Source organism: Geodermatophilus sabuli (genome assembly GCF_010686765.1).
GTDB classification, from domain to species: domain Bacteria; phylum Actinomycetota; class Actinomycetes; order Mycobacteriales; family Geodermatophilaceae; genus Geodermatophilus; species Geodermatophilus sabuli_A.
Genome location: NZ_JAAGWF010000007.1, coordinates 283,385 through 339,928, shown reverse-complemented (window position 1 = coordinate 339,928; position 56,544 = coordinate 283,385). Strand labels below are relative to the sequence as shown.

55 protein-coding genes and 3 tRNA genes (2 of these 58 only partly in view) are annotated in these 56,544 nt (G+C 75.3%); 17 read left to right on the top strand and 41 right to left on the bottom strand.

Annotated elements, in window-relative coordinates; all coding sequences use genetic code 11:
- On the bottom strand, positions 1-1,294 hold the 5' portion of the coding sequence (locus tag GCU56_RS06535) for a proline--tRNA ligase (protein WP_163480683.1). It extends 458 nt beyond the left edge of the window; only the first 1,294 of its 1,752 coding nucleotides appear in the window; its start codon is at positions 1,292-1,294; its stop codon lies off the left edge, out of view.
- Between the two features lie 294 nt (positions 1,295-1,588).
- Positions 1,589-2,173 (bottom strand): hypothetical protein, encoded by a 585-nt coding sequence (locus GCU56_RS06530; RefSeq protein WP_163480682.1) that lies wholly within the window; start codon positions 2,171-2,173, stop codon positions 1,589-1,591.
- A 123-nt stretch (positions 2,174-2,296) separates the two neighbouring features.
- Here GCU56_RS06530 and GCU56_RS06525 point away from each other — a divergent pair, with 123 nt between their 5' ends.
- On the top strand, positions 2,297-2,983 hold the full coding sequence (locus tag GCU56_RS06525) for a response regulator (RefSeq protein WP_163480681.1): 687 nt from the start codon (positions 2,297-2,299) through the stop codon (positions 2,981-2,983).
- The gene (locus GCU56_RS25050; RefSeq protein WP_163480680.1) at positions 2,980-4,242 is read left to right on the top strand and encodes a HAMP domain-containing protein; all 1,263 of its coding nucleotides are present in this window, start codon (positions 2,980-2,982) and stop codon (positions 4,240-4,242) included. Before GCU56_RS06525 ends, GCU56_RS25050 begins: the two co-directional genes overlap by 4 nt.
- On the opposite strand, the gene GCU56_RS06515 is transcribed toward GCU56_RS25050, so the two are convergent.
- From GCU56_RS06515 to GCU56_RS06490, 6 genes are all read right to left on the bottom strand, one after another.
- Positions 4,236-5,318 (bottom strand): amidohydrolase family protein, encoded by a 1,083-nt coding sequence (locus tag GCU56_RS06515; protein WP_163480679.1) that lies wholly within the window; start codon positions 5,316-5,318, stop codon positions 4,236-4,238. The genes GCU56_RS25050 and GCU56_RS06515 overlap by 7 nt on opposite strands.
- On the bottom strand, positions 5,315-6,901 hold the full coding sequence (gene ffh / locus GCU56_RS06510) for a signal recognition particle protein (RefSeq protein ID WP_163480678.1): 1,587 nt from the start codon (positions 6,899-6,901) through the stop codon (positions 5,315-5,317). The genes GCU56_RS06515 and ffh overlap by 4 nt, the downstream gene beginning before the upstream one ends.
- 196 nt (positions 6,902-7,097) lie before the next feature.
- Complete coding sequence (locus tag GCU56_RS06505; protein ID WP_163480677.1) at positions 7,098-7,316, bottom strand: hypothetical protein; 219 nt, start codon at positions 7,314-7,316, stop codon at positions 7,098-7,100.
- Positions 7,317-7,398: 82 nt separating this feature from the next.
- The gene (locus tag GCU56_RS06500; RefSeq protein ID WP_163480676.1) at positions 7,399-9,780 is read right to left on the bottom strand and encodes a [protein-PII] uridylyltransferase; all 2,382 of its coding nucleotides are present in this window, start codon (positions 9,778-9,780) and stop codon (positions 7,399-7,401) included.
- A 134-nt stretch (positions 9,781-9,914) separates the two neighbouring features.
- Complete coding sequence (locus tag GCU56_RS06495) at positions 9,915-10,253, bottom strand: P-II family nitrogen regulator (protein WP_012950005.1); 339 nt, start codon at positions 10,251-10,253, stop codon at positions 9,915-9,917.
- Complete coding sequence (locus GCU56_RS06490) at positions 10,250-11,584, bottom strand: ammonium transporter (protein WP_163480675.1); 1,335 nt, start codon at positions 11,582-11,584, stop codon at positions 10,250-10,252. Before GCU56_RS06490 ends, GCU56_RS06495 begins: the two co-directional genes overlap by 4 nt.
- A 354-nt stretch (positions 11,585-11,938) precedes the next feature.
- Between GCU56_RS06490 and GCU56_RS23375 the strand changes: the two genes are divergently transcribed.
- Genes GCU56_RS23375 through GCU56_RS06475 form a run of 4 tightly spaced genes read left to right on the top strand, consistent with a single transcriptional unit; the run spans position 11,939 to position 14,499 of the window.
- Positions 11,939-12,640, top strand: coding sequence for an energy-coupling factor ABC transporter permease (locus GCU56_RS23375; protein WP_345771682.1), 702 nt, complete (start codon positions 11,939-11,941; stop codon positions 12,638-12,640).
- The gene (locus tag GCU56_RS23370; RefSeq protein ID WP_204331499.1) at positions 12,637-12,963 is read left to right on the top strand and encodes a PDGLE domain-containing protein; all 327 of its coding nucleotides are present in this window, start codon (positions 12,637-12,639) and stop codon (positions 12,961-12,963) included. The genes GCU56_RS23375 and GCU56_RS23370 overlap by 4 nt, the downstream gene beginning before the upstream one ends.
- A gap of 1 nt (position 12,964) precedes the next feature.
- The gene (gene cbiQ / locus GCU56_RS06480; RefSeq protein WP_163480674.1) at positions 12,965-13,747 is read left to right on the top strand and encodes a cobalt ECF transporter T component CbiQ; all 783 of its coding nucleotides are present in this window, start codon (positions 12,965-12,967) and stop codon (positions 13,745-13,747) included.
- Complete coding sequence (locus GCU56_RS06475) at positions 13,744-14,499, top strand: ATP-binding cassette domain-containing protein (protein WP_163480673.1); 756 nt, start codon at positions 13,744-13,746, stop codon at positions 14,497-14,499. The genes cbiQ and GCU56_RS06475 overlap by 4 nt, the downstream gene beginning before the upstream one ends.
- Positions 14,500-14,607: 108 nt before the next feature.
- Here the strand turns inward: GCU56_RS06475 and ftsY are convergent, their stop codons facing one another.
- Positions 14,608-15,819, bottom strand: a complete 1,212-nt coding sequence (gene ftsY / locus GCU56_RS06470) for a signal recognition particle-docking protein FtsY (RefSeq protein WP_163480672.1) — start codon at positions 15,817-15,819, stop codon at positions 14,608-14,610.
- Between the two features lie 72 nt (positions 15,820-15,891).
- Between ftsY and GCU56_RS06465 the strand changes: the two genes are divergently transcribed.
- Together GCU56_RS06465 and GCU56_RS06460 are read left to right on the top strand one after the other, a co-directional pair.
- Entirely contained in the window at positions 15,892-17,571 is a 1,680-nt protein-coding gene (locus GCU56_RS06465) for an alkaline phosphatase D family protein (RefSeq protein ID WP_163480671.1), read from the top strand.
- Positions 17,572-17,575: 4 nt separating this feature from the next.
- Positions 17,576-18,391 (top strand): endonuclease/exonuclease/phosphatase family protein, encoded by an 816-nt coding sequence (locus GCU56_RS06460; protein WP_163480670.1) that lies wholly within the window; start codon positions 17,576-17,578, stop codon positions 18,389-18,391.
- A 121-nt stretch (positions 18,392-18,512) separates the two neighbouring features.
- On the opposite strand, the gene smc is transcribed toward GCU56_RS06460, so the two are convergent.
- The 12 genes from smc to GCU56_RS06400 all read right to left on the bottom strand — a co-directional run bounded on the left by smc (position 18,513) and on the right by GCU56_RS06400 (position 31,237).
- A complete protein-coding gene (gene smc, locus GCU56_RS06455) occupies positions 18,513-22,079 on the bottom strand; it encodes a chromosome segregation protein SMC (protein ID WP_163480669.1) in 3,567 nt (1,188 codons plus the stop codon).
- Between the two features lie 107 nt (positions 22,080-22,186).
- Positions 22,187-22,489 (bottom strand): hypothetical protein, encoded by a 303-nt coding sequence (locus tag GCU56_RS23780; protein WP_239521819.1) that lies wholly within the window; start codon positions 22,487-22,489, stop codon positions 22,187-22,189.
- A gap of 37 nt (positions 22,490-22,526) precedes the next feature.
- Complete coding sequence (locus tag GCU56_RS06445) at positions 22,527-22,799, bottom strand: acylphosphatase (protein ID WP_163480668.1); 273 nt, start codon at positions 22,797-22,799, stop codon at positions 22,527-22,529.
- Complete coding sequence (gene mutM / locus GCU56_RS06440) at positions 22,796-23,695, bottom strand: bifunctional DNA-formamidopyrimidine glycosylase/DNA-(apurinic or apyrimidinic site) lyase (RefSeq protein ID WP_163480667.1); 900 nt, start codon at positions 23,693-23,695, stop codon at positions 22,796-22,798. The genes GCU56_RS06445 and mutM overlap by 4 nt, the downstream gene beginning before the upstream one ends.
- Positions 23,696-23,701: 6 nt before the next feature.
- Positions 23,702-24,520 (bottom strand): ribonuclease III, encoded by an 819-nt coding sequence (rnc, locus tag GCU56_RS06435; RefSeq protein WP_163480666.1) that lies wholly within the window; start codon positions 24,518-24,520, stop codon positions 23,702-23,704.
- Positions 24,521-24,540: 20 nt separating this feature from the next.
- Positions 24,541-24,720 carry a 50S ribosomal protein L32 gene (rpmF, locus tag GCU56_RS06430; protein WP_163480665.1) on the bottom strand — a complete coding sequence of 60 codons (180 nt, stop codon included), beginning with the start codon at positions 24,718-24,720 and terminating at the stop codon, positions 24,541-24,543.
- A gap of 2 nt (positions 24,721-24,722) precedes the next feature.
- On the bottom strand, positions 24,723-25,271 hold the full coding sequence (locus GCU56_RS06425; RefSeq protein ID WP_345771681.1) for a YceD family protein: 549 nt from the start codon (positions 25,269-25,271) through the stop codon (positions 24,723-24,725).
- Between the two features lie 239 nt (positions 25,272-25,510).
- Complete coding sequence (locus GCU56_RS06420) at positions 25,511-26,197, bottom strand: hypothetical protein (RefSeq protein ID WP_163480663.1); 687 nt, start codon at positions 26,195-26,197, stop codon at positions 25,511-25,513.
- A gap of 13 nt (positions 26,198-26,210) precedes the next feature.
- Positions 26,211-26,693, bottom strand: coding sequence for a pantetheine-phosphate adenylyltransferase (gene coaD, locus GCU56_RS06415; RefSeq protein WP_163480662.1), 483 nt, complete (start codon positions 26,691-26,693; stop codon positions 26,211-26,213).
- A complete protein-coding gene (rsmD, locus tag GCU56_RS06410) occupies positions 26,690-27,244 on the bottom strand; it encodes a 16S rRNA (guanine(966)-N(2))-methyltransferase RsmD (protein WP_163480661.1) in 555 nt (184 codons plus the stop codon). The genes coaD and rsmD overlap by 4 nt, the downstream gene beginning before the upstream one ends.
- Before the next feature lie 205 nt (positions 27,245-27,449).
- A complete protein-coding gene (recG, locus tag GCU56_RS06405) occupies positions 27,450-29,636 on the bottom strand; it encodes an ATP-dependent DNA helicase RecG (RefSeq protein ID WP_163480660.1) in 2,187 nt (728 codons plus the stop codon).
- Positions 29,636-31,237, bottom strand: a complete 1,602-nt coding sequence (locus GCU56_RS06400; protein WP_163480659.1) for a DAK2 domain-containing protein — start codon at positions 31,235-31,237, stop codon at positions 29,636-29,638. The genes recG and GCU56_RS06400 overlap by 1 nt, the downstream gene beginning before the upstream one ends.
- 186 nt (positions 31,238-31,423) lie before the next feature.
- Between GCU56_RS06400 and rpmB the strand changes: the two genes are divergently transcribed.
- Positions 31,424-31,615 (top strand): 50S ribosomal protein L28, encoded by a 192-nt coding sequence (gene rpmB, locus GCU56_RS06395; RefSeq protein ID WP_012950027.1) that lies wholly within the window; start codon positions 31,424-31,426, stop codon positions 31,613-31,615.
- Positions 31,616-31,756: 141 nt separating this feature from the next.
- On the opposite strand, the gene GCU56_RS06390 is transcribed toward rpmB, so the two are convergent.
- From GCU56_RS06390 to GCU56_RS06380, 3 genes are read right to left on the bottom strand one after another with little or no spacing between them, the layout of a single operon-like run.
- Positions 31,757-32,434 carry an AAA family ATPase gene (locus GCU56_RS06390; protein WP_163480658.1) on the bottom strand — a complete coding sequence of 226 codons (678 nt, stop codon included), beginning with the start codon at positions 32,432-32,434 and terminating at the stop codon, positions 31,757-31,759.
- The gene (locus tag GCU56_RS06385) at positions 32,407-32,949 is read right to left on the bottom strand and encodes a GNAT family N-acetyltransferase (protein ID WP_163480657.1); all 543 of its coding nucleotides are present in this window, start codon (positions 32,947-32,949) and stop codon (positions 32,407-32,409) included. Before GCU56_RS06385 ends, GCU56_RS06390 begins: the two co-directional genes overlap by 28 nt.
- Positions 32,933-33,970 (bottom strand): thiamine-phosphate kinase, encoded by a 1,038-nt coding sequence (locus GCU56_RS06380; protein ID WP_163480656.1) that lies wholly within the window; start codon positions 33,968-33,970, stop codon positions 32,933-32,935. The genes GCU56_RS06385 and GCU56_RS06380 overlap by 17 nt, the downstream gene beginning before the upstream one ends.
- Positions 33,971-34,065: 95 nt before the next feature.
- On the opposite strand from GCU56_RS06380, the gene GCU56_RS06375 reads away from it, so the two are divergent.
- On the top strand, positions 34,066-34,299 hold the full coding sequence (locus tag GCU56_RS06375) for an Lrp/AsnC ligand binding domain-containing protein (RefSeq protein WP_163480655.1): 234 nt from the start codon (positions 34,066-34,068) through the stop codon (positions 34,297-34,299).
- 109 nt (positions 34,300-34,408) lie between these two features.
- On the top strand, positions 34,409-34,912 hold the full coding sequence (locus GCU56_RS06370) for a DUF3515 domain-containing protein (protein ID WP_345771680.1): 504 nt from the start codon (positions 34,409-34,411) through the stop codon (positions 34,910-34,912).
- 9 nt (positions 34,913-34,921) lie between these two features.
- Here GCU56_RS06370 and GCU56_RS06365 read toward each other — a convergent pair whose 3' ends face one another.
- Together GCU56_RS06365 and GCU56_RS06360 are read right to left on the bottom strand one after the other, a co-directional pair.
- Positions 34,922-35,581 carry a hypothetical protein gene (locus GCU56_RS06365; protein WP_163480654.1) on the bottom strand — a complete coding sequence of 220 codons (660 nt, stop codon included), beginning with the start codon at positions 35,579-35,581 and terminating at the stop codon, positions 34,922-34,924.
- Positions 35,578-36,726 carry a D-alanine--D-alanine ligase family protein gene (locus GCU56_RS06360; RefSeq protein ID WP_163480653.1) on the bottom strand — a complete coding sequence of 383 codons (1,149 nt, stop codon included), beginning with the start codon at positions 36,724-36,726 and terminating at the stop codon, positions 35,578-35,580. The genes GCU56_RS06365 and GCU56_RS06360 overlap by 4 nt, the downstream gene beginning before the upstream one ends.
- Positions 36,727-36,825: 99 nt before the next feature.
- Between GCU56_RS06360 and GCU56_RS06355 the strand changes: the two genes are divergently transcribed.
- On the top strand, positions 36,826-37,620 hold the full coding sequence (locus GCU56_RS06355; protein ID WP_163480652.1) for a CDP-alcohol phosphatidyltransferase family protein: 795 nt from the start codon (positions 36,826-36,828) through the stop codon (positions 37,618-37,620).
- Here GCU56_RS06355 and GCU56_RS06350 read toward each other — a convergent pair.
- The 4 genes from GCU56_RS06350 to GCU56_RS06335 all read right to left on the bottom strand — a co-directional run bounded on the left by GCU56_RS06350 (position 37,617) and on the right by GCU56_RS06335 (position 42,355).
- Positions 37,617-39,275: a TIGR03767 family metallophosphoesterase gene (locus GCU56_RS06350; RefSeq protein WP_163480651.1), complete on the bottom strand. Its 1,659-nt coding sequence runs from the start codon at positions 39,273-39,275 to the stop codon at positions 37,617-37,619. The genes GCU56_RS06355 and GCU56_RS06350 overlap by 4 nt on opposite strands.
- Positions 39,276-39,345: 70 nt before the next feature.
- Positions 39,346-40,509, bottom strand: coding sequence for a cystathionine gamma-lyase (locus GCU56_RS06345; protein ID WP_345771679.1), 1,164 nt, complete (start codon positions 40,507-40,509; stop codon positions 39,346-39,348).
- Between the two features lie 26 nt (positions 40,510-40,535).
- On the bottom strand, positions 40,536-41,552 hold the full coding sequence (locus tag GCU56_RS06340) for an NAD(P)H-dependent glycerol-3-phosphate dehydrogenase (RefSeq protein ID WP_163480650.1): 1,017 nt from the start codon (positions 41,550-41,552) through the stop codon (positions 40,536-40,538).
- Complete coding sequence (locus GCU56_RS06335) at positions 41,549-42,355, bottom strand: 1-acyl-sn-glycerol-3-phosphate acyltransferase (RefSeq protein WP_163480649.1); 807 nt, start codon at positions 42,353-42,355, stop codon at positions 41,549-41,551. Before GCU56_RS06335 ends, GCU56_RS06340 begins: the two co-directional genes overlap by 4 nt.
- Positions 42,356-42,507: 152 nt before the next feature.
- Between GCU56_RS06335 and cofC the strand changes: the two genes are divergently transcribed.
- From cofC to GCU56_RS06320, 3 genes are read left to right on the top strand one after another with little or no spacing between them, the layout of a single operon-like run.
- A complete protein-coding gene (gene cofC / locus GCU56_RS06330; RefSeq protein ID WP_345771678.1) occupies positions 42,508-43,137 on the top strand; it encodes a 2-phospho-L-lactate guanylyltransferase in 630 nt (209 codons plus the stop codon).
- A 40-nt stretch (positions 43,138-43,177) separates the two neighbouring features.
- Entirely contained in the window at positions 43,178-45,238 is a 2,061-nt protein-coding gene (locus tag GCU56_RS06325) for an RNA degradosome polyphosphate kinase (protein WP_163480648.1), read from the top strand.
- Complete coding sequence (locus tag GCU56_RS06320; protein ID WP_163480647.1) at positions 45,222-46,169, top strand: NUDIX domain-containing protein; 948 nt, start codon at positions 45,222-45,224, stop codon at positions 46,167-46,169. Before GCU56_RS06325 ends, GCU56_RS06320 begins: the two co-directional genes overlap by 17 nt.
- A gap of 43 nt (positions 46,170-46,212) precedes the next feature.
- On the opposite strand, the gene leuD is transcribed toward GCU56_RS06320, so the two are convergent.
- Positions 46,213-46,818 (bottom strand): 3-isopropylmalate dehydratase small subunit, encoded by a 606-nt coding sequence (gene leuD / locus GCU56_RS06315; RefSeq protein WP_163480646.1) that lies wholly within the window; start codon positions 46,816-46,818, stop codon positions 46,213-46,215.
- A 5-nt stretch (positions 46,819-46,823) separates the two neighbouring features.
- Positions 46,824-48,251, bottom strand: a complete 1,428-nt coding sequence (gene leuC, locus GCU56_RS06310) for a 3-isopropylmalate dehydratase large subunit (RefSeq protein ID WP_163480645.1) — start codon at positions 48,249-48,251, stop codon at positions 46,824-46,826.
- A gap of 97 nt (positions 48,252-48,348) precedes the next feature.
- Between leuC and GCU56_RS25045 the strand changes: the two genes are divergently transcribed.
- The gene (locus tag GCU56_RS25045; RefSeq protein ID WP_440588733.1) at positions 48,349-49,026 is read left to right on the top strand and encodes an IclR family transcriptional regulator; all 678 of its coding nucleotides are present in this window, start codon (positions 48,349-48,351) and stop codon (positions 49,024-49,026) included.
- Between the two features lie 133 nt (positions 49,027-49,159).
- A complete protein-coding gene (locus GCU56_RS06300) occupies positions 49,160-50,266 on the top strand; it encodes a sulfite oxidase (protein WP_163480643.1) in 1,107 nt (368 codons plus the stop codon).
- A gap of 5 nt (positions 50,267-50,271) precedes the next feature.
- Here GCU56_RS06300 and GCU56_RS06295 read toward each other — a convergent pair whose 3' ends face one another.
- The 9 genes from GCU56_RS06295 to gltX all read right to left on the bottom strand — a co-directional run.
- Positions 50,272-50,589, bottom strand: coding sequence for a hypothetical protein (locus GCU56_RS06295; protein WP_163480642.1), 318 nt, complete (start codon positions 50,587-50,589; stop codon positions 50,272-50,274).
- 17 nt (positions 50,590-50,606) lie between these two features.
- The gene (locus GCU56_RS06290) at positions 50,607-52,289 is read right to left on the bottom strand and encodes a sodium:solute symporter family protein (protein ID WP_163480641.1); all 1,683 of its coding nucleotides are present in this window, start codon (positions 52,287-52,289) and stop codon (positions 50,607-50,609) included.
- A 23-nt stretch (positions 52,290-52,312) separates the two neighbouring features.
- A complete protein-coding gene (galK, locus tag GCU56_RS06285; RefSeq protein ID WP_163480640.1) occupies positions 52,313-53,482 on the bottom strand; it encodes a galactokinase in 1,170 nt (389 codons plus the stop codon).
- Entirely contained in the window at positions 53,479-54,564 is a 1,086-nt protein-coding gene (galT, locus tag GCU56_RS06280) for a galactose-1-phosphate uridylyltransferase (protein WP_345771677.1), read from the bottom strand. Before galT ends, galK begins: the two co-directional genes overlap by 4 nt.
- Positions 54,565-54,716: 152 nt before the next feature.
- A tRNA-Glu gene (locus tag GCU56_RS06275) sits at positions 54,717-54,789 on the bottom strand.
- 97 nt (positions 54,790-54,886) lie between these two features.
- Positions 54,887-54,959: transfer RNA gene (locus GCU56_RS06270), tRNA-Glu, on the bottom strand.
- A gap of 42 nt (positions 54,960-55,001) precedes the next feature.
- Positions 55,002-55,073, bottom strand: a tRNA-Gln gene (locus GCU56_RS06265).
- Entirely contained in the window at positions 55,059-56,312 is a 1,254-nt protein-coding gene (locus GCU56_RS06260; protein WP_163480639.1) for a CPBP family intramembrane glutamic endopeptidase, read from the bottom strand. Before GCU56_RS06260 ends, GCU56_RS06265 begins: the two co-directional genes overlap by 15 nt.
- A protein-coding gene (gene gltX, locus GCU56_RS06255) for a glutamate--tRNA ligase (protein WP_163480638.1) crosses the window boundary here: on the bottom strand, positions 56,309-56,544 show its final stretch. 1,249 nt of this gene lie beyond the right edge of the window; 236 of the gene's 1,485 nt are visible here — the last part of the coding sequence; its start codon lies off the right edge, out of view; the stop codon is at positions 56,309-56,311. Before gltX ends, GCU56_RS06260 begins: the two co-directional genes overlap by 4 nt.

Here is a 56,544-nt window from a genome sequence, read left to right as displayed (position 1 = left end):
TGCGGCCGAGCTGGAAGATGTGGCCCATCTCGACGCCGCGGGCGAGCTCGAGCGGACCGGAGCCGTCGGGCGCCGGGTCGCCCGCCAGCAGCTCGGCTGCCTCGATGACGCCGTCCCAGGTGAAGTCCCGGCCGGCGACCAGGTCGAACACGTGCCTGCCCGGCTCGTTGGCGCCGGTGACCCACCGGCTGCCCGGGACGATCCGGGGGTCGACCAGGTAGCGGATCTTCGACTCGCTCTGCGAACCGAGCACCTGCGGCCCGATGTACCCCTTGACGAGGGCCGGGTTGCCGGCGAAGTCGGTGAACGGCTCGACCTCGGCCGGCGAGACCTGCGCCTCCAGCCGCTTGGCGTCGACGTCGCGGTCGCCGGGCAGGCCGACGACGAGGGGCTCGCGCGTGCCGTCGGGGTGCACCAGCGTGACCACGACGTTCTTCAGCGTCGACGCGGCGGTGTACCCGGCGTCGGGGAACAGCTCCCGCGCGACGGCCACGAGCGTCTCGATGGTCGGGGTGTCGGGGGTGTCCTCGACGTGCGCCTCGGGCAGCCCGTCGAACGGGATCGCCTCGGGGACGACGGTCGACACCGCCTCGACGTTGGCGGCGTAGCCACCGGGCGAGCGGACGAAGGTGTCCTCGCCGATCGGGGTCGGGTGCAGGAACTCCTCGCTCTTCGAGCCGCCCATCGCGCCCGACATCGCCGACACGATCACGTAGTCCAGCCCGAGCCGGTCGAAGATCTTGATGTAGGCGGCGCGGTGCGCGGCGTAGGAGCGGTCCAGCCCGGCGTCGTCGACGTCGAAGGAGTAGCTGTCCTTCATCGTGAACTCGCGCCCGCGGAACAGCCCCGCCCGCGGCCGCGCCTCGTCCCGGTACTTCGTCTGGATCTGGTACAGCGAGAGCGGCAGGTCCTTGTACGAGCCGTAGAGGTCCTTCACCAGGAGCGTGAACATCTCCTCGTGCGTGGGCCCGAGCAGGAAGTCGTTGCCCCGGCGGTCCTTCAGCCGGAACAGGTTGGGGCCGTACTCGGTCCACCGGTTGGTCGCCTCGTACGGCTCGCGGGGCAGCAGCGCCGGGAAGTGCACCTCCTGCGCGCCCATCGCGTCCATCTCCTCGCGGACGATGCGCTCGACGTTGCGGAAGACGCGGAAGCCCAGCGGCAGCCAGGTGAAGCCACCCGGCGCGGCCCGGCGGATGTACCCGCCGCGGGCGAGCAGCCGGTGGCTGGGGACCTCGGCGTCGGCCGGGTCGTCACGCAGGGTCCGCAGGAACAGGGTCGACATCCGCAACAGCACGGCGCACATTGTCGCCCTCCGGGCTCCCACCGCTGCCAGGCGCCCTCCCGCAGCGCGTGGAGCCGCTCGTCCCCGTTCCCGCTCGGGGGACCTCCGGCCCCCGGTCCCGGAGACCTCCACCGCTGCCGGGCGCCCTCCCGCAGCGGCGTGGAGCCGCTCGTCCCCGTCCCGCACGGGGGACCTCCCCCGCTCCCGGGGCACCGTGCGGGATCGCAGAGAGCACCGCCGGGCTCGGCCCCGGGGGTGGCCGAGCCCGGCGGTGGGCCGGGAGGGAGCAGTCGTCGGGTGGTGTCCTCAGTCGTCGGAGCCGGAACCGCCGCGGCCGCGACCCGAGGAGTCGTCACCGGGACCGTCGTCCGAGCCGTGACCTCCGCCGCGGCGACCGTCGGAGTCGTCGGGAGCCGACGGGCCGGTCGACGCCGAGCTGGAGCCGGAACTCCGGCCGGCGCCGTCCTCACCGGTACGGATGTCCACGTCGGAGAAGGACGGTGTGCCGTCGACGCAGGTGACGTGCACCTCGACCTTCCCGTCCTCGCTCTCGAACTCGACCTCACCGCGCTCGTCCTGGTCGTCGAGCCACCAGCCGGTGGCCGGCGCGGCGGCCACCTGCAGGACGTCGCCGTCGCAGGAGGCGACGATCGTGCCGCCGACGGTCGAGTACTCGCCGGAGGTCGGAGCCGGGGCGGGCGGCACGGGTGCAGGGGTGGTCGTGTCGCCCGGCGGGGTGGTCGACGGCGCGGTGCTGCCGGCGGTGGCCGCGGCGGGGGCGGTCCCCGGCGAGGCGCCCGCGTCCACGAGCGACACGGCGAGCAGTCCCAGCCCGACGGCGGCTGCCGCCGAGGCGGTCCAGAGGGCTCCGAAGGCCACGGCTCGCTTCACGGGACAGACCCTGCCGTCGCTCGGGTTAAGGCCACACCAAGAGGGTGACAAGGGCAGGTGCGGTTCTCATCCCCCCGAGTGGGGGCCCCTCCGATCCCGACCGGACGGCGCTAGCGTCCCGCCGTGGCCCAGGTGCTGGTGGTGGAGGACGACGAGCGCATCCGCAGTGCGGTCATCCGGGCACTGCGCGAGCGCGGACACGCCGTCAGCTCCGCGGGCACCGCCCTCGCCGGGCTGCAGCTCGCGGTCGAGGAGCGGCCGGACCTCGTCGTCCTCGACCTGGGGCTGCCCGACCTCGACGGCGGTGAGCTGCTGCGGATGCTGCGCGCGGTCTCCGCGGTCCCGGTCATCGTGGCCACCGCGCGGGACGACGACGGCAGCGTCGTCGCGGCCCTCGACGCCGGCGCCGACGACTACGTGGTGAAGCCCTTCTCCGCCGGTCAGCTCGACGCCCGCATCCGCGCCGTGCTCCGCCGCGCCGCCGGTGCCGAGACCGGCCCGGAACCGGTGACCGTCGGCGACCTCACCGTCGACCCGCGCAGCCGCCGGGTCACCTGCGGCGGGACGCCGGTCGAGCTGTCCCCCAAGGAGTTCGACCTGCTCGCCTACCTGGCCGCCCGCGCCGGCACGGTGGTGTCCAAGCGCGAGCTGCTCACCGAGGTCTGGCAGCTGCCCTACGGCGGGTCGGACAAGACCGTCGACGTCCACCTGTCGTGGCTGCGCCGCAAGCTGGGCGAGTCCGCCGCGCAGCCGCGGCTGCTCCAGACCGTCCGCGGCGTCGGGGTCCGCCTGGCCGAGCCCCCGCCGTGAGGCGCCGGATCACCCTGCTGGTCGCCGCGACCACGTCGATCGTGCTCCTGGCCTTCCTGCTGCCGGCCGCCGTGCTCGTCTCCCAGGTCGCCGAGTCGCGGGCCATCGACACCGCCCAGGCGCAGCTGCAGGTCCTCATCCCCTCGGTCGGCCTCGACGGGCGCGACGAGGCGGCGGCCGCCGTCGCCGCGGCCTCGGGCGGGGGACGGAGCGTCACCGCCCGCTGGACCGACGGCACCTGGCTGGGCGGCACCGGCGTCCTGGGCGACGCCGAGCCGCCGGCCGGACCGGAGGTCCGGGAGGCCGCCGACGGCACCCGCCTCGTCCAGCCGGTGCGCCGGGACGACGGCGTCGCCGTCGTGGAGCTGTTCGTCCCGGCGGCCGAGCTGCGCGCCGGCGTGACGCGGACCTGGCTGGTGCTCGGCGGGCTGGGCGTCGTCCTGCTGGTGCTGGCGCTCGTGGTCGCCGACCGCCTCGCCCGGTCCCTGACCCGGCCGGTGACCGACCTGGCGACAACCGCGCTGCGGCTGGGCAGCGGCGACCTCACCGCCCGCGTCACGCCGGACGGGCCGGTGGAGGTCCGCGAGGTCGGCACCGCGCTGAACCGGCTGGCCGGGCGGATCGGGGAGCTCCTGACCGCCGAGCGGGAGTCGGCCGCGGACCTCGCCCACCGGCTGCGCACCCCGCTGACCGCGCTCCGGCTGGACGCCGAGGCGCTGCCGGCGGCCGCGGACCGCGAACGGCTGCTCGACGACGTCGACGCGCTCAGCCGGGGCGTCGACGAGGTCATCTCCGAGGCGCGCCGCACCGTCCGCGAGGGGCTGGGCGCCGGCTGCGACGCCGTCGCGGTGCTCGCCGACCGGGTGCGGTTCTGGTCCGTGCTGGCCGAGGAGGAGCAGCGCGACGTCGGCGTGCAGCTGGCGGAGGGACCGCTGCCGGTCCGCGTCGCCGCCGCCGACCTCGGCGCGGCCGTGGACGCGCTGCTCGGCAACGTCTTCGCGCACACCCCCGAGGGCACCGGCTTCCGCGTCGCCGTCCGGCCGCGGGACGGCGGCGGCGCCGTCGTCACCGTCGCCGACCGGGGCCCGGGGATGACCGACGACGCGGTGGGGCGCGGGCACAGCGGCGGTGGCTCCACCGGCCTGGGCCTGGACATCGCCCGGCGCACCGCGGAGGGCTCCGGCGGGCGGCTGCGGCTGGCCGCCTCAGCCACCGGCACGGACGTCACCCTGGAGCTCGGACCGCCGGCTGGTCAGTAGACCCGGCCCCGCAGGAGGGTCAGCGCCGGCCGGGCGAGGACCGACAGGTCGGCCCGCGGGTCGCCGTCGTAGACGACGAGGTCGGCGGGCGCGCCCTCCTCGAGGGCCGGCAGGCCCAGCCAGGCGCGCGCCGCCCACGAGGCGGCCGCCAGCGCGGCCTCCGCGGGCAGCCCGGCGGTGGCGAGCGCGCGCACCTCGTCGGCGATGCGGCCGTGCTCGATGCCGCCACCCGCGTCGGTGCCGGCGAACACCGGCACCCCCGCCTCGAACGCCGCCCGGACGACGGCGCCGGAGGTCGCGTAGAGCCGCCGCATCGTGCTCGCGTAGGCGGGGAACCGCCGCTCCCCCGCCGCGGCGAAGCCGGGGAAGTTCTCCACGTTGACCAGCGTCGGGACCACGGCCGTGCCCCGGGCGGCCATCTGGCCGATCAGCTCCTCGGTGAGGCCGGTGCCGTGCTCGATGCAGTCGATGCCCGCCCCGATCAGCCCGGGCAACGCGTCGGCGCCGAACGTGTGCGCGGTGACCCGGGCGCCCTCGGCGTGCGCGGCGTCGATCGCCGCGGCGAGCTCGCCGTCCGGCCACTCCGGGGCGAGGTCGCCGGCGTCCCGGTCGATCCAGTCGCCCACGAGCTTGACCCAGCCGTCGCCGCGCCGGGCCTGCACGCGGACCTCGTCGGCGAGCGCGTCGGGCTCGATCTCGACGCCCAGGCCGGGGATGTAGCGCCGGGTGCGGGCGATGTGCCGGCCGGCGCGGAGGATGCGGGGCAGGTCCGGCTCGTCGTCCAGGGCCCGGGTGTCGACCGGGGAGCCGCAGTCGCGCAGCGCCAGCACCCCCGCCGTCCGCTCGGCCACCGCCTGCTCGCGGAGACCGGCGAGGTCGCCGACGGGCTGACCGCCCGGGCCGATGCCGACGTGGCAGTGCGCGTCGACCAGGCCGGGCACCAGCCAGCCGCCCCGGCTGACCGTCTCGGCCCCGGCCAGGTGCTCGAACGTGATCCGCCCGTCCCGCACCCACAGGTCGCGGTGCTCCGCCGCGGGGAGGACGACTCCCGACAGGTGGAAGGCGGGGGCGCTCACTGACCCGGCCGGTCGTCCTTGAACTGGCTGAAGTCGAGCTTGCTGAGGTCGGGCAACTGCTGGCCGGGCGGGAGGCTGGGCATGCCGCCCGGCAGCCCGCCACCGGGGAAGCCACCGCCGGGGAAGCCGCCGGGGGGCAGGCCCGGTGCACCCGCGGGCCGCCGGGCGGGGCCGCCCTTGCCCTTCCCCTTGCCGCCCTTCCCCTTGCCCTTCTTCGACTGCGCCTGCATCTGACGGCCGCGGGCCTTCTTCGACATGGGGCCCATGCCGGGCAGGCCCATGCTGCCGGCCATCTGGCCCATCATCTTCTGCGCCTGGGCGAACCGTTCGAGCAGCTGGTTGACCTCGGTCACGGTCACGCCGGAACCGTTGGCGATGCGCACCCGGCGCGACGAGTTGATGATCTTGGAGTTGACCCGCTCCTCGGGCGTCATGGAGCGGATGATCGCCGCGGTGCGGTCGAGGTCGCGGTCGTCGACCTGCTTGAGCTGCTCCTTCATCGCCCCCGCGCCCGGCAGCATGCCGAGCAGGTTGGCGATCGGCCCCATCTTCCGGATGGCCATCATCTGCTCGAGGAAGTCCTCGAGCGTGAAGCCCTCCCGCGAGGCGAGCTTGCCGGCCATCCGCTCGGCCTGGTCGGCGTCGAAGGCCTGCTCGGCCTGCTCGATCAGGGTCAGCACGTCGCCCATCCCGAGGATGCGCGAGGCCATCCGCTCGGGGTGGAAGACGTCGAAGTCGGTCAGCTTCTCGCCGGTGGAGGCGAACATGATCGGCTGACCGGTCACGTAGCGGACCGACAGCGCCGCACCACCGCGGGCGTCACCGTCGAGCTTGGTGAGGACGACGCCGGAGAAGCCGACCCCGTCGGCGAACGCCTGCGCCGTGGTGACCGCGTCCTGCCCGATCATGGCGTCGACGACGAACAGCGTCTCGTCCGGCGACACGGCGTCCCGGATGCCGGCGGCCTGGGCCATCAGCTCGGCGTCGATGCCCAGCCGGCCGGCGGTGTCGACGACGACGACGTCGTGCATCGTGCGGCGGGCGTGCTCGATCGAGTCCGCGGCCACCCGGATCGGGTCGCCGATGCCGTTGCCGGGCTCGGGGGCGTAGACGTCCACGCCCGCCTGCCCGGCCACGATCGACAGCTGGTTCACCGCGTTGGGGCGCTGCAGGTCACAGGCGACCAGCAGCGGCGCGTGGCCCTGGGCCTTCAGCCACCGGCCGAGCTTGCCGGCCAGCGTGGTCTTACCGGAGCCCTGCAGACCGGCCAGCATGATGACCGTCGGCGACTGCTTGGCGTAGCGCAGCCGCCGGGTCTCGCCACCGAGGATCTGGATGAGCTCCTCGTTTACGATCTTGATGACCTGCTGGGCCGGGTTCAGCGCCTGGGAGACCTCCGCGCCGCGGGCCCGTTCCTTGACGGCGGCGATGAACGCCCGCACGGCCGGCAGCGCGACGTCGGCCTCCAGCAGCGCGATACGGATCTCGCGCGCGGTGGCGTCGATGTCGGCGTCGGTGAGCCGGCCCTTGCCGCGCAGGCCGCTGAAGACCTTGTCCAGGCGGTCGGAGAGGGTCTCGAACACAGCACGTCCTCAGCAGTTCTCGCGGGCGCGGCCCGCCGGTCGGACCGACCGGCTGTTCGGCATGTGGCGCCGGGGATCCCGGAGCCGTCGCGCCACCTCCCGACCAGCCTAACGAGCGCGGCGCCGACGACGGCGCCCCGCGCTGCAGGGCCCCACCCGCGGGCTCGCGAGCGGCAGGGGGCGGAGCGGTCCTCCGTCAGGCCGCGCGGCGGGCCTCGACGGTCACCGGGACGACCTCGGCACCGGAGAACACGGCCGTGCCGCAGTCGGCGCAGGCCCACTCGGGACACTCCCCGCCGTCCTCGGCGTGGCCGTCCACGCACGTCGGCTGGACGAACTCGCGCTCGTCGCCGCACGCCGCGCAGGACCACACCCGGCCCTCGGCCGCGGCGATCTCGATGGACCGGTGACTCATGCCTGTTCCCTCCCCGTCCGGTGGGACCGTTCCGTCCCACCCGATCCGACGGTCACACGGGGCACCGACAGAACCGGGGATCTCAGCCCGGCGTGTCCCCCGTCCCGGTCACCGGCTCGGGCACCGCACCGCGCACCGCGGCACCGAGGGCGGACTCCACGCGGGACCGCTGTTCGGCGTCGATCGGCCGCCCGGCGGGGTTGGACACGTAGAAGTGGTCGGCGGCGTCGGCGCCCAGCGTCTCGATCCGGGCCGACGTCACGTCCAGCCCCTCGGCGGCCAGCGCCGCGGTGAGCCGGTACAGCAGCCCCGCGCGGTCGCCGGCCCGCACCTCGACGATGCCGGTGGCGTCACCGGTGACCTCGCCGTTGTGCCAGGCGATCCGGGGCGGTGCCGCCCGGCCGGCGTCCTGCCGGTAGTCGGCCTCCCGTTGCCGCAGCCGGTCGGCCAGCGGGAGGGTGCCCTCCAGCGCCGCGCGGACGGCGTCGGCGAGGATGGCCGGCACCGGCGCGCGCCCGAACCGGGGCCGGACGGCGAACACGGCGGTGGCCTGCCCGTCGAGCACGTTGACCTTCGCCGCCCGCACGTCGAGCTGGTTGAGGGCGAGCACCCCGGCCAGGCTGCTGAACAGCCCGTGCCGGTCGGGAGCACCGATGGTGACCTGCTGGCCGTCGGCGACGTCCTCCACGCCGACGGTGACCCCCGCCGGTCCGCCGGGGAGGTCGGAGGGACCCGAGCTCACCTGGGGTTCGACCGGGTGCAGCACCGGCTCCGGCTCGGGGGCCGGCGCCGATCCGAGCCTCCCCTGGACGCGCGCGACCAGCGCCGCCACCAGGTGCGCCTTCCAGGGCGACCACGCCGACGAACTGGTGGCCGCGCCGTCGGCCTGCGCCAGCGCGTGCAGCAGCTGCAGCACGGCGGGGTCGCGCCCGATGGTGGCGGCGACCCGGTCGACGGTGGCCGGGTCGTCGATGTCGCGGCGGGTGGCGGTGTCGGGCAGCAGGAGGTGGTGGCGCACGAGCGCGGCGAGGACGGCCACGTCCGTCTCGGCGAAGCCCATCCGGGTGGCGATCGCGGCCGCGATGGGCTCCCCCACCTCGCTGTGGTCCCCCGGCCAGCCCTTGCCGATGTCGTGCAGCAGGGCGCCGACCAGCAGCAGGTCGGGCCGGTCGACGTCCCGGGTCAGCTCGGCGGCCGCCGCGGCGGCCTCCACGAGGTGGCGGTCGACGGTGAACCGGTGCCAGGGGTGCCGCTGCGGCAGCGAGCGCACCCGGTCCCACTCCGGCAGCAGCCGGGACAGCAGCCCCTCCTGGTCGAGCTGCTCCAGCACCGGGACGGCGGACCGTCCGCTGGCCAGCAGTCGCAGGAACGACCAGCGCACCTCCGCGGGCCAGGGCTCGGGCACCGGCGGGGAGTGCACGGCCAGCACCTTGAGGGTGTAGGGCGACAGCAGCAGGTCCGCGCGCGCGGCGGCGGCCGCCCCGCGGAGCACCAGGCCGGGGTCGGTGGCGGGCCGGGCGTCGCGGGCGAGGACCACCTCGTCGCCCTGGCGCACCACACCGTCGGCCAGCGGTTCGCGGCGCACCCGGCGGTACCGGGCGCCGGGCCGGCGGACCAGCGTCGACTCCACCCGCCGCCAGGTCTCGTCGGCGACGAAGGCCAGCCGCCGTCCGGCCAGGCTCACCTCGCGCAGCAGCGCGTCCTCGTCGGCCAGGCCGAGCTCCGTGGCCACCGGCCGCTGCTCCTGCCGGACCAGCACGTCGGTCGGGCGTCCCGACCGACGGCGCAGCTCGTCGCGGACGTCGAGCAGCAGCGCGTAGGCCTCCTCGACCTCCGGCGCGGGGTCGTCGGCCAACTGGGCCGCCGCGACCGCGCGCAGGACCTGGCCCTCGCGCAGCCCGCCGTAGGCCTCCTTGAGGTCGGGCTCGAGGAGGAACGCCAGCTCGCCGACCTGCCGGGCCCGGCCGCGACGGAGGTCGCGCAGCTGGGGCAGCAGCCGGGACGCCGACTGCCGCCAGCTGGCCAGGGTGGCCGTCCGCAGCGCGGCCGCGAGGCCCGCGTCGCCGGCCACCAGGCGGACGTCGAGCAGGCCCAGCCCGGCCTTGACGTCGGTGGAGGCGACGCCGACCGCCTCGGACACCGTCCGCACCGAGTGGTCCAGCCGCAGTCCGGCGTCCCAGACGGGGTACCAGACCGCGTCGGCGAGGGCGGCGATCTCCGGCCGGCCGTCGTGTACGAGGACGAGGTCCAGGTCACCGTGCGGCGGCAGCTCCCGCCGGCCGTGGCTGCCGACGGCCACCAGCGCCACCCCGTCGGTGCCGGTGCGGGGCGGCGCGCTCCCCCGCTTGGCGCGTGGCGGTGGCGTGCCCGCCACCGCGTCGTCGAGCAGGGCGGCGAGCCAGGAGTCGACCACCTCGACTCGTTCTGCCCGCGGCAGTTCGGGCAGCGACCCGGTGTCCAGCACGGCTCCCCCTCTTGCGGTTGGGACCTGACCGAGAACGGCGCCGGCCGGGGTGGTGGGTCGCCCACCACCCCGGCCGGCGTGTCCGGCCCCGTGCCCCCCTCCCGGACGAGGGGTGGGGGCACGGGGTCCTCCGTCTACAGGGCGTCGGCCCCGCGTTCGCCGGTGCGGACGCGGACGATCTCGTCGATCGTCGTCACCCACACCTTGCCGTCGCCGATCTGACCGGTCGACGCGGCCTCGACGATGGCGTCGACGACCCGGGCGGCCTCGATCTCCCCGACGACGACCTCGATCCGGACCTTCGGGACGAAGTCCACCTGGTACTCCGCACCGCGGTAGACCTCGGTGTGACCGCGCTGGCGGCCGAAGCCCTGCACCTCGCTGACGGTGAGCCCGGCGATGCCGATCAGCTCCAGGGCGTTCTTGACGTCGTCGAGCTTGAACGGCTTGACGATGGCGGTGACGAGCTTCATGCCCGGATCCCTTCCGTGTTACGGGCCTCGGCGCGCGCCTGGCCGCTGAGTGGTGCGGTCGACCCGCTGCTGCCCAGAGAGGCGTAGTCGTACCCGGATTCCGCGTGGACCACGGTGTCGATCCCGGTGACCTCGTCCTGCTCCTCGATCCGGAAGCCCATCGTCCTCTGGATGGCGGTGCCGATGAGGTACGTCGCGACGAAGGAGACCACGAGGACGGCCAGCGCACCCACGACCTGCCGCCACAGCTGGTCGACGCCGCCGCCGTAGAAGAGCCCGTCCACCCCGGCCGGGGCGTCGGCGGTGGCGAGGAAGCCGATCAGGATCGTGCCGACGAGACCACCGACCAGGTGCACGCCCACGACGTCGAGCGAGTCGTCGTAGCCGAGCTTGTACTTCAGGCCCACGGCCATGGCGCAGAGGACGCCGGCCACGGCACCGATGACGATGGCCCCGATCGGGGAGACCGCCGCGCACGACGGTGTGATCGCGACCAGGCCGGCGACCACGCCGGAGGCGGCACCGAGCGAGGTGGAGTGCCCGTCGCGCAGCTTCTCCACGACCAGCCAGCCGAGCGTCGCGGCACCGGTGGCGACCAGCGTGTTGATCCAGGCGACCGCGGCCGTGTTGTTGGCGGCGAGCGCCGAGCCGGCGTTGAAACCGAACCAGCCGAACCACAGCAGACCGGCGCCGATCATGACCAGCGGCAGGTTGTGCGGGCGCATCGCCTCACGGCCGAAGCCACGCCGCTTGCCGAGCACGAGGGCCAGGGCGAGACCGGCGGCACCGGCGTTGATGTGCACCGCGGTGCCACCGGCGAAGTCCAGGGCCAGCAGGTCGTTGGCGATCCAGCCGCCGACGTGACCGGCGTCGGTGTCGAAGTCGAAGACCCAGTGCGCGATCGGGAAGTAGACGACGGTGGCCCAGATGCCGGCGAAGACCATCCACGCGCCGAACTTGGCGCGGTCGGCGATCGCGCCGCTGATCAGCGCGACGGTGATGATGGCGAAGACGGCCTGGAAGCCGACGAACGCGAGGGCGGGCAGGCCGCCCTCCTCGGTGGTGACGTCCTCCATCAGGCCCTTGAGCCCGAAGAACTCCGTCGGGTCCCCCAGCAGACCGAGGCCGACGTCGTTGCCGAAGGCGACCGAGTAGCCGTAGAGGACCCACAGGACGCTGATCAGCGCCAGCGCCCCGAAGCTCATCATCATCATGTTGAGGACGCTCTTGGCGCGGACCATGCCGCCGTAGAAGAGCGCGAGGCCAGGAGTCATCAGCAGCACGAGCGCCGCGCTGGTGAGGATCCAGGCGGTGTCGCCGGTGTTGACCACGGCGGAACCTCCTGAGGTGGGTCGTGGGGCCGGGCGGCCGCAGCGGGGTGGCTCCCGGCGCTGCGTGCACCGGGACGGGTGGGGCCGGCGCTCTCCGGCGGGGGTCCGACGGTCGGCGACGTGGCGTTCACCGTGCCGTCGTCCTGTTTCGTCCGGGCGCGCGACGCTGTTTCCGGATGGTGAACTCCGGTCCGCGTGTCCCCCCGTCGTGTTCCGCCCGTGTTGCGCCGGCCCGTCGCGTGCCGCGGCTCACACCGCAGTCGCCCTTGTTGCGACCGCTGTGCAGTTGCAAGTCCTCTGCAATAAGGTCGCCCGGACGCCGCCCGCAGGGGGGCCCGACCGCGAGGAGGCACCGTGCACGTCCCCGACGGGTTCCTGGACGCCCCGACGTCGATGGCGACCGGAGCGCTCGCCGCGGGCACCGTGGCGCTCGCCCTGCGCGGCTCCCACCGCGAGCTCGACGAGCGCACCGCTCCCCTGGCCGGTCTGACGGCGGCCTTCGTCTTCGCCGTCCAGATGATGAACTTCCCCGTCGGGGCGGGCACCAGTGGTCACCTCATCGGCGGCGCGCTCACCGCCGTCCTGGTGGGCCCGTGGACGGCGGTGCTGTGCATGACCGTCGTCCTCCTCGTGCAGGCCGTGCTCTTCGCCGACGGCGGGCTCACCGCACTCGGCACGAACGTCACGCTCATGGGACTGGTCGCCGTGGGCGTGGGCTACGGCGTGTTCCGGCTGCTGACGGCCGTCCTGCCGCGCACCCGCACCGGCGTGCTGACGGCGGCCGGGGTGGGGGCCTTCCTCTCCGTGCCCGCCTCGGCGCTGGCGTTCGTCGGCCTGTTCGCCGTCGGCGGGGTCGCCGACGTCCCGCTGGGCACGGTCGCCGCCACCATGGGCGGGATCCACCTGCTCATCGGGCTCGGCGAGGCGGCCATCAGCGTCGCCGTGCTCGGTGCGGTCCTCGCCGTCCGGCCCGACCTGGTGCGCGGCGCGGCCGCGCTGCGGCGTCCGGCCGACCTGGCCCGGCGGTCCGCGCCGGCCGGGGCGGGTGCCCGGTGAGCGCCCGTCGGAGCCGCCGCGGGCTGTGGCTGGCCGGTCTGCTCGTCGCGCTGCTGGTGGCGGGGGTCGGCAGCTGGTACGCCAGCGGCTCCCCCGACGGCCTGGAGTGGGCGGCCGAGGAGACCGGGTTCTCGCACACCGCTGAGGACAGTGCCGCCGCCGACTCCCCCCTCGCCGAGTACGCCGTGGACGGGGTGGGCTCCGAGCGGCTCTCCGGCGGCCTCGCGGGCGTCATCGGGGTCGCCGTGACCCTGGTCCTGGCCGGCGGCCTGACGATGCTGGTGCGCCGGCGCGGCCGGGAGCCGGCCGGCACCGGAGGCTGAGGTGGGGGCCGGGCACGGGGGCGTCCTCGGCGCCGCCTACGTCCCCGGCTCCAGCGTGGTGCACCGGCTGGCGCCGCACCTGAAGCTGGTCGCCGTCCTCGGCTTCGCCGTCGTCGTGGTCGCGACGCCGGTGCACGCCGGGTGGGCGTGGGCGGCCTACGCCGGCCACCTCGCGCTCGTGCTGGGCGCCGCCGCAGTGGCCGGCGTCGGTCCGCGCCGGCTGGCCCGCGGGCTGGTCGTCGAGGTGCCGTTCGTCGTCTTCGCGCTGCTGCTGCCGGTCGTCGCGGAGGGCCCGCGGGTGCAGGTCGCCGGTCTGTCGCTCTCGGAGAGCGGACTGACCGCCGCCGGCGGCCTGCTGGCCAAGGCGACGCTGTCGGTGCTGGCCGCCACGGTGCTGGCCGCCACGACCGACCCGCGGGCGCTGGTGCGGGGCCTGGAGCGGCTGCGGCTGCCCACCGTGCTCGTGCAGATCCTGATGTTCATGGTCCGCTACACCGACGTGGTCGGCGGGGAGCTGCGGCGCATGCGGGTGGCCCGCGAGTCGCGCGGCTTCCGGGGCCGCCACCTCGGAGCGCTGCGGGTCCTGGGACCGGCGGCCGGCTCGCTGTTCATCCGCTCCTACGAGCGCGGCGAGCGGGTGCACCTCGCGATGCTGTCGCGCGGCTACACCGGGCGGATGCCGACCGGCCCGGTGGCCGCGGTCCGCGCCGGGGCCTGGATGACCGCGCTGGCGCTCCCGGTGGCGGCGGCCGCCGTCCTCGCCTGTGGTCTGCTGCTCGGGTGAGCGAGCCGCCCCCGGACACCTCCCTGCTCGTCGAGGACCTCGCGTTCGCCTATCCGGACGGGCACCAGGCGCTGTTCGGTGTCGACCTGCGGGTGGAGCGCGGGGAGCGGGTGGCGCTGCTCGGGCCCAACGGCGCCGGGAAGACGACGCTGGTGCTGCACCTCAACGGCATCCTGCGCGGCGGCCGCGGCGCGGTGCGGGTGGCCGGGCTGCCGGTCGACCGGCAGCACCTGCAGGAGGTCCGCCGGCGGGTCGGCATCGTCTTCCAGGACCCCGACGACCAGCTGTTCATGCCGACCGTCGGGGAGGACGTCGCCTTCGGCCCGCGCAACCTCGGCCTCCCCGAGGCGGAGGTCACCGCCCGGGTGGCCGCCGCCCTCGACCAGGTGGGCATGGCCGGCTCCGCCGACCGCCCGCCGCACCACCTGTCCTTCGGCCAGCGCCGCCGGGTCGCCGTCGCCACGGTGCTGTCGATGCACCCGGAGATCCTGGTGCTCGACGAGCCGTCGTCCAACCTGGACCCGGCCGGGCGGCGGGAGCTCGCGGAGGTGCTCGAGGCGCTGCCCGTGACCATGCTGATGGTCACGCACGACCTGCCCTACGCCCTGCAGCTGTGCCCGCGCTCGGTGGTGCTCGACGACGGGGTCGTGGTCGCCGACGGGCCCACCCGGGAGCTGCTGGCCGACACCCACCTCCTGGCCGCCCACCGGCTCGAGCTGCCCTTCGGCTTCGACCCCGCCAACGTCCCCTGACGTCCGGCCCCTGCAGGGGGTCCCCTCTCAGTCCGCCGGCCCGACGACGACACCGGTCGGCTGCCGCCCCCGGTCCGCTCCTCGCTCGCTGCGATGCTCCCGCCGGCGTCAGCCGACGATCGCCTCGGCGAAGGCCTCCGGCTCGAACGGCGCCAGGTCGTCGGCGCCCTCCCCCAGGCCGATCAGCTTCACCGGGATGCCCAGCTCGCGCTGCACCGAGACGACGATGCCACCCTTCGCGGTGCCGTCGAGCTTGGTGAGCACGACGCCGGTCACCTCGACCGCCGCGGTGAACACCCGCGCCTGGACGACGCCGTTCTGGCCCGTCGTCGCGTCGAGGACCAGCAGCACCTCGGTCACCGGCGCCTGCTTCTCCACGACCCGCTTGATCTTGCCCAGCTCGTCCATGAGACCGCCCTTGGTGTGCAGCCGCCCGGCGGTGTCGACGACCACGGTGTCCACCTCCGCCTCGACGCCGGTGCGCACCGCCTCGAAGGCGACCGACGCCGGGTCACCGCCCTCGCGGCCGCGGACGGTGAGGACGCCGACCCGCTCGCCCCACGTCTCCAGCTGGTCGGCCGCGGCGGCTCGGAAGGTGTCGGCCGCGCCGAGGACGACGCTCTTGCCGTCGCCGACCAGCACGCGGGCGATCTTGCCGACCGTCGTCGTCTTCCCGGCGCCGTTGACGCCGACCACCAGCACGACGCCGGGCCGGCCCTCGCGCCGGTCGGTGCCCAGGCTGCGGTCGAGGTCGGGACCGAGGACGGCGGTGAGCTCGCGCACCAGCAGCTCGCGCAGCTGCGGGCCCGACGCGGTGGCCAGCACCATCGACTGGGTGCGCAGCCGGTCGACGATCTGGGTGGTCGCGGCGACGCCGACGTCGGCGGCCAGGAGGGTCTCCTCGACCTCCTCCCAGTCGTCCTCGGTCAGCTTCTCCCGGGCGAGGACGGTCAGCAGCCCGCGGCCCAGCGAGGACTGCGAGCGGGCCAGGCGCGACCGGAGGCGGACCAGCCGGCCGGCCGAGGGCGGCGGGGTCTCGAAGAGCAGTCCGGGCTCGGGCTCGGCCGGCGGCAGGTCCACCGGCGGCGCCGTGGCCCCGTCGACCTCCGCGGTGTCCGGCGGCAGCCCGAGGCCGGAGGCCGTCGAGCCCGACGGGCGCTGTCGTTCGGTGGGTGCGGGCGGCCGCGGCCGGGTCAGCGTCGTGCCGGGGGTGGCGTCGTCGTCCAGGCGGGTGGTCCGGCGGCCACGGCCGACCAGGAGGCTGATCCCGAGGACCAGGCCGACGACGAGGATCGCGATCGCGATCAGCACGAACTCCATGGCCGCCAGTCTCCCAGGACCCACACAGGCTGGGCTGGGCGGAACACAGGTCCGTGAGCCACCCTGGTCGGCATGCCGCTCCCCGGCCGGGACTCCCCGACCCTCATGCTCGGTCCGCTGCTCCGGCACGTCGACCCCGTGTCGGCCACCGTCTGGGTGGAGACCGACCGGCCCTGCGAGGTGGAGGTGCTCGGCCGGACGGCGCCGACCTTCACGGTCGGCGGTCACTGCTACGCGCTGGTCGTCGTCGAGGGGCTGGAGCCCGGCAGCACCACGCCCTACGACGTCCGGCTCGACGGGGAGCGGGTGTGGCCGGAGGCGGCCTCGCCGTTCCCGCAGAGCCGCATCCGCACCCCCGGCCGACCCGGGCCCTTCCGGATCGCCTTCGGCTCGTGCCGCTACGCGACCCCCAGCTCCGTCGAGCTCAGCGAGAACATCCCGCCCGACGCGCTGGACACCTACGCCGCGCGGATGGCCGCGCTGCCCGAGGACGAGTGGCCCGACGCGCTGGTGCTGCTCGGCGACCAGGTCTACGCCGACGAGCTGACGGCGGCGACCCGCTCGTGGCTGGGCCTGCAGCGCGACGAGCGGGTCGACGAGGACACCCAGGTGCGCGACTTCGAGGAGTACACCCGCCTCTACGCCGAGTCCTGGAGCGACCCCCAGGTCCGCTGGCTGCTGTCCACGCTCCCGTCGTCGATGATCTTCGACGACCACGAGATGATCGACGACTGGAACACCTCGGCCGCCTGGCGCCGGGAGGTCACGGCGCAGGACTGGTGGGCCGACCGGATCAGCGGGGGCCTGGTCAGCTACTGGGTCTACCAGCACCTGGGCAACCTCAGCCCGGGAGAGCTCGAGGAGAACACCACCTGGCAGGCGGTGCAGGGGCGGGCCGCGGACGCCGAGCCGGTCTTGCGGGAGATGGCGCTGGCCGCGGACACCGAGCCCCGGTCGATGCGGTGGAGCTACGTCCGGCACTGGGGTGACGTGCGCATGATCATGATCGACAGCCGGGCCGGGCGGGTGCTCGACGAGCACGAGCGCCGGATGGTGGACGACGAGGAGTTCGCCTGGGTGGAGGCGGCGATGCGCAGTGCCGTCGACGACGGGGTGGAGCACCTGGTCCTCGGCACCTCGCTGCCCTGGCTGCTGCCGCACGCGATCCACGAGATCGAGCGGTGGAGCGAGACGCTCAACGGGCGCCACCTCGGCCGGCCGATCGGCTGGGCGTCGGAGAAGCTGCGGCAGGCCGCGGACCTCGAGCACTGGGCGGCGTTCGGGAACTCCTTCGAGCGGCTGGGCCGGGCGCTGCTGGCCGTGGCCCGCGGTGAGCACGGCCGGCCGCCGTCGACGGCCCTGGTGCTCTCCGGCGACGTCCACCACGCCTACGCCGCCGAGCTGGTGGACCCGGGCGACCTGACCACGCGGGTGCACCAGCTGACCGTGTCGCCGCTGCACAACGAGGCGCCGCACCCGATCAAGGTCGGCTTCCGGATCGGCTGGAGCCGCTGGGCGCGGCGACTGATGACCGGCATGGCCCGGCTGGCACGGGTGCGACCCTCCGAGCTGGACTGGACCAAGGCCGCCGGGCCCTTCTTCGGCAACCAGCTCGGCGAGCTCGTGCTCTCCGGGCCCGAGGCACGGTTCCGGCTGTTCGTCGGGGAGCGCGACGGCGACGGGCAGGAGGCCCTGCGCGAGGTGCTCGACCTCCCGCTGTCCACGCCGCGGACGGTGGGGGTGACAGGCTGACCGGGTGACTGACGCCCTGGGGAGGAAACCCGCGCCGGGCCCGGACCAGCCGCCGATCCCGGTCCGGCTGGTCACGTTCAACACCCACCACGGCGTGGGGGACGACGGCCGGCACGACCTGCCGCGGCTGGCCAAGGTCCTCGCGTCCGTGGACGCCGACCTGATCTGCCTGCAGGAGATGGACCGGTACTTCGGCGGCCGCAGCGAGGACGTCGACCAGGCGCTGCTGCTGTCGCGGGCGCTGGACATGGACCTGGCGTGGGGCCCCGCGATCGACGAGCCCCGCGGCGGCCCGGGCGAGCGCCGTCAGTACGGCAACGCGCTGCTGTCCCGGCTGCCGGTGCTGGTCAGCGACGTCCACCCGCTGCCCGGCGGTGGGGAGCCGCGCAGCGCGCTGCGGACCATGCTCGAGCTCGACGGGGCGGCGCTGTGGGTCACCACCACGCACCTGAGCTCGGACTCCCCGCGGGACCGGGCGGCCCAGGCGGCCACGCTGGCGGCGCTGCACACCGAGCCCATGGCCACCGGCGTCCTCGTCGGCGACTTCAACGCCGAGCCGGGGGCGCCGGAGCTGTCCGTGCTGCGCGAGCGGTTCACCGACGCGTGGGAGCTGGCCGGCGAGCGCGACGACCAGGGCGGGTGGCGGTTCTGGCGGCACGACGAGGGGCTGACGCACCCGGCCCGGCGCCCGCACAAGCGGATCGACCAGGTGTGGGTGTCGCCGGGCGTGACGGTGACCCGGGCACACGTCCTGGACAGCGCCGGCGCCTCGGACCACCTGCCGCTGGTCGTCGACCTCGCCGTCACCTCCGGCGTCTGAGAGGGCCCTTCCCGGACTCTCGGCGCCGGGAGTCCGGCCTCCGAGGGGCTCTTGGCGCGGGGAGTCCGGCCCCGCGAGGGACCCTCGGCGCCGGGAGTCCGGCCCCCGCGGAGGTTCTCCGTCAGGCGGTCTCGGCGTCGCGCAGTCGCTGGCTGATGACGCCGGTGATGCCGTCGCCGCGCATGCTGACCCCGTAGAGCGCGTCGGCGATCTCCATCGTCCGCTTCTGGTGGGTGATGACGATCAGCTGGGACGTCGAGCGCAACTGCTCCACGAGCCTCAGCAGCCGGCCGAGGTTGACGTCGTCGAGCGCGGCCTCGACCTCGTCGAGCACGTAGAACGGCGAGGGGCGGGCGCGGAAGATCGCGACCAGCAGGGCGACCGCGGTGAGCGAGCGCTCACCGCCGGACAGCAGCGAGAGCCGCTTCACCTTCTTGCCCGGCGGACGGGCCTCGATCTCGACGCCGGTGGTGAGCAGGTCCTCGGGGTCGGTGAGGGTCAGCCGGCCGTGCCCGCCGGGGAAGAGCGTGGCGAAGACCTGCTCGAACTCGCGCTGCACGTCGGCGAAGGCAGAGGCGAAGACGTCGTGGATGCGCTCGTCGACCTCCCGGACGACGGTGAGCAGGTCGCGCCGGGTGGCCTTGAGGTCCTCCAGCTGGGTGGCGAGGAAGCCGTGCCGCTCCTCGAGTGCCGCGAACTCCTCCAGCGCCAGCGGGTTGACCTTGCCCAGTGTGGCGAGGTCCCGCTCGGCGCGGGCGGCGCGACGCTCCTGCCCCGCCCGGTCGAAGGGCACCGGTGCCGGTTCCGGCTCCCCGGCGGCGGCCGCCGCGGCCAGCTGCGCGGGGGTCGGCGGCACCGGGGCGGCCGGCCCGTACTCGGCCAGGAGGGTGGGCAGGTCGACGCCGTACTCCTCGGCGGCGCGCGCCTCGAGCGCCTCGATCCGGTACCGCTGCTCGGCGCGGGCCACCTCGTCCCGGTGCACCTCGTCGGTCAGCCGCTCCAGCTCGCCGGTCGCCGCCCGGACCCTCGCCCGGACCTCGAGCAGCTCCGCCTCCCGGGCGGTCCGGGCCCGGGCCAGTTCGTCGCGCTCGGCGGCGGCGCGGGCCAGCGACTCCGCCAGGGCACCGAGGGCCGCCTCCGCGCCGGCCGCCACACGGGCGGCGACCCGGGCGCCGCGCTCCCGGGCCACCTGGGCCGCGGCGGCCCGCTCGCGGGCGGCGCGCTCCTGGCGGGCCTGCCGACGCAGCGAATCGGCGCGTCCGGCCAGCGCCCGCGCACGCTCCTCCGCCGTCCGCACGGCCAGTCGCGCCTCGGTCTCACCCTGGCGGGCGGCGGCGACCTCGAGCCGCAGCCGGTCGCGATCGGTGGGGTCGGGCTCCTCCGCCACCGGGGCGGCCTCGGCCTCGGACAGCCGCACCTCCAGCGCCGCCAGGGCGGTGACCGCCTGTTCCAGCGCCTGCTCGGCCCGCACCCGCGCCGCGGTGGACCGCTCCGCCTCGCCCGCCGCCGACCGGGCGGCGGCGCCGAGCTCGGCGAGCTGGGCCGCGACGGCCGAGCGGGTCCGGTCGGCGGCCTGCCGGGCGGCCAGGGTGGTGTCCACGTCGGCCGAGCGGTCGCGGGCGGTCTGCCGCGCCGCGGCGAGCCGGTCGGCGAGGTCGGTGGCGCGCGCGGCGGCGGCGGTGAGCTCCCGGTCGGCGGCGTCGACCCGGGCGCGCACCTCCAGTCCCGACGGTGCGTTGGCCTGTCCCCCGACCGACCAGTCGGCGCCGACGAGGTCGCCGTCGGCGGTGACCGCCCGGACCCGCGGGTGGGTGGCCACCAGCGCGGCGGCGGTGTCGAGGTCCGGCACGACGGCGACCCGGTCGAGGCTGCGGGCCAGGGCCGGCGCCAGCTCGTCGGGCGCGGACACCAGGTCCAGTGCCCAGCGGGTGCCGGCGGGGAGGTCGGGCCAGCCCTGGCGGGGCAGTGGGGGCGGCCCACCGGTCACCAGCAGCCCGGCGCGACCGCCGTCCGCCGCCTTGAGGTGCGCCAGTGCGGCCGCGGCGTCGGCCACCCCACCGACGACGACGGCGTCGGCCATCCCCCCGAGCGCGGCCGCCAGGGGCACCTCCGCTCCCGGCTCGACGCCCAGCCGGTCGGTGACCGGCCCGTGCACGCCGGGCAGCCCGGCCGCCAGCACCGCGGCGGCTCCGTCGGCGGGGGCGAGCCCCTGGGCGAGGGTGTCGCGGCGGGCCTGCCAGGAAGCCCGGTCGCGCTCGGCGGCACGCTCGGCGGCGGCCAGCTCGGTGACCGCGCGGGCGGCCTCGGCGTGGGCGGCGACGGCGTCCTGGTGCGCGGTGACCAGCGCGACGTCGGCCTGCTCCTCGTCGGTGACCTCCTCGCGGCGCACGGCCAGCCGCTCGGCGGCGGCCTGCGCCCGATCGGCGGCCTCACGGGCGGCCAGGGCCAGCCGCTCGATCTCCGACTCCCCCGCCGAGACCCGGGAGCGGGCGGCGGCGACCTGGCCGGAGAGCCGGGCCAGCCCCTCCCGGCGGTCGGCGAGCGCCCTGGCCGCGGCGACCCACGCGCGCTCGGCCTCGGTGAGGGCGGCCTCCAGCGCGGTGCGGGCGGTCACCGCAGCGGCCAGCCGGTCGCGCTCGGCGGTCAGCCCGGCGGCCAGCTCGGTCTCGGTGGCGGCGACCCGCTCGGCCTCGGCCTCGAGCTGGTCGGGATCGCGGCCGACGGCGGCGGCGGGCGGGGCGGCGGCGAGGTGCCGGTGCCGCTCGGTGGCGAGCTGAGCGACGCCCCGGAAGCGCTCGGCGAGGGCGGAGAGCCGGTACCAGGTGTCCTGGGCGCTGCCCAGCAGCGGCGCGTTGGCGGCGAGCGCGGACTCCAGGCCGGACTCCCGCCGGGACGCCTCGCCCAGCTCCGCCTCGACGACCGCGCGGCGGGCCCGGGCGGCGGCCTCGTCGGCGACGTCCCGGTCGAGGGCGGTGCGCAGGTGCGTGAGGTCGTCGGCGAGCAGCCGCAGCCGGGCGTCACGCAGGTCGGCCTGGACGCCGGCGGCGCGGCGGGCGACCTCCGCCTGCCGGCCCAGCGGCTTGAGCTGGCGGCGCAGCTCGGCGGTGAGGTCGGCCAGCCGGTCGAGGTTGGCCTGCATCGCGTCGAGCTTGCGGAGCGCCTTCTCCTTGCGCTTGCGGTGCTTGAGGACGCCGGCCGCCTCCTCGACGAAGGCGCGCCGGTCCTCGGGACGGCCGGAGAGGACGGCGTCGAGCTGGCCCTGACCGACGATGACGTGCATCTCCCGGCCGATGCCGGAGTCGCTGAGCAGTTCCTGGACGTCGAGCAGCCGGACCTTGTCGCCGTTGATCTCGTACTCGCTCTCCCCGGAGCGGTACATGCGGCGGGTGATCGAGACCTCGGTGTACTCGATCGGGAGGGCGCCGTCGGCGTTGTCGATGGTCAGCGTGACCTCGGCCCGGCCGAGCGCGGGGCGGCCGGCCGTGCCGGCGAAGATGACGTCCTCCATCTTGCCGCCGCGCAGGCTCTTGGCGCCCTGCTCGCCCAGGACCCAGGCGATGGCGTCGACGACGTTGGACTTCCCGGAGCCGTTGGGGCCGACGACGGCGGTGATCCCCGGCTCGAGGCGCAGGGTCGTCGCGGACGCGAAGGACTTGAAGCCCTTGAGCGTCAGGCTCGACAGAAACATGGCACGGCGACTCTAGCCGCGACGTCCGTCAGGATGGTCCATCTGCAGGGGACCGCCGCGAGTTCGCGAGCGGTGGGCCCGAGGGCCCTCCTGCAGGGGGAGCCGGATCAGGCGAGCGCGGGCTCGGCGTTCTCGCCGGCCATGCTGAGCAGCTCGTGGGCGATGGCGGCGTCGCGCTGGGCGCGCAGCTCTTCCAGTTCCTGCTCCAGCCGGCGCACCTTGGCCCGCAGAACGGCGTTCTCCTCGACTACTCGGAGCTCCGCGGGTGCGACGACGTGACCGAACAGGGCCTTGGCCATGGTGAGGACGGCCTCTCGACTGCGTGAAGTGGTGACCTGCGCCCCGGGGACGGTCGGCGCGGTCTGGGTGATCCCAGGGTGACAGGCCTGCTCACGCAGGTCAACGGCCACACTGCACACCACCCGTGTCGAACGGGTGTCGCGTTCGTCACGCCGTGGTGAAGCCCACGCTCCCCTGGTCACCGTCGTCCCGGACGTCGACCCGCGTGACGGCGCCGGGCGCGCGCGGGCCGTCCAGATCGGCGAGCACCGCCGCGACCGCGTCCCCGTCCCCCTCGAGCACCACCTCGACCCGCCCGTCGGAGAGGTTGGTCGCCGACCCCGCCAGGCCGGCCGACTCCGCGCGCCCGCGGACGAACCACCGGTACCCGACGCCCTGCACGGACCCGGACACCAGCGCGACCACCCGACGCCGGGTCATCGCCGGCGCGCCCGGGCGGGCGACGTGCGGGGGCGCGGCTGGCAGGTCGGGCAGCTGTAGCTCGACCGGTTCATGAACGACTCCCGGACGATCGGCGTCCCGCACCGGGGACAGGGCCGGTCGGCCTGCCCGTAGACGGCGAGGAAGCGGGAGAAGTAGCCACTCTGGCCGTTCACGTCGACGTAGAGGGAGTCGAAGGAGGTGCCGCCCTGGGCCAGCGCCTCCCCGAGGACGTCGCGGACGCCGGCCAGCAGGTCGGCCACCTGGGTTCGGGTCAGCCGGTCGGTCGGCCGGGTGCCGTGCAGCCGCGCCCGCCACAGGGCCTCGTCGGCGTAGATGTTGCCCACCCCGCCGACGAGGGTCTGGTCCAGCAGGGCGCGCTTGACCTCGGTGTGCCGGCGACGCAGTGCCGCGGTGAAGCCGGTCTCGTCGAAGGACTCGTCGAGCGGGTCGATGGCGATGTGCACCAGGCGGGGCGGCAGGCCGGTGGGGTCGTCGCCGTCCCCCTCCTCGACGGCGAGTCCGCCGAAGGTCCGCTGGTCGACGAAGCGCAGCTCCCGCCCGCCGTCGGTGAACGTGAGGCGGGCCCGCAGGTGCGTCTCGTCCGGCGAGGACGGCTTCTCCACCAGCAGCTGCCCGCTCATGCCCAGGTGCGCGACCAGCGCCCGCCCGGAGGGGACGCCGTCGGGCTCGGCCAGCGGGAGCCACAGGTACTTGCCGCGCCGGCGGGCGTCGGTGAGCGTGCGGCCGGTCAGCGCGCCGACGAAGTGCTCGGTGCCCTCGAGGTGGCGGCGCACCGCACGGGGGTGGTGCACCTCGACGGTCGCCACGGTGCGTCCGGCGACCCAGCGCTCGAGTCCGCGCCGGACCACCTCGACCTCGGGCAGCTCGGGCACGGCCGGTCAGCTCCCGGCGCCGGGTTCGGGGCCGGTGCGGACGGTCTCGACGGCCGAGCCGTTCGACGACAGCGCCTGCCAGGCCGCCTCGGCGGCCTCCTGCTCGGCGGCCTTCTTGGTGCGGCCGGCGCCCCGCCCGTGCACCATGCCGGCGAGCACGACGGCGGCCGTGAAGGTCTTGGCGTGGTCGGGACCCTCGTCCTCGACCACGTAGCTGGGTGCACCCAGGCCCAGTCGCGCGCCGAGCTCCTGCAGGCTGGTCTTCCAGTCCAGGCCGGCGCCGCGGGTGGCGGCGGTGTCCAACAGCGGGTCGAACAGCCGGTGGACGACGACGCCGGCGGCGTCGAGGCCGAGGCCCACGTGCACCGCGCCGATCAGGGCCTCGAGCGCGTCGGCGAGAATCGAGTCCTTCTCCCGGCCGCCGGTGGTCTCCTCCCCGCGCCCCAGGAGCAGGTGCGGGCCGAGCCCGCCCGCGCCGAGCCGCCGGGCGACACCGGCCAGGGAGATCATGTTGACCACGGAGGCGCGCAGCTTCGCCAGCCGCCCCTCGGGGAGGTCGGGGTGGCGGCGGTAGAGCTCGTCGGTGACCACCAGGCCGAGCACCGAGTCCCCGAGGAACTCCAGGCGCTCGTTGGTGGGCAGGCCACCGTTCTCGTAGGCGAACGAGCGGTGGGTCAGGGCCAACGTCAGGAGGCCGCCGGGCAGCTCGACGCCGAGGGCGTCGAGGAGCCAGGCGGCCGCGCGGTCGGCGTGGGCACTGCCCGCCGCGGGCCGGTCGGGGCCCCCGCCCGGTGCGGGCGGGGTGCCGTCGTCCGACGTCGCCACGGCTGGTCGACTGGCCGGGATCAGACCGAGAGGACCTGACGGCCGTCGTACTGGCCGCACGTCGGGCACGCCTGGTGCGGGGGCTTGAGCTCGCCGCAGGCGCGGTTGGGGCACGGCGACAGCGAGGGAGCGGTCGCCTTCCACTGCGAGCGGCGCGAGCGGGTGTTGGAGCGGGACATCTTCCGCTTCGGGACAGCCACGGTCAGTTCTCCTCTGTGTTGTCCGCATCGGGGGTGCCCGGTGCGGAAGCGAATCGGCCGGCCAGCCCGGCCCAGCGCGGGTCGAGCACCTCGTGCGAGTGGTCGGCGGGCAGCTCGTCGAGCCGCTGTCCGCAGTCCACGCACAGCCCGGCGCAGTCCTCGGTACAGGTCGGTGCCAGGGGCAGGCTGAGGACGACGAGGTCGCGCAGCATCGGCTCGAGGTCGAGGTGGTCGCCCTCGACCCGCCGGACCTCGTCCTCCTCGCTGGTGGCCTCGGTGGTGCTGCCCTCGTAGGCGTACAGCTCCTGGACGTCGAGCTCGAGGCTGTCCTCGATCGGCTCCAGGCACCGCGCACAGGAGCCGACCAGCGGGACGGCGACGTCGCCGGAGACGAGCACGCCCTCCATCACCGACTCCAGCCGCAGTCGGAGCCGCACCTCGCCACCCTCCGGGACGCCGATCAGCTCCACCCGCCAGTCCGGCGGGGCCGGCAGGGTGCGCTCGATCTCCTGCATGGAGCCGGCGCGGCGGCCGAGCTCCCGCAGCTCCACACGCCAGGGGTTGGCGACGGGGCGCCGGGTCGCGGAGGACGCGGCGCCTGAGCGGGACGGCGGTGCGGAAGGCATGTCGGTACTCGCGGTAGGCGTCGGGGAGGTGGCCCGCCGGGGCCGACCCGCAGGAGCGGGGCACGGCAGCCGGACCAGACGTCGAGACTACCCGATCCACCGACGGCACCGTCCGGGCCAGGGGGCCGGCCCCGTCCCGGGCGGAGCCGGGACGGGGCCGGCCCTCAGGAGCGCAGGGTGTTCCGCGCGGCCTCGACCGAGCGCAGCATCCGCTCGAGGGTGCTGCCGAAGTCGGCCAGCCGGGTGTCGACGTAGTCGTCGACCTCGGCCCGCGTGCGGGCGGCGTCGGTGACGGTCTGCGCGCCGAGCTCGTCGGCCCGGGCGACGGCGCCGGCGTAGACCTCGGTCTCGCTGACCAGGCGCTCGTGCTCGGCCTGGGCGGCGGCGAGCAGCTCGGCCTGCTGGACCTGCGCGTCGGCGATCAGGGCCTCGCGGTGCAGCCGCGCCTCCTCGATGATGCGGGCCGCCTCCTCCTCGGCCTGCGCCAGCAGGTCCTCGGCCTCGGCCTGCGCCCGCGCCAGCAGGTCGTCGCGCTGCCGTCGCGCGGTGCCGAGGATCTCCTCGCGCTGCCGCCGCGCCTGCCCCACGACCTGCTCGGTCTCGCTGCGGGTGCGACCGGTCAGCCGCTCGGCCTCGGCCTGGGCCTGCTGGAGGATCTCGGTGCGCTGCTCCACGATGGCGCCGGCCTTGTGGACGTCCTCGGGCAGGTTCTCCCGCAGGTCGTCGAGCAGGTCCAGCAGGTGGTCGCGCGGGACCATGCAGGAGCTGGACATCGGCACGCTGCGGGCGTTCTCGATGACGGAGCTCAGCTCGTCGACGGTCTCGTACAGCCGGTAGACGACCTCGGTCACAGCTCCTCCTCGGTCACTGCCGGCGCTCCCGGTGCTCCAGCAGCTTCCGGTGCACGGCCTCGGGCACCAGGCTCGAGACGTCCCCGCCGAAGGTGGCGATCTGCTTGACCAGGCTGGAGGACAGGTGGCCGACCTGCGGCGCGGTCGGGACGAACAGCGTCTCGACCGCGGCCAGCTCCCGGTTCATCTGGGCCATCTGCAGCTCGTACTCGAAGTCGCTGACCGCCCGCAGCCCCTTGACGATCACCGGGATGTCGTTGCTGCGGCAGTAGTCCACGAGCAGCCCCTCGAAGCTGTCGACGGTCACCGTCGGCAACCCGGCGACGGCGTCCCGGAGCAGCTCCATGCGCTCCTCGACGGAGAACAGGCCGGCCTTGCCCGGGTTGACCAGGACGGCGACGACCAGCTCGTCGTAGAGGGCGGCCGCCCGGTTGATGACGTCGACGTGCCCGTTCGTGACCGGGTCGAACGAACCGGGGCAGACCGCACGCCTCACGGAGAGCGACCGTACCGGAGCAGAGCCTCGCCGTAGCGCCGATCGCGCAGTCCGCGCAGGGGTGTCGGCCACTCCCAGGGCGGCTCACGGCTGGAGCGCTCGACCACCACCACCGCGTCCTCGGCCAGCCACCCGCCCGCGACCAGGGAACCGAGCACACCGAGGACCTCGGCGACCGGCGTGGCGTAGGGCGGGTCGGCCAGCACCAGGTCGAACCGTGCCGGAGCCGGGCCGGCGACGACCGTGGGCACCGAGCCGGGCAGGACCCGCGCGCCGGGCAGCCCGACGGCGGCCACGTTCGCGCGCAGCACCGGCAGGACCCGCGGTCCGTTCTCGACGAGGACGACGGACTCCGCCCCCCGGCTGAGCGCCTCGAGGCCGAGGGCACCGGAGCCCGCGTACAGGTCCAGGACGGTGGCGCCCTCGAGGTCGAGCAGGGTGGAGAGGCTGTTGAACATCCCCTCGCGGGCTCGGTCGCCGGTGGGCCGGACCCCGGACGGCGGCACCGACAGCCGCCGTCCGCCCGCGATGCCCGAGATGAGCCTGGTCATCGCCCCGTCCCGACCGGTGACGTGCTGGAACGGCCCTCGCGCGGCGGCCCGCCGCGAGCTCCGGACGTCCCTCCTGCAGGGTCCCCCCACGAGCGCCGGACGGCCCTCCTGCAGGGTCGCGCCGCGAGCGTGCGAGCGGTGGGGGGCAGGAGGGCCCTCCTCGCGGGGCAGGAGGGTCCTCCTCGGGGGGCGAGAGGGTCCCGCTTCATGCCTTCTCCAGGTACTCCGCCCGCTCGTCGGTGGCCAGCGCGGCCACCTCCGCAGCCAGCCCGGGGTGGTCGGCCAGGCCCCGCTCGGTGGCCAGCAGCGCAGTCGCCTCGGCCCGGGCCTGCGCGATCAGCTCCTCGTCCTCGAGCAGCGAGAGCAGCCGGATCGTCGACCGGCGGCCGGACTGGGCGGCTCCCAGCACGTCACCCTCCCGGCGGGTCTCGAGGTCCAGCCGGGCCAGCTCGAACCCGTCGGAGGTGCCGGCGACCGCGGCCAGCCGCTGCCCGGTCGCCGACGCGCTGGGTGCCTCGCTGACCAGCAGGCAGAGCCCCTGGTGCTCGCCGCGGGCCACCCGGCCGCGCAGCTGGTGCAGCTGGCTGACCCCGAAGCGGTCGGCGTCCATGACCACCATCACGGTGGCGTTGGGCACGTCGACGCCGACCTCGACGACCGTGGTGGCCACCAGGACGTCGACCTCCCCCGCCGCGAAGGCCCGCATCGTCGCCTCCTTCGCCTCGGGCGTCATCCGGCCGTGCAGCACCTCGAGCCGCAGGCCGGCCAGCGGACCGTCCCGCAGTGCCTCGGCGACGTCGAGCACGGCCAGTGGTGGGCGGCGGTCGGTGGCCTCCGCGGCGTCGTCCGGCGCACCGTCCTCGTCCGCGGGCTCCTCCTCGGCGCCGGCGTCCTCGCCGATGCGCGGGCAGACGACGTAGGCCTGCCGGCCGGCGGCGATCTCCTCGCGCAGCCGGACCCAGGCGCGGTCGAGCCACGCGGGCTTCTCCCGCACCGGGACCACCGAGCTGGCCACCCCGCCGCGGCCGCTGGGCAGCTGCCGGAGCGTGGAGGTCTCCAGGTCGCCGTAGACGGTCATCGCCACGGTGCGCGGGATGGGCGTGGCGGTCATGACCAGCACGTGCGGGGGCCGGTTCCCCTTGGCCCGTAGGGCGTCGCGCTGCTCCACGCCGAAGCGGTGCTGCTCGTCGACCACGACCAGGCCGAGGTCGGCGAACTCGACGTCCTCCTGCAGGAGCGCGTGGGTGCCGACGACGATGCCCGCGCGCCCCTCGGCGACGTCGGCGCGCGCCGCACGCCGGGCGGCGGCCTTGAGCGAGCCGGTGAGCAGCACGACCCGGGTGCCCTCGGCAGCACCGTCGAGCTCGCCGGCGCGACCGAGGGGACCCAGCAGCGCGCGGATGCCCCGGGCGTGCTGCGCGGCGAGCACCTCGGTCGGCGCCAGCAGTGCCGCCTGGCCGCCCGCGTCGACGACCTGGGCCATGGCGCGCAGGGCCACGACGGTCTTGCCCGACCCCACCTCGCCCTGCAGCAGCCGGTGCATCGGCTGCTCGCGGGCGAGCTCGGCGGTGAGCTCCTCCCCCACCGCGCGCTGGCCCTCGGTCAGCTCGAAGGGCAGCGCCGCGTCGACGGCCGCGAGCAGGCCGCCGGGCCGCTGCGGGCGGGCGATGCCCGGCTCGAGGGCGGCGGCCCTCCGACGCGCGGCGAGGGTGAGCTGGAGGGTCAGCGCCTCGTCCCACTTCAGCCGGTGGGAGGCCTGCTCGACGTCGTCCGTGCTGGCCGGGCGGTGGATGCCCAGCAGCGCCGCCGGCAGGCTGGGCAGCCCGTGCCGCGCCCGGATCTCCTCCGGGAGGGGGTCCTCGACGAACCCGAAGCCGCCCGCGGCGTCGAGCAGCAGCTTGACCGAGCGCTGGATGACCCAGCTGGAGACGTCCTTGCTCGCGGGGTAGAGCGGGATGAGCGCGCGGGCCCAGTCCTCGTCGTCGTCCCCGGTGATGAGGTGCAGGTCGGGATGGGCGAACTGCTTGGCGTCGCGGTACTCACCGACCGTGCCGGCGAACAGCCCCCAGGCGCCGGCCACCAGCCGCGCGTGCCGGTGGTTGAAGAAGACCAGCCGCATGGTCCCGGCGCCGTCGCCCACGGTGACCTCGGTGATCGAGCCCCGGCGCTGCCGCATCGGGCGGGTCTCCACCGAGCGGACCTGCGCCAGGACCGTCACCCGGTCACCGACCTGGAGGTCGTCGAGGCGGGTCATCTCGCCGCGGCTGGCGTAGCGGCGGGGGTAGTGGCGCAGCAGGTCGCGGACGGTGTGCAGGGAGAGCTGCGCGGCCATGGCCGTGGCGGTCTTCGCGCCGAGCACGCGGTCGAGCCGGGTCGACAGGTCGACCGCCATCACTCCACCCCGACCTGCAGCGGGAGTCCGGCGGGGCCGTCGTCGTACCGCGTCACCTCGACGGTGGGATGGGTGCGGGCCAGGTGGCGGCACACCGTGTCCCCCAGCGCGGTGTCCGGGCCGACGAGGAGCGTGACCAGCTCGCCGCCGGCCGAGAGCAGCCGGTCGAGCAGGTCGCAGGCGACCGCGGCCAGGTCGCTGCCGATCACCACGACGTCGCCCTCCGCGGACCCGAGGACGTCGCCGGGCCGGCAGCGCCCGGCGCTGGTGAGTGCTTCCTGCTCGGCCAGGCCGACCTCGGCCCAGCGGGTCGCCGCGGCGGCCTCGGCCATGGTGATCACGTCGTCGCCGAAACGCCGGGTGGGGTCGGCGACGGCGATCGCGGCCAGTCCCTGGACCGGGGACCGGGTGGGGACGACGGCGACGTCGAGGCCCTCCTCCCGGGCCCGTTCGGCGGCGCGGGAGGCGAGGCCGGTCAGCGCCGGGTCGTTGGGCAGCACGACGACGGTGGCCGCCGCCGAGTCGATCACCTCGGCGAGGACGGCGTCCTCGGTCACGCCGTCGGGGCCGCAGGCGAGCACACGGACGCCCTCCCCGGCGAACAGCCCGGCCAGCCCCTCCCCGGGGACGATGGCGACCACGGCCCGCGTCCCGGGGTCGGGCGCGGGCGGCCGGACCGGCGCCAGCGGGCTGACCGTGATCCGGTACGGCCGGCCGGCCTCGACACCGGCCTCGATGGCCGCGCCGACGTCGGAGGCGTGCACGTGCACGTTCCACTCACGCCCGGTCGGCGTGTCCACCCCCACGACCACCAGGCTGTCGCCGAGCTCGGCGAGCCGGACCTGCAGCCGCGCCACCGCCGCCTCGTCACTGTCGGCCAGCAGGTACTGCACCTCGCTGCCGGGGCCGGCCGGCGGCTGGTGCGGCAGGTCGTGGTCGTGCTCGTGCCGGCCGACCGGACGGCGGTCCAGCGGCGGCCGGGCCGGTTCCACGCCCGTGACGGTGGTGACCAGGGCGTCGAGGACGACGCAGAGGCCGGCACCGCCCGCGTCGACGACACCGGCGTCGCGCAGCACGGCCAGCTGGGCCGGCGTCGCCTCGAGTGCCTCGCGGGCGCCGTCGGCCGCCGCCCGGACCACCGCGGCCAGGTCCGCCCGGCCCGCGCCCACCGAGGCCACCGCGGCCTCCCCGCCGGCCCGCGCCACGGTGAGGAAGGTGCCCTCCTCCGGATCGGCGACGGCGGTGTAGGCGGTGTCGGCGGCCTTCTGCAGCGCGGTGGCGAAGGACGGCCCGTCGGCGGCCGGTGCGCCGGCCAACTGGTCGGCCAGGCCCCGCAGCAGCTGGGCCAGGATCGTGCCGGAGTTGCCCCGGGCGCCCAGCACCGCACCGCGGGCCAGGACCGTCCAGGCCGACTCGGCAGCGGTCGCGGCGTCCAGCGCGGCGAGGGCCGCCTCCGCGGTCAGCAGCAGGTTGGTGCCGGTGTCGCCGTCGGGGACCGGGAACACGTTGAGGTCGTCCAGCCTCCCGCGGGACCCGGACAGGCCTGCGACCGCGGCCCGGCACCACTGACCGACCGCGGCATCGTCGAGCGCCGGCAGCACGGGCGGAGGGTACCCAGCGCGGGCGACAGGACCGCCGGACACGGCTGCGGGCCAGGCGTGTGGGGCACCGCTCCCCCGGCCCCGGCGACGGCCCGGACCGGAAGCGGTTAGACTCCTCGACGGTCTGTATGCGGTCGCGACTCGCGCCGCCGTCTGTGAACGATTCTTTTCTGGGAGTGATCCGCCGTGGCTGCCGTGTGCGATGTGTGTGGCAAGGGGCCCGGTTTCGGTATGTCGGTGTCGCACTCGCACCGCCGCACGCCGCGCCGTTGGAACCCGAACATCCAGTCCGTGCGGGCGCTGGTCGCCCCCGGCAACCGTCGCCGGATCAACGCGTGCACCTCGTGCATCCGCGCCGGCAAGGTCGTCCGCGCCTGAGAGGACCCCGTCCTCCTCACCACTCGCACGCTCGTGGTGAGCCTCTGGACGGGGCCTGACCGGCCCGGGCCGGTCCGGACGTGACGGAGACCCCGGAGGTCGTCGACCTCCGGGGTCTCCCGCGTGCCCGGAGACCGGGGCTCAGCCGGTGCCGACGCCCCGCGCCCGGGCGGCCGTGACCACGAGGTCGACCACCGCCTCCAGCGGGAGCGCGGTGCTGTCCACGACCAGGTGGTAGTTGCCCGCGGCGGCGGGGTCGCACCGGTAGAAGTGCCGCACGTAGGCCTCGCGGGCCGCGTCGTTGCCCGCGAGGTCCCGGCGCACCTCCTCGCGGGAGTGCCCGGTCCGGGCCACCGCGGCGGCCAGCCGCTGCTCCGGCGGGCCGTCCAGCCGCACGTGCAACGCGTCGGGACGGTCCCTCAGCACCAGGGCGGCGGCCCGGCCCAGCACGACGCCTCCGGGTCCGTCGGCGATCTCGTGGAGGATCCGCTCCGTCTGCTGGCGGTACGCCCGCTCGTCGGGCTGCGGCGCCATGGGCACGACACCGCCCACCGGGTCGGGCATCGCACCCAGCGAGGCGACGATCCGCCACAGCCCGCGGGCGACCCGCTCGTCGTTGGCCTCGGCCTCGGCGAGGGACACCCCGAGCCGGCCGGCCACCTCGACCGGGATCGCGCGGTCGTGGAAGGCCAGCCCCAGCCGCTCGGCCACCGCCGGGCCGACGTCGGCACCGCCGGCCCCGTACGAGGCGGAGATGGTCACCACACCACCGGAACGGCCACCGCCCCCGGTCACGACGCCCTCGGTCCTGCCACCCATGTCCGCTCCTCCCGACCCCCGGGCGGCAGATCCTTGCCCAGGAACACCGCATCCGGCGACTCGGCGTACAGCCCGTACCCCGGCACCGCCGAGTAGCCCAGCGCTGCGTAGAGGGCCAGGGCCTCGGGCTGCCGGCTCCCGGAGTTGAGCACGACCGCGCGGTGACCGGCCGCGGCGGCCGAGCTCTCCAGGGCCGCCATGAGCACGGCGGCCAGCCCGCGACGGCGGAACGCCGGCTCCACGTAGACCCGCTTGACCTCCACGACCCCGGTCGCGTGCACCCGCCAGGCCCCGCACCCGGCGGGGACGCCGTCCACCTCGGCCACGAGGAACAGCCCGGCCGGCGGCTCGAACTCGGCGGGGTCGACGACCGCCCCGTCGGGCCCGCCGTAGCGCGTGACGTACTCCTGCTGCACCCGGGCGACCAGCGAGCGTGCGACCGGGTGCTCGTAGCCGACCGCCCGCAGCAGCACCGGGCGGCCGTCGGTCAGCACCTGCTCAGCGGAAGTGCACATGCCCCGTCCCCCCTGCGCCCACGGCCGCGGCGACGGCGGCGCCGTCCTCGCCATCGACCCGCACCCCCGGGCCGTTCGGCGCCGCCCGCACCGCGCCGATCGCCGTCCACCCCGGTGGCAGGACGGTCCGGGGCGGGAAGGTCGCCAGCAGTGCGTGGTCCTCCCCGCCGGTCAGGACCCAGGCCAGCGGGTCCCCGCCGAGGGCGGCGGCCACCTGCTGCAGGGGCCCGGGCGGCTCCAGGGTGGCCCGGACCAGCGCCGCGCGGTCCACGTCCACCAGCACGCCGCTGTCCGCGGCCAGGTGGCCGGCGTCGGCCAGCAACCCGTCGCTGACGTCGCACATGGCCGTCGCGCCCGCCACCGCCGCGGCCGGACCGGCCGCGTAGGGCGGCGTCGGCCGGCGGTGGGCCTGCACCACGGCGATCGGGCTGCTGAACCCCCGCCGCAGCACCGCCAGCCCGCAGGCCGACCAGCCCAGCCGCCCCGCCAGGGCCAGGACGTCGCCCGGTCGCGCCCCGGAGCGCAGCACGGGCGCCCGCCCCGCCAGGTCGCCCAGCGCGGTCACCGAGAGGACGACGGAGTGGCTGTCGGGCGCCGCCGCGACGGTGTCCCCACCCACCACGGCCGCACCCAGCGGCGCGCACTCCTCCGCCAGCCCGGTGGCCACCCCCTCCAGCCAGGCCGTCGACGTGTCCGGCGGGCAGACCAGCCCGACCAGGAGCGCGGTGGCCACCCCACCCATCGCCGCGACGTCGGCGAGGTTGGCCGCCGCGGCCTTGTGCCCGACGTCCTCGGCCGAGGACCAGTCGCGACGGAAGTGCACCCCCTCCACGAGGACGTCGGTGGTGGCCACGACGCGACCGTCCGGGGCGCGGAGGACGGCGGCGTCGTCCCCGGGACCGACCTCGGTGGCCCGGGCCGCGCCGGACCGGGCCACCACCCTGGCGATCACGCCGAACTCGCCGACCACCCGGACGCTGTCGGCCGGATCGTCGCGGGGCAGCAGGGGCCGAGGGCGCATCACCGGCGGCCTCCCGCTGCTGGGGTAGGTTGCCGAACTGTCCGCCCGCCGGTGCGGACGCCGCATCGGCAGCGCTGCCCGAGGAAAGGTCTCCCGTGGTCCACGCCTACATCCTCATCCAGACCGAAGTCGGCAAGGCCGCCCAGGTCGCCACCACCATCGCGCAGATCTCGGGAGTGACCAGGGCCGAGGACGTCACCGGCCCCTACGACGTCATCGTGCGGGCGGAGGCCGAGACCGTCGACGAGCTCGGTCGCCTCGTCGTCGCCCGTGTCCAGTCCGTCGACGGCATCACGCGCACGCTGACCTGCCCCGTCGTCAACATCTGACGCCCTGACCGCGAACAGCCCGCCGACCGGCACCGAGCAGGTCGGACGACCGCCCGCCCGCCCGCGCCCGGAGGACCCCCTGCGGCGGGTCGCGCTGATCGTCACCGCCGTGGTCCTGCCCGTCGTCGTCGTGCTGCTCGTGCTCGTCCGTGTCCTGGGCATCGGCGACGACACCGGCGGAGTCGCCGCGGTCGGCCGCACCCCGCCCCCCGAGCGGGCCGACCTGCCGCCGCTCCCGGTGCAGGTCCCGCCGGTCACGCCGGAGGCCGAGGCCGCCTGCCCCGCCCTCATCGCGGCCCTGCCGCTGGAGCTGGCCGGGGAGCCGTCCCGGCCGGTGCAGTCGGACTCCCCGTTCGCCTACGCCTGGGGTGAGCCGGCGATCGTGCTGGTCTGCGGGGTCGACCGGCCAGCGGGGCTGGAGCCGACCTCGCCGCTGATCCAGATCAACGGCGTCAACTGGTTCGTCGACACGACCGACCCCGAGTCGATCACGTGGACCGCCGTCGACCGCGCGGTCCACGTGCAGGTCACCGTCTCGCCCGACACCGACAGCGCCCCGGTGACCGCCCTGGGGCCGGTCATCAACGACGCCCTCCCGATCCGGCAACCCTGACCCCCGGGGTCAGGACGGCGGCAGCCGCTCCAACTGGGCCGCCACCACGGCGTGCACCTCGTCCGTCGCTGCCTCCACGGAGCCTGCGACGGCGGTCACCGCGACGCTGAACACCCCGTGCGCGCACCAGGCGAACGCCGCCGGCCCGGACATGCCCGACCCGGGGTCGGCCTCGTCGAGGACCAGCAGGCGGCAGCCGCCGGGGAGGTGCGGCGGCTCGTCGCGGAGCACGGCGCCGTAGAGCTCGGCGTCGTTGGCGGCCAGGTCCCGGGCGTAGGCGCCGGCGCCGGCCCGGGTGACGAACTGGTCGACGAACACGCTGACGAGCGGCCCCGGACCGGCCCCCCAGAAGCGCTCCCAGCCGTACCGGTAGCCGTAGTCCTCGAGGACCTCGCGCTCCCGGTCGGGGTCGTCGGCGTACCCCGCGACGTCCTCGGCGCTCTTCTCCCCCGCCGGTGGCGTGAGGTCCGCGTCGGCCACCCGCGCCAGCCCGGAGGGCACGTCGGTGACCAGCAGCCGTTCCAGTTCCGCGGGCGAGGACGGCGTCGGATCGGCCGGCGCCGCGGTGGCGGCCCCCTCGACCGTCGACGAGCAACCGGTCAGCACCGCCGGCAGCAGGGCCAGCAGCAGCGCGGTCCCGCTCCGCAGGGCCGGCCCCGGCGGGGTCACGCCCGCGCGCCGCCGTCCACGGCCGCGCCGGCCGCCGGGCGGGCCCCGGCCAGCGCGGCCTCGACCAGCCGGTCCACGAGCTCGGCGAACCCCACCCCGGTGGCCTCCCACACCCGCGGGAACATCGAGATCGGGGTGAAGCCGGGCATCGTGTTGACCTCGTTGACGACCAGCCGGTCGGCGCCGTCCGGGCCGGTGCCGAGGAAGAAGTCGACGCGGGCGAGCCCCTCGCAGTCCATCGCCAGGTAGGCGCGGCAGGAGGCCGCCTGCACCGCCCGTACCTGCTCGGGCGTCAGCCGGGCGGGGACGTCGAACTCGGCCGCGTCGGCCAGGTACTTGGCGGTGAAGTCGTACCAGTCGGTGCCCGGGCGCAGCCGGATCTCGGCCGGCAGGCTCGCCTCGGGAGGCCCGCCGCCGGGACCGGCGAGCACGCCGCACTCGATCTCCCGGCCCGGCACGGCGGCCTCCACGACCACCTTGGGGTCGACCGCGGCCGCGGTGGCCACCGCCTCGGGGAACTGCGCCCAGTCGGTGACCCGGCTGATGCCGATGCTCGACCCGGCCCGGGACGGCTTCACGAACACCGGCAGGCCCAGCCGCTCCCGGGCGGCCGCGTCCAGGACGTCCGGGTCGGCGGACAGGGCGCCCCGGGCGTCGCGCAGGACCACGTGGTCACCCTGGACCAGGCCGGCCGCGGACAGCAGCTTCTTGGTGAACTCCTTGTCCATCGAGGCCGCGCTGGCGAAGACCCCGGAGCCCACGTAGGGCAGCCCGCTCATCTCCAGCAGACCCTGGACGGTGCCGTCCTCGCCGTAGGCGCCGTGCAGCACCGGGAAGACGACGTCGACCTCGACCCGCGGGCCCCCGTCGAGGGGCACCAGCCCGCGGCCCCCGGGGTCGCCCACCAGCGTCACCGGCGTCCCGCCGGTCACCTCAGGCAGCACGCCGTCCGTGATCGCCAGGACCAGCCCCGGGTCGGGCAGCACCCACCCACCGTCGCGGGTGATGCCGACGGGGACCACGTCGTACCGGTCGGGGTCCAGCGCCGCCAGGACGCTCCCCGCGGAGACGCAGGAGATCGGGTGTTCCGCGCTGCGACCGCCGAACACGACCGCGACGCGCAGCTTGCCTGCCTGTCCGCTCATCGCGGCCGACCCTAGTCGAGCGCTCCCGGCGGCCCGGGGCGACGGGCGGCCGGCCGCTCGAGGGGCTGTCGCCACGGGCGTGTGGGAACCTCGTCGCCGATGTCCGAGAACGTGGCCGCCCCGCCCGGCGGGGGGTCTCCCGGGACCGCGACCGGCGACCACGGTGCGCCGCGGACCGTCCCGCGCGGTCTGCGCCTGGCGGGCGCCGCCGTCCACCTCTACACCGCCAGCGGCACGGTGCTCGGGCTGCTCATCGTGCTGGCGGCCTTCGACGGGGACGCCGTCCTCGCGCTGTGGCTGGGACTGGCGGCACTGGTGGTCGACGGGACCGACGGCATGCTGGCCCGTTGGGCGCGGGTCAAGGAGACCATCCCCTGGTTCGACGGGGCCCGCCTCGACGACATCGTCGACTACCTCACCTACGTCTTCGCGCCGGTCGTGCTGCTGTGGACGACCGGGTCGCTGCCCGACGGGGCCCTCGGGTGGGCCGTGGCCGCGCTTCCGCTGCTGGCCTCGAGCTACCAGTTCTGCCGGATCGACGCGAAGACCGACGACCACACGTTCCTGGGCTTCCCGAGCTACTGGAACGTGGTGGCCTTCTACGCCGTCGTCCTCGACACCGGTCCGGCGGTGACGGCCGCGTTCGTCGTGCTGTTCTCCGTGCTGGTGTTCGTCCCCGTGCGGTACCTGTACCCCTCGCGCGCGCTGGCCCTCCGGCGGACCAGCCTCGTGCTGACCGCCGCCTGGTTCGTCAGCTATGCCGTCCTGCTGGTGCAGATGCCCGACCCGGACCCGGTCCTGGCGGTGCTGTCGCTGGGGTACCTCGGCTACTACCTCGCCGTCAGCGGCTGGCTGACCGCCCGAGCGGCCCACCGACGCCGGCGGGACGCCTAGCGCACCAGCGGGTTGCGCAGCACGAGCTCCACGTTGCGGTCCTCGGGGCCGCCCGCGAGCCCGGCGTCCAGTCCGGCCCACGGCACGTTGGCCGACAGCTCCCGGTGCAGCGAGGCCAGCGCGGCCGGCTCCCGCGCCACGGGGTCGAGCGGGTCCGGCGGCCGGGCGGGGCTGTCGTGGTCGACCATCGTGCAGACCAGCGACAGCGTGCCGTCGGCGTTGTCGAGGAACTCCACCAGCCGCGCCTGACCCGGCCAGTCGACGACGGCGCAGGTGGTGACCTCCCAGAACCCCCGGCCCGGCTCGGCCGCCGACGCCCACGGCCGCACCTCGCTGACGTGGGTGTGCCCGTTGAGCCACAGCACCACGTTGGGGAAGCGGTGCAGCAGCGCGACGAGGTCGGCTCCGCCCAGGACACCGGCGTCGGCCGCCGGGCGGGGGTGCAGCGGGTCCTCGCGCATCAGCGTGGAGGAGCCGTGGTGGGAGATGACGACGACGAGCCGGTCGTCGTTGCCGGTGGTCACCCGACTGCCGTCGGGCTCCAGGTGGGAGGAGGAGACCTCGCGCAGCCGGTCGGCCAGCCACCGGCCCTGCGCGGCGTCGAGCGAGCCGTCGCCCCCGCCGGTGACCCGGGTGGTGTCCAGGCAGACCACCCGGACACCGGGCAGCCCGTCCCACACGTAGAACGCCGTCCCGTCCCGGAGGTTGGCCTCGGTGAACCCGTGCCCGTCCGGCTCGCCGCCGTCGGCCAGGTGGGCGGCGACGAAGTCCCGGCGGTCGATGAACCGGCGTCCGGCCAGCGGCGTGACCGTCCGCGCGCCCGCGGTGGTGAAGACCTCCGAGGAGTGCGTGAACAGCCGCAGCGCGTCGTCCAGCGGCACGTCGGAGGCGAACTCCACCGGCTTGCGGTCGGCCAGCAGCAGACCCTGCAGCGCCGGCGTGGGCACGCCGACGCCCTGGATGAGCGCCTCGTGGTTGCCGTGACAGGCCAGCCAGGGCAGCCGCAGCCCCTCGGCGACGAAGGGGGCGAACGCGGCGGCCAGCAGCCCGGGCCGGTCGGGGAAGCCGTGCCGCGACCGGTAGAGGTCGGGCTCACCGCCACCGTCGCACTCCGGCCGCCAGAACAGGTCGTGCGGCCAGCCGGCGGCCTGCACCCCGTCGTAGGCGGTCAGCCCCGCACCCGGTGAGACCAGCCCGCCCCGGAGGATGTCCAGCAGCAGGCCCATCTCGTTCCACTGGGCGTTGTCGATCGCGTCACCGGTGGTGATCACGACCTGCACCGGGTGTCCGGTCCGCGGCCCGCCCGACAGCCCGTTGAGGGTGCGCACGAGCGCGTCGATGGCGTGCGCGGTGATCGCCTCCTGCGGCCGGTGCATCGGCACGAGCGCGCGCATCCGCGGATCGGTGAAGTGGCCGTTGAAGAACTCGAACCGGGCCGGGGAGCAGACGTCGGCCAGCTGCATGTCCGTGACGTGCGCCAGGCAGGCCAGCACGCGGGTGCCGGTCCGCGGCCGCTCCCACGTGGAGCCGACCAGCTCGCGGCGCGTGCGGTGCGGCTCGCCGGCGTGCCAGGCCAGCGAGAGGTAGTCGGTGTCCCGGCCGCGGCCCAGCACCGGCCCGGCTCCGAGCACCCGCTCGAGCGTCGTCCGGCTCATGCAGGGACGGCGGGGACGGCAGCGGGCACCGTGGTCGGGTGCTCCCGACGGCCGGTCGCGAAACGCGGCGTCACAGCGCGTCCAGCGCAGCGGCCAGGTCGGCGACGAGGTCGGCGGTGTCCTCGATCCCGCAGGAGAGCCGGACGAAACCCGCAGGGACGGCGTCACCACCCCACTGGGCCCGCCGGTCCAGGGTGCTGTGCACGCCGCCGAAGCTGGTCGCCGCCGTCCACAGCCGGCTGGCCGCGAGCAGCCGCCCGACCGCCGCCTCGTCGGCCAGCTCCGCGGAGACGACGCCGTTGGGCCGCAGCATCTGCCGGGCCGCCAGCCGCGCCGAGGGGTCGCCGGCCCGCCACGGCCACCGGACCCCGGTCACCGCCGGGTGCGCGGCGAGCAGCTCGGCCACGGCCGCGGCGGTGGCCGCCTGCCGGGCCAGCCGCAGGTCCAGGGTGCTCATCGACCGGTGCCCGAGCCACGCCTCGAAGGCGCCCGGCGTCCCGCCGGTGTGGTCGCGGAAGGCCTTGAGCCGGGCGTACAGCCGGTCGTCGGTGGTGCTGACGTGCCCCAGCAGGAGGTCGCTGTGCCCGGTCAGCGCCTTGGTGTCGCTGCCGACGGTGAGGTCGGCGCCGAGGTCGAGGGGCCGCTGCCCCAGCGGGGTGGCGGTGGTGTTGTCCACGGCGAGCACCGCACCCGCCGCGCGGGTGGCGCGGGCGACTGCGGCGATGTCGCAGACGTCCAGCTGCGGGTTGCTCGGGGTCTCCAGGACCACGAGCGCGGCGCCCGCCAGGTCACCGCGGGCCGCCACCTCCTCGATCTCCAGGGTCGGCACGTACTCGACCCGGACGCCGAACCGCTCGAGCTCCTCGCGGGCCAGCAGCCGGGTCGTGTAGTAGCCGTCGGCGGGCAGCACCACGCGGTCCCCGGCCCCCGTGACCGCCAGGACGGCGGCGCTGACCGCGGCCATCCCGGTCGCGAAGGACAGGCAGCGCCCGCCGTCCAGCTCGCCGACCGCCGCCTCGAAGACCCGCAGGGTCGGGTGCTCCGTGCGGGCGTAGGCGTCGGCGCCGCCGGACCGGGGCGGGAGGTCACCCAGGTGGTAGGGGGCGGCGAACACCGGGGAGGGCCGCAGCGGCGCGCCCGGCTGCGGCGCCGGCTCCCCGGCCCGCACCGATCGGGTGCCGTCGCCCCACCCGCGCACGCTCCCTCCGGCTCCGCCCGGGGTCGCGTCGGTCACTCCGGCTCCGCCCGGGGTCGCGTCGGTCACTCCGGCTTCGCCTCTCGGGACATGATCTCCTTGACCATCTGGGCCGCCGGCACGCCCTCGTGGCAGACCCGGACGACGGCCTCGGTGAGCGGCATGTCCACGCCGTGGGCGCTGGCCAGGTCCAGCACCGGCCGGCAGCTCTTCACGCCCTCGGCGACCTGCCGCGTCGTCTGCTGGACCTCCTCCACCGTCATCCCGCGGCCGAGCTTCTCGCCGAAGGTCCGGTTGCGTGACAGCGGTGAGCTGCAGGTGGCCACGAGGTCGCCGAGGCCGGCCAGCCCGGCGAACGTGCTCAGCTCCGCGCCCAGCGCGGCCCCGAGGCGGGCGGTCTCGGCCAGACCCCGGGTGATCAGGGAGGCCCGGGTGTTGTCGCCGAAGCCCATCCCCTCGGTGATCCCGCAGGCCAGCGCGATGACGTTCTTCACCGCGCCGCCGAGCTCGCAGCCGACCAGGTCCCCGTTGGTGTAGGGCCGGAAGTAGGGCGTGTGGCAGGCGGCCTGCACCTGTGCCGCGCGGCGCTGGTCGGTGCAGGCGATGACGGTGGCGGCGGGCTGCTCCTCGGCGATCTCCCGCGCCAGGTTCGGCCCGGACAGCGCCGCCACCCGGTCGGCCCCGGCACCGGTGATCTCGCAGATGACCTGGCTCATCCGCTTGGTGCTGCCGAGCTCGATGCCCTTCATCAGGGACAGCAGGACCGACTCCGGCGGGAGCAGCGGCGCCCACGCGGTGAGGTTGTCCCGCAGCGACTGCGACGGGACGGCGAGCACCACGATCTCGGCCTCGTCCAGCGCCTCGGCCGGGTCGGTCGTGGCCCGCAGCCCGTCCGGGAGGCGGATGCCGGGCAGGTAGTCCGCGTTCTCCCGGGTGCGCGTGATGGCCTCGGCCAGCTCCGGACGCCGGGCGTGCAGGGCGACCGCGCAGCCGGCGTCGGCCAGCACTTTGGCGAAGGTGGTCCCCCAGGAGCCGGCACCGAACACGGCCACCCGGGTGCCGTGCCCGTCCCGTGAGCTCACGCGGCGCTCCCCGGCAGGTCACCGGGCGTCGAGCCCTGGGGTCGCCGGGCGAAGGTCAGGGGGGCCGGCTCGCCCCGGAGCTCGGCGAGCTGCTCGCGCACGGCGCCCATCATCCGGTCGGTGACCTCCCGCAACAGGTCGGCGGTCAGGGGGCGGCCGGCGCGCACCTGCACCCGCAGGTCGGCCAGGTCGACCGGCTCGCCGACGACGTAGTCCGCCGGCGTCCGGAACCGCAGGTGCAACCGGCCGGTGTGGTAGTCGTGCACCCGCTGCGGCCCCCACTGGGCCACCGGCAGGACGACGGCGTCGGTGGTCAGCGCCAGCCGGGCCACGCCGGTGCGCGCCTCCATCGGCCACCAGTCGGGATCGCGGGTGACCGAACCCTCCGGGTAGATGACCACGACGTTGCCCGCCGCCAGGTCCGCCTGGGCGGCCGCCAGCGAGCCGCGGGCGTCGGCCGATCCCCGCGCGACCGGGATCTGCCCGGCGGCGCGCAGGATCCGCCCGGCCAGGCCGTGGAAGACCGACGCCTTGGCCAGGAAGTGCGGGACGCGGCCGCAGTCCCACACCAGCCGGGCGCAGGCGAGCGGGTCGAGGATCGAGACGTGGTTGGCGACCACCAGCACCGGCCCGGTCCGGGGGAAGCGCTCGGGGTGCCGGTAGCGCAGCCGGAACAGCAGCGCGGCCGCCGGGTAGACCACGAGGAAGCACAGCCACAGCGCCGGGGGGAACGGCCGCCGGGTGCGCCACGGCGACGGCACCCGCCCGTGTCGGCGCGCCACCGGGGAACGGTCCTCGCTCACCGGCGCCTCCCTCCTGGTCCGGCCGCGCTGGCCGCGCGGCGGTGTGATCTGCGTCCATGATCGGGCCTCGGCCTGCTCCGGCCGCGCACCGGGTCCCGGACGGCGTACGGCGACGGTCTGCCAGGCCGGGGGATTGTGCTCACATTGTCGCCGTGCCCCGGTGGATGGTCGTCGTCCCGGCGAAGCGCCTGCCGCTCGCCAAGAGCCGGCTGAGCCCGCTCCCCGGCGGCCTCGGCGGCGCGCACGACCGCCTCGTCCTGGCCCTGCTCGCCGACACGGTCGGCGCCGCCCTGGCGTCCCCGGCGGTGGCCGGCGTCCTGGTCGTCACCGACGACGAGGACGCTGCCGCGGTGGTGACCGCGCTCGGGGCGCGGACGGTGCCCGACGAGCCCGACGCCGGTCTGAACGCGGCGCTGGCCCACGGTGCCCGGGTCAGCGGGAGCCCGGCGGTCGCCGCGCTGTCCTCCGACCTCCCGGCGCTGCGCCCGGAGGAGCTGACCGCGGCACTGAGCGCGGCAGGGGCGGCACCGCGGTGCTTCGTCGCCGACGCGCAGGGCACGGGGACGACGCTGCTCACCGCCTCGGGCAGCGAGCTGGCCCCCGCCTTCGGGACCGGGTCGGCCGCACGACACCGGGCGGGTGGAGCGCTCGAGCTGACCGGCCCGTGGCCCGGGCTGGCGCGCGACGTGGACACCCCCGCGGACCTCCAGGCCGCTGCCGCCCTGGGCGTGGGCCCGCGCACCGCCGCGCTGCTGACCGCGGCCCGGTGCCCGGCACCCTGACCGCCACCCGGTGTTCACCTCTCTACGGCACGATGACCGGGTGGCATCCACCCGATCCGGCGCACACGACGCCCGGTACATCAACCGAGAGCTGTCCTGGCTGGAGTTCAACGCCCGCGTGCTGGAGCTGGCGGAGGACGACTCGCTCCCGCTCCTGGAACGGGTGAAGTACCTGGCGATCTTCGCCAGCAACCTCGACGAGTTCTTCATGGTCCGCATCGCCGGCCTGAAGCGGCGGCAGAGCACCGGCCTGACCGTCCGCTCCCCCGACGGCCTGACCATCCGGGAGCAGCTGGCCCGGGTCACCGGGCGGACCCGCGACCTCGTGCACCGGCACGCCGACGTCTTCACGAAGGACATCACCCCGCAGCTGGAGGACGCCGGGATCCGGATCGTGCACTGGGACGAGCTCGCCGACACCGAGGCCAAGCGGCTGCGCGAGTACTTCCGCGACCAGGTGTTCCCGGTGCTCACCCCGCTGGCGGTCGACCCGGCCCACCCCTTCCCCTACATCAGCGGGCTCTCGCTCAACCTGGCCGTGTCGGTGCGCGACCCCGACACCGGCGCACCCCGGTTCGCCCGCCTCAAGGTGCCCAACAACGTGCCCCGGTTCGTGCCGGTCGCCGCGGTCGACCCGGCCGCCACCTTCCTCCCGCTCGAGGACCTCATCGCCGCGCACCTGCCGCAGCTGTTCCCCGGACTCGACGTCCTGGACCACCACCTGTTCCGGGTCACCCGCAACGCCGACCTTGAGGTCGAGGAGGACCGCGACGAGGACCTGCTGCAGGCCCTCGAGCGGGAGCTGGCCCGCCGGCGGTTCGGCCCGGCGGTGCGCCTGGAGGTCGCCGAGCCGATGGACCCCCGGATCCTCGAGGTGCTGGTCTCGGAGCTGGAGGTCGACCCGGAGGACGTCGTCCACGTGCCCGGCCTGCTGGACCTCGCGGCGCTGTGGGCGCTCTACGACCTCGACCGGCCCGAGCTCAAGGACGAGCCGTTCGTGCCGGCGACCCATCCCCGGCTGTCGGAGGGCGAGACTCCCAAGAGCGTGTTCGCCACCCTGCGCGAGGGCGACGTGCTGCTCCACCACCCGTACCACTCGTTCGCGACGAGCGTGCAGCGCTTCATCGAGCAGGCGGCCGCCGACCCCGACGTCCTGGCGATCAAGCAGACGCTGTACCGGACGTCGGGCGACTCCCCGATCGTCACGGCGCTCATCGAGGCCGCCGAGGCGGGCAAGCAGGTCGTCGTCCTCGTGGAGATCAAGGCGCGCTTCGACGAGGAGGCCAACATCTCCTGGGCCCGCTCGCTGGAGCGGGCCGGCTGCCACGTCGTCTACGGCCTGGTCGGGCTGAAGACGCACTGCAAGACGGCGCTGGTCGTGCGCCGCGAGAGCGGCGTGATCCGCCGGTACTGCCACATCGGCACCGGCAACTACAACCCGAAGACCGCCCGCATCTACGAGGACGTCGGGATCCTCACCGCGGACCCCCGGGTGGGCGCCGACCTCACCGACCTGTTCAACACCCTGACCGGCTACTCCCGGCAGACGGCGTACCGCACGCTGATGGTGGCGCCGCACAGCGTCCGCGCCGGGCTGCTGGAGAAGATCCGGCGGGAGGCCCGGCACGCCGCCGAGGGCCGGCAGGCGGGCATCCGCATCAAGGTGAACTCGCTGGTCGACGAGCAGCTGATCGACGCCCTCTACGAGGCATCGGGGGCCGGCGTGCGCGTGGAGCTGCTCATCCGCGGCATCTGCGCGCTGCGGCCGGGGGTGCCCGGGCTCTCGGAGAACATCCGGGTGCGCTCGATCGTGGGCCGCTTCCTCGAGCACTCGCGGGTCATGAACTTCTGCAACGACGGCGACAGCGAGTGGTGGATCGGCAGCGCCGACCTCATGCACCGCAACCTCGACCGCCGGGTGGAGGTGCTGCTGCGGGTCTGCGACGACGTGGCGCAGCGCCAGCTGCAGCACGCGTTCGACGCGGCGATGGCCGACGGGGTGCGCTGCTGGGAGCTGGGCAGCGACGCCACCTGGACGCGCACCGGCGAGCGCGACTACCAGGCCGGACTGCTGGCGGCCGCTGGTGAGCTCGTCGGCTGAGGCGCCGCCCGCGGTGCTGGCCGCGGGCGGTGCACTGTGGCGACCGGCCGACGGTGGCGGGATCGAGACGGCCGTCGTCCACCGGCCGCGCTACGACGACTGGTCGCTGCCCAAGGGGAAGCTGGACGCCGGCGAGCACGCGCTGACCGCCGCCGTCCGCGAGGTGGCCGAGGAGACCGGGCTGACCGCGATCGCCGGCCGGCGCAGCGTCCGGTCGGAGTACGCGGTGGGCGACGGCACCAAGCGGGTCGACTACTGGCTGATGCGCGTGGTGGGCGGGGAGTTCGTGCCCAACGACGAGGTGGACCAGTTGCGCTGGCTGCCCCTGGAGGACGCCGCGGCGGTGGTCAGCCACGAGGCCGACCGGGCCGTGCTGGCCGACCTGGCGCGCACCGACGTCCCGCGGGAGCCGGCGGTGCTGCTGGTGCGGCACGGCCGCGCAGGCGACAAGTCGGGCTGGGACGGCCCCGACGAGCTGCGCCCCCTCGACGGCAAGGGCCGCCGGCAGGCCGCGCGGTTGGCCGAGGTCCTGCCGCTGTTCGCCCCCTCCGCGGTCCTCTCCGCCCGGCGCACGCGGTGCCGGGAGACCGTCGAGCCGCTGGCCGACCGGCTGGGCCTGCCCGTGCAGGACCTGCTGGAGCTGGGTGAGGAGGAGTTCGCCGCCGATCCGGAGGCGGGTGTGGCGGTCGTCGAGCGGCTGCTGGCGCGCGACGTGCCGGGCGTGACCGTCGTGTGCAGCCAGGGCGGGGCGATCCCGTCGGCGCTGGTGGCCCTCGGCGTCCGCGGGCCCGGTGCCGTCGACGGCGTGTGGCCGCCGGCCGCGAAGGGCAGCGTCTGGGCGCTCGGTGGCCGGCCCGGGGCGCTGGCCGCCGACTACTACCGCGACTTCGCCCCCGGCCCCCACGACGGCGCCGCCCCCCGCCCCCGCTGAACCCCGAGGGCAGAGACGCCCGTCTCTGCCCTCGGGTCCGTCGTCAGGCGGGGAGGGCGGGGAGGGCCCGGGGCAGCCAGGGCTGCCGCGCCGCCTCGTAGGCCTCGATGTCGGACAGGTGCCGCTCGGTCAGGCCGACGTCGTCGAGGCCCTCGAGCAGCCGCCAGCGGGTGTAGTCGTCGATCTCGAACGGCACCACCGTGTCGAGGAAACGGACCTCCTTGGCCTGCAGGTCGACCGTCACCGCCGTCGTCGGGTCGCCCTCGACCGCCGTCCACAGCACCTCCACGGCGTCCTGCGGCAGGAGCACGGTGAGCAGCCCGGCCTTGGTCGAGTTGTTGCGGAAGATGTCGGCGAACCGGGAGCTGATGACCACCCGGAAGCCGCCGTCCAGCAGCGCCCAGACGGCGTGCTCGCGGGAGGAGCCGGTGCCGAAGTCGGGGCCGGCGACCAGGATCGAGGCGTCCGCGTACTGCGGCTGGTTGAGCACGAAGTCGGGCTCGTTGGTGCGCCAGGCGACGAACAGGCCGTCCTCGAAGCCGGTGCGGGTGATCCGCTTGAGGTACTCGGCCGGGATGATCTGGTCGGTGTCGACGTTGGTCCGCCGCAGCGGGGCCGCGGTGCCGGTGTGGGTGGTGAAGGCGTCCATCGGGGTCAGACTCCAGCGCTCGTCAGCTCGGCCGGCTCCAGGTCGGCGGGGGCGGTCAGCTTTCCGGTCAGTGCGGTCGCGGCGGCCACGGCGGGGCTCACCAGGTGGGTGCGTCCGCCCTTGCCCTGCCGGCCCTGGAAGTTCCGGTTGCTCGTGGACGCCGAGCGCTCCCCCGGCTTGAGCTGGTCGGGGTTCATGCCCAGGCACATCGAGCAGCCGGCCCCGCGCCACTCCGCGCCGGCCTCGAGGAAGACCCGGTCCAGGCCCTCGGCCTCGGCCTGCGCCTTGACCGCCACCGAGCCCGGGACGACGAGCATCCGGGTGTCGGCGTCGATGTGCCGGCCGCGGAGCAGCTCGGCGGCGACCCGCAGGTCCTCGATCCGCCCGTTGGTGCAGGAGCCCAGGAAGACGGTGTCCACCTCGATCTCGCGCAGCGGGGTGCCGGCGGACAGGCCCATGTAGGCCAGCGCCTGCTCCGCGGCCCGGCGGTCGCCCTCGTCGGCGAAGTCGGCCGGGTCGGGCACGCTCGCCCCGATGGGCAGGCCCTGGCCGGGGTTGGTGCCCCAGGTGACGAAGGGGGTGAGCGACGCCGCGTCGATGTGCACCTCGCGGTCGAAGACGGCGTCCTCGTCGGTGCGCAGCGTCGACCAGTGCGCGACGGCGGCGTCCCAGTCGGCGCCCTGCGGCGCGTGCGCGCGGCCCTGCAGGTAGTCGAAGGTGGTCTGGTCCGGGGCGATGAGCCCCGCCTTGGCGCCCGCCTCGATCGACATGTTGCAGATCGTCATCCGGGCCTCCATCGACAGCGCCTCGATCGCGCTGCCGCGGTACTCGATGACGTAGCCCTGTCCGCCGCCGGTGCCGATCTGGGCGATGACGGCCAGGATGACGTCCTTGGCAGAGACGCCGGGGGGCAGCTCGCCGTCGACCGTCACGGCCATCTGCTTGGGCCGGTACTGCGGCAGCGTCTGGGTGGCCAGCACGTGCTCGACCTCGCTGGTGCCGATGCCGAAGGCCAGCGCGCCGAAGGCGCCGTGGGTCGAGGTGTGGCTGTCGCCGCAGACGATCGTCATGCCCGGCTGGGTCAGCCCGAGCTGCGGGCCGATGACGTGCACGATGCCCTGGTCGCGGTCGCCCATCGGCGCCAGCCGGATGCCGAACTCGGCGGCGTTGCGGCGCAGCGCGTCGACCTGCGCCCGGCTCACCGGGTCGGCGATCGGGGCGAGGATGTCCAGCGTGGGGACGTTGTGGTCCTCGGTGGCCATCGTGAGGTCGGGACGGCGCACCGTGCGACCGGCGGCCCGCAGCCCGTCGAAGGCCTGCGGGCTGGTGACCTCGTGCACGAGGTGCAGGTCGATGAAGAGCAGGTCCGGCTCGCCCGCGGCACTGCGCACGACGTGGGCGTCGTAGACCTTCTCCGCCAGGGTCTTCGGCACGGTGGGTCCCTCCTCGGTAGCGCTCGCCCCATCCGACTGGATTTCTCAGGATGTGGGATGCGAGTATTGCTCTGTGGGACAGCCTAACCCCGTTGCCGTGCTCGACAAAGCCGTGGCCATCCTCCGGGCCGTCTCCGCGGAGCCCGCGACCCTCGCCGAGCTGGTCGAGCGCACGGGCCTGCCCCGCGCCACCGCCCACCGGCTGGCCGTCGCCCTCGAGGGCCATCGCCTGGTCCGGCGCACGTCGGCCGGCGCGTGGGCGCCTGGTCCCGGGCTCGCCGAGCTGGGCCGGGGCACCGCGGACGTGGCCGAGATCGCGGGCCGGCACCTGGCCGCCCTGCGCGACGCGAGCGGGGAGAGCGCCCAGTTCTACGTGCGCGACGGCGCGGCCCGGGTGTGCGTGGCGGCCGCCGAGCGCACCAGCGGCCTCCGTGACACCGTCCCGGTCGGGGCGCGTCTCCCGATGACCGCCGGCTCCGCGGCCCACGCGCTGCTGGCGTTCGCCCCCGCCGACGAGGTCACCCCCCTGCTGTCGGCCGCGAGCTTCACCACCCGGACGCTGCTCGACGTCCGCCGACGCGGCTGGGCGCACAGCATCGCCGAGCGGGAGCCGGGCGTGGCGTCCCTGTCGGCGCCGGTGCGCGACCCGGCCGGCGGGGTGCTGGGCGCGGTGTCCATCTCGGGGCCGGTCGAGCGGCTGGGCCGGCGTCCGTCGCCGGAGGTCGTCGGCGCGGTGCTCGACGCGGCGTCGGCCATCTCCCGCGCCGCCCGCTGACAGCGGACGCCCACCGTCGGCCATGGGCCGGTTGCCGGCCGGCGCGGCGTGTCGTCGCGCGTCCCCGGCAACGAGCCCATGACCACGGCGGGTGGGGCTTCACCCGGGCCCGGTCCGGGCGGACACTGCCCGCATGGACGCGCCTCCGGTCACCACCCGCGGACGCCCGCGGGTCGCTGAGCCCGGCGAGGGCATCGGGCTGGACGAACTGGCCCTCGCCACCCGCAACCACGGCCTCCCGCTGGAGGCCCTGCGCTACGACGTCACGCCGCCCGGCCTGCACTACGTGCTGACCCACTACGACATCCCGGCGGTGGACCCGGCGTCGTGGCGGCTGACGGTCACCGGCGCCGTCGACCGCCCGCTCACCCTCGACCTCGACGCGCTGCGGGCCCGGCCGTCGGTCACCTCCCGGGTGCTGCTCGAGTGCGCCGGCAACGGCCGCGCCCGCCTGGAGCCCCGGCCGGTCAGCCAGCCCTGGCTGCTCGAGGCGGTCGGCAGCGCCGAGTGGACCGGCACCCCGCTGGCGCCGGTGCTGGCCGAGGCCGGCCTCTCCCCCGACGCGGTGGACGTCGCCTTCACCGGCGCCGACCACGGGCTCGAGCGCGGCGTGGAGCAGGACTACACCCGGGGGCTGTCGCTGGCCGAGGCCCTGCGGGAGGACGCCCTCCTCGTCTGGGCGATGAACGGGCAGCCCCTCCCGCCGCAGCACGGTGCCCCGCTGCGGCTGGTGGTCCCCGGCTGGTACGGCATGGCGCACGTGAAGTGGCTGACCCGCATCGACGTCCTGACCGAGCCGTTCACCGGCTACCAGAACGTGACGTCGTACCGGTTCAAAGTCGACGCCGACGACCCCGGCGAGCCGGTGACGCGGATCCGCCCCCGGGCCCTGCTCGCGCCGCCCGGGTGGCCGGACTTCATGAGCCGCGAGCGGTTCCTGCGGCCGGGGCCGGTGCTCCTGTCCGGGCGCGCCTGGTCCGGCCGCGCGCCGCTGACCGGCGTGGAGGTCAGCTGCGACGGCGGCACGACGTGGACGGCGGCCGACCTCGCCCCCGCTGATCCGGGGAACCCGTACGCCTGGCGGGCGTGGACCCTGCCCTGGACCGCCCGGCCCGGCAGCCACATCCTCGTGGTCCGGGCCGCGGACGCCGAGGGGGCCCAGCCGACCGAGCAGGAGTGGAACCGGCAGGGCATGGCCAACAACCTGGTCCAGCGCGTACCGGTCACCGTCCTCGACTGACGGGCTCAGTGCGGCGGGGGCGCGTCCCCGTCGTCGGCCCTCTCCGGCGAGGCGACCACGATCGGCCGCAGCCGGGACCACAGCACGAACGCCAGCGCGAACGCGATCATGGCGAGGCCGACCCAGAGGTTGGCGTTGAACCCGTCGGTCTTCTGCAGCGCCTCCTCGTCGTCGTCGACCAGGCCCACGACGACCAGGACGACGCCGTAGAAGCCGATCAGTGCGGCGATGACGTTGCGGACGTCGAACGCCCCGGCGGCGTGCTCCCCGCCGGAGTCCCCGCCCGCGTCGCCACTGCCGGCGGCCCCTCCTGCTGTGCTCATCGGATGCGTCTCCTGACTCAGCGGAAGATGAGGTTGAGGGCGATGACCATGACCAGCGAGATCCCGGCCAGCTTCGTCGGCGACCGGTACCAGGGCAGCCGGTGCGCCTCCGGGTCGGTGCGCTGCTCCTCGGGCGTCTCGGAGTAGACCAGCCCGACCAGCTCCGCGACCGGCTTGGGCTGGGTCACCTGGGTGACGAGCACGCTGACGACGATGTCGACGACGAACGCGGCACCGGCGGCCACGAAGCTGGCGCCCTGGCCCGAGAGGGGGATCACCCCCAGCGACGTCGCACCGAACGCGTCCTCGCTCAGCAGCGCGACCGTGACGGCGGCGAGCGTGCCCGAGACCAGGCCCGTCCAGCCGGCCGTCGGCGTCATCCGCTTCCAGAACATGCCGAGGATGAACGTGGCGAACAGTGGCGCGTTGAAGAACCCGAACAGCGTCTGCAGGTAGTCCATCAGGTTGGTGTAGCCCGACGCGATCAGGGCCGTGCCGATGGCGATGACCGTGGCACCGACGGTCGCCCACCGCCCCACCTTCAGGTAGTAGCCGTCGGGCCGGTCCTTCTTCACGTACTGCTGCCACAGGTCGTAGCTGAAGACGGTGTTGAAGGCGGAGATGTTGGCCGCCATGCCCGCCATGAAGGCCGCCAGCAGCCCGGCGAGCGCGACGCCGAGCAGGCCGTTGGGCAGCACGTCGCTGATCAGGTAGAGGATCGAGTTGTTGTAGTCGAAGTCCGGGTCGCCCGACGCCTTCGCCTCGACGACCTCCGGCACGAGGACCGTGGCGATGATGCCCGGGATGACCACGATGAACGGCACGAACATCTTCGGGAACGACCCGATGATCGGGGTCGCCCTGGCCGCGGAGATCGAGTGCGTCGCCATGGCCCGCTGCACCTCGACGAAGTTGGTCGTCCAGTACCCGAAGGACAGGACGAACCCCAGACCGAAGACGATGCCGATGACCGACCAGAACGGGCTCTCGAAGCCGGTCAGGTTGGTCGCGGGCCAGGACGTGAGGTCCCCCTCGTCGCCCGCGTCGGTGACCTGGTCGATCAGGCCCCCGATGCCGCCGACCCGGTGCAGGCCGATGAGGGTCAGCGGCAGCAGCGCCGCGACGATCACGAAGAACTGCAGGACCTCGTTGTAGATCGCCGCCGACAGCCCGCCCAGCGTGATGTAGCTGAGCACCACGATCGCGGCGACGATCAGCGAGACCCAGAGCGGCCATCCCAGCAGCAGCTCGACGATGTGCGCGAGCAGGTAGAGGTTGATGCCGGCGATGAGGATCTGCGCGACGGCGAAGCTGATCGCGTTGACCAGGTGCGCCCCGGTCCCGAACCGCCGCCGCATGAACTCGGGGACGCTGCGGACCTTCGACCCGTAGTAGAAGGGCATCATCACGACGCCCAGGAAGAGCATCGCGGGCACCGCGCCGATCCAGAAGTAGTGCATGGTCGCCATGCCGAACTGGGCCCCGTTGGCCGACATGCCGACGATCTCGACCGCGCCCAGGTTGGCGGAGATGAACGCCAGGCCGGTCACCCAGGCCGGCAGCGACCGGCCGGACAGGAAGAAGTCGAGGCTGTCGGAGACCCGACGGCGGGCAGCGAACCCGATGCCGAGGACGACGGCGAAGTACGCGGCGACGAGCGCGTAGTCGACGGCGTTCGCGTCGAGTTGCAGGTCCTCCATCGGGCTCCCCTTCTCGGAGTCGGTCAGGCCAGCCGTCGCGCCCCGGCGGACGGGACGGTGACGAAGGTGCGGGGCGCAGGGGATCCCTCGCGCTCGAAGCGGGCGGCGACCGCGGCGGTGACCGCGTCGACGGCGTCGGCCTCGACGAGGGCGATGGCGCTGCCGCCGAACCCGCCGCCCACCATGCGGGCCCCGTGCGCCCCGGCGGCCACGGCGGACTCGACGATGGCGTCGAGCAGCGGCACGGAGATCTCGAAGTCGTCCCGCAGGGACTCGTGACCGGCCGTCAGCACGGGCCCGATCCTGCGGGGGTCGGCGTCGCTGCGCAGGGCGGCGACCACCTGGAGGACGCGCGCGTCCTCCGTGACGATGTGCCGGGCGCGGCGGAGCAGCACGTCCCCCTCGGCGGTGCCGTCGGCGAGCACGCCGAGCCGGCCGACGTCCTCGACCTCGCGCAGGAAGTCCACGCCGAGTCGCCGGGCGGCCTCCTCGCACTCCCGGCGCCGGTCGCCGTAGCCGCCTCCGGCGTGCTCGTGGGTGACACCGGAGTCCACGACGAGCAGCGCCAGACCGGCGCCGGCGAGGTCGAGGGGCACCTGCTCGCTGGACCGGTCGCGGGTGTCGAGGAACAGGGCGTGCCCGGCGGTGCAGAGGACGGACGCGGACTGGTCGAGGATCCCGGTGGGGGCGCCGACGAAGTCGTTCTCCGCGCGGCGCGCGAGCTCCACGAGGTCGGGCGCTCCCAGCTCCGGCGCCACGAGGTCGCGCAGGGCGAGGGCGACCGAGCAGGTGAGCGCCGCGGAGGACGACAACCCGGCTCCGACCGGCACGTCGCTGTCGACGAGCACGCTCGCGCCGCCGGGCAGCCGGTCGCGCATCCCGGCGACGACACCGGCGGGGTAGCCGGCCCACCCGTCGGGCCGTCCCGGGGCGAGGTCGGCGAGGTCGAGCTCCACGACACCGCCGTCGCCCTGCCGCGAGGCGACGGCGAGCCGGCCGTCGTCGCGGCGGGCGACCGCCGCCCGGGTGGTGTGGGCCAGCGCGATGGGCAGCACGAAGCCGCCGTTGTAGTCGGTGTGCTCGCCGATGACGTTCACCCGCCCCGGCGCCGCCCAGACGCCCTCGGCGGCGGTGCCGAACTGCTCCCGGAAGGCCTGCTGCGCGCGGTCGGCCGCCCTCTGGTCGCGGCTCACGGGAGGACCAGGGCCCGCAGCTGCTCGGCGACGTCCTCGGGGTTCGTGTCGGTGATGAAGGCACCCATCCCCGACTCGGAGCCGGCCAGGTACTTCAGCTTCCCCGGCGCCCGGCGGAACGAGAAGACCTGCAGGTGCAGCCACCAGTCCTCGCGTCCGGCCCGCACCGGCGCCTGGTTCCAGGAGGCGATGTAGGGCATCGGGGTGTCCATGCGGTGGGCGAACCGGCCGAGGACGTCGAGGTAGACGTCGACGAAGGCGTCGCGCTCCTCGTCGGTGAGCGACGGGATGTCGGGCACCCGCCGGGTCGGGAACAGCTGCACCTCGTAGGGCCAGCGCGTGGCGGCCGGGACGAACGCCGTCCAGTGCTCGTTGGCGGTGACCACCCGGGGCCCGGAGCGCTCGGCCACCTCGACCTCGGCGAACAGGTCACCACCCGTCGACTCCCGGTGGCGGTCGACCGAGGCCAGGATCCGCTCCACGCGCGGCGGCAGGTACGGATAGGCGTAGATCTGCCCGTGCGGGTGCGACAGCGTCACCCCGATCTCCTCGCCGTGGTTCTCGAACGGGAAGACGTACTCGACGCCGTCCAGCGCGCCGAGCGTCTCGGTCCGGTCGGCCCAGACGTCGACGACGAGGCGGGCCCGGTCGTGCCCGAGGTCGGCGAAGACCCGCTCGTGCTCGTCGGTGAAGCACACGACCTCGGCGCGGCCGTAGCCCGGCCGGAGCTCCGCCAGCGGCGCTCCGGGGGCGGTGGGCGGCACGTCGCGGTCGACGCCGGTCGCCAGTGAGGGGAACCGGTTCTCGAAGACGACGACCTCGTAGGAGCTCTCGGGGATCTCGGTCGGGCGCCCGGGGCTCGACGCGTCGAGCGGGCACTCGTCGGCCGGCGGCAGGAAGGTGCGGGTCTGCCGGTGCGAGGCGATCGCGACCCACTCGCCGAGCAGCGCGTCGTAGCGGAGCTGGGACCGGTTGGCGACCTGCGGGAGGTCGCGGGTGTCCACCGCGTCGCGCGGCGTGGGTTCCCGGTCGAAGTACAGGATCTCCCGGCCGTCGGCCAGGCGACGGCTCGTCCGGATCACCGCTGAGCACCCCTCTCACCGGCCGTGTCACCGAGCGTGAAGGGCCGCGTCGACGCTAGTCCGCCCCGTGATCACCGGCCAGCCTCGGGGGTCCGGTTCACCGGAAACAGCGAGAGCCCCCGACCGGGCAGGTCGGGGGCTCTCGCACGGTGTAGCCCCGAAGGGATTCGAACCCTCGCTACCGCCGTGAGAGGGCGGCGTCCTGGGCCGCTAGACGACGGGGCCGTGCAGCGACATCCTGCCACGGCCGCCCGGTGGGCAGCGGACCCACCCCGGGACGACGAGAGCCCCCGGCCGGGTGGCCGGGGGCTCTCGCCCGCTGTAGCCCCGAAGGGATTCGAACCCTCGCTACCGCCGTGAGAGGGCGGCGTCCTGGGCCGCTAGACGACGGGGCCGTGCAGTGGTGCGGTGGTGCTGGAGGACCGGGTGCTTCCTCGCTGGGGTACCAGGACTCGAACCTAGACTAACGGAACCAGAAACCGTCGGGCTGCCAATTACCCCATACCCCAAGGGCCGTGCTGCGCCTCGCGGCGCCGGTCAACACCATACCCGACGTGCACGGGGCCGGTCGGGACCCCCTCGGCCGGCACCGGCCGCAGGTCCAGCGCACCGGTCTCGGTCTCCGGCCGCAGCCGTCCCCGGGACCGCGCCACGAGCGCCACGTACGCACCCATCGCCAGCAGGTCCAGGCCGACCACCAGCACGCCGGTGCCGGCCGGCACCGAGTCGGTGGTGATGCCCTCCCCCAGCCCCCCGGCGAGCAGGAAGACCAGCACGTTGTTGACCGCGTGCAGCACGATCGCCGCCTCGAGTCCGCCGGTCAGCCACACGACGGCGGAGGCGGCGAGGCCGAAGGCGAAGCGGTCGAGGAAGGTCCACACGTCCGGCGGGGCGTGCGCGGCGGAGAACAGGGCCGCGGTGAGCACGCCGGCGACGACCGCTCCCGCGCGGGGGCTGCGGACCCACCCGGCGATCGCCTGGGAGAGGTAGCCGCGGAACACGTACTCCTCCGCCGCGGACTGCAGGGGTGTGGTGAACACCACGACGAGGACCAGCCAGACGTAGGACGACGACGGACCGGTGACGTCCCCACCCTCGAACACGAACCCGATCAGGACGCTGAGCAGGATCCCGGCCCCCAGGGTGGGCAGGGAGAGCAGCGTGAAGGGCAGGAACAGCCGCCACCGCAGCCGCGCCAGCACCGACGACGACCAGCCCCGCCGCATGCCGTGGGCGGCGACCCAGGCAAGCCAGACGATCGGGATGGCCACGATCAGCGACACGTTGGTGATCAGCAGGACGCCCGGGTCGACCAGGTCGAGCAGCTGCAGGTCGGGGAACGCGCCGGTGACCAGCGCGACGAGGACCACCACGGTGGCGGCCACGGTGTACACCACGACGACCAGCAGCAGCCCCAGCAGCGGCCGCCACCACCGCCAGTCCCGGGCGCGCATGGCGTGCAGGAACGGCACCGGGACGTCGTGCGGCGGGGTGCCCGGGGGCGGCGCCCAGCGGACCCCGGGCGACGGCCCGGCCTGCGGATGGGTGTGCGGGCCCGCCGGCAACGGCACCGGCCCGAGCGGCCAGGCCACCGGCCCGGCCCACGCACCGGTGGCCGGCAGCGAGTGCACGCCGTGCAGCGCCGCGGGGACGTAGGGCGGCGCCCCGTAGGGCCCGGTCGGCGGCGGCCCGGTGTAGGGCTCGTCGTCCGGTTCCGGCCCTCCGCCGGGCGGCCCCGGTGCGGTCATCCGGGAACGGCCTCCCGGGCCGCCGCGAGGCGGGCCAGCGTCCGGTCGCGACCGAGCAGCTCGATCGACTCGTACAGCGGCGGGGACACCGTCCGGCCGCTGACCGCGACCCGCACCGGTCCGAAGGCCTGCCGTGGCTTGCGCCCCAGCCCCTCGACCAGTGCGTCCTTGAGCGCGGCCTCGATCTCGGGCGTCGTCCAGTCCGGCAGCGCGGAGAGGGCGGTGGTGGCGG

What these genes read in the sequence shown, in the direction of transcription:
- GCU56_RS06465 (WP_163480671.1), top strand. Translation starts at nt 15,892, where the DNA reads ATGCCGCTCCCCGGCCGGGACTCCCCGACCCTCATGCTCGGTCCGCTG.
- GCU56_RS06385 (WP_163480657.1), bottom strand. Translation starts at nt 32,949, where the DNA reads ATGTGCACTTCCGCTGAGCAGGTGCTGACCGACGGCCGCCCGGTGCTG.
- GCU56_RS06290 (WP_163480641.1), bottom strand. Translation starts at nt 52,289, where the DNA reads ATGGAGGACCTGCAACTCGACGCGAACGCCGTCGACTACGCGCTCGTC.
- recG (WP_163480660.1), bottom strand. Translation starts at nt 29,636, where the DNA reads ATGGCGGTCGACCTGTCGACCCGGCTCGACCGCGTGCTCGGCGCGAAG.
- rsmD (WP_163480661.1), bottom strand. Translation starts at nt 27,244, where the DNA reads ATGACCAGGCTCATCTCGGGCATCGCGGGCGGACGGCGGCTGTCGGTG.
- GCU56_RS06355 (WP_163480652.1), top strand. Translation starts at nt 36,826, where the DNA reads ATGTCCGAGAACGTGGCCGCCCCGCCCGGCGGGGGGTCTCCCGGGACC.
- GCU56_RS06380 (WP_163480656.1), bottom strand. Translation starts at nt 33,970, where the DNA reads ATGCGCCCTCGGCCCCTGCTGCCCCGCGACGATCCGGCCGACAGCGTC.
- GCU56_RS06445 (WP_163480668.1), bottom strand. Translation starts at nt 22,799, where the DNA reads ATGACCCGGCGTCGGGTGGTCGCGCTGGTGTCCGGGTCCGTGCAGGGC.
- GCU56_RS06505 (WP_163480677.1), bottom strand. Translation starts at nt 7,316, where the DNA reads ATGAGTCACCGGTCCATCGAGATCGCCGCGGCCGAGGGCCGGGTGTGG.
- GCU56_RS06300 (WP_163480643.1), top strand. Translation starts at nt 49,160, where the DNA reads ATGGACGCGCCTCCGGTCACCACCCGCGGACGCCCGCGGGTCGCTGAG.
- leuD (WP_163480646.1), bottom strand. Translation starts at nt 46,818, where the DNA reads ATGGACGCCTTCACCACCCACACCGGCACCGCGGCCCCGCTGCGGCGG.
- GCU56_RS06350 (WP_163480651.1), bottom strand. Translation starts at nt 39,275, where the DNA reads ATGAGCCGGACGACGCTCGAGCGGGTGCTCGGAGCCGGGCCGGTGCTG.
- GCU56_RS06295 (WP_163480642.1), bottom strand. Translation starts at nt 50,589, where the DNA reads ATGAGCACAGCAGGAGGGGCCGCCGGCAGTGGCGACGCGGGCGGGGAC.
- ftsY (WP_163480672.1), bottom strand. Translation starts at nt 15,819, where the DNA reads ATGGAGTTCGTGCTGATCGCGATCGCGATCCTCGTCGTCGGCCTGGTC.
- GCU56_RS06495 (WP_012950005.1), bottom strand. Translation starts at nt 10,253, where the DNA reads ATGAAGCTCGTCACCGCCATCGTCAAGCCGTTCAAGCTCGACGACGTC.
- smc (WP_163480669.1), bottom strand. Translation starts at nt 22,079, where the DNA reads ATGTTTCTGTCGAGCCTGACGCTCAAGGGCTTCAAGTCCTTCGCGTCC.
- GCU56_RS06390 (WP_163480658.1), bottom strand. Translation starts at nt 32,434, where the DNA reads ATGGGTGGCAGGACCGAGGGCGTCGTGACCGGGGGCGGTGGCCGTTCC.
- GCU56_RS06260 (WP_163480639.1), bottom strand. Translation starts at nt 56,312, where the DNA reads ATGACCGCACCGGGGCCGCCCGGCGGAGGGCCGGAACCGGACGACGAG.
- GCU56_RS06360 (WP_163480653.1), bottom strand. Translation starts at nt 36,726, where the DNA reads ATGAGCGGACAGGCAGGCAAGCTGCGCGTCGCGGTCGTGTTCGGCGGT.